Below are 41,183 nucleotides of genomic sequence, written 5' to 3'. Positions count from 1 at the left end.
ATCACATTGTGTTCACCCCCAAGTATAGACGAAAAGTGATCTATAATCAATATCGAAGTAGTTTAGGCGAAATATTTCATCGTTTGTGCAGCTATAAAGGTGTTGAAATTATCGAAGGTCACTTGATGCCTGATCATGTACATATGTTAGTAAGTATTCCACCGAGGATAAGTGTTTCAAGTTTCATGGGATATTTAAAAGGTAAAAGTGCACTCATGATGTTTGATAAACACGCTAATCTCAAGTACAAGTTTGGAAATCGGCATTTCTGGGCAGAAGGTTATTATGTGAGCACAGTAGGGCTTAATGAAGCCACAATTAAGAAATATATTCAAGATTAAAGAAATTATCCAGTGGATGATTTCTTCACGAGTATGAAAATTCGAGAACGAGTAAAGCATGATATAGCACTAGATAAATTAAGTGTAAAAGAATATGAGGATCCCTTTAGGGATAGTGGCAAGTAGTACCAAGGTCTCTTTAAGAGGCAAGTGACGAGTCAAGAGCAATGAGGCTTGAACAAAGTGAAAGCCAGCGTCTTTAGGTGCTGGCTGGTAATTTGGGCTTATAGCCCTAGTGCAAACCACCCGTTAGACGGGTGGTTATGATTTATTCTTCTTCATCTGGTGTGAGGATCATCGGGATAATGATCGGTTCACGTTCGGTATTTTCATAGAGGAAAGGACGAATGGCGTTGACAATAGCACCATTGACAGATTGTACGCTAGCGTCCTTGTTTTTCAATGCGATACGAATGGCATTGAAGAGGATGCGCTGGCTTTGGCGAATCAAGTCGCCAGACTCTCGCATGTAGACAAAGCCTCGGCTAAGGATGTCAGGACCAGACAAGATCATTTTAGACTTGAAGTCAACAGTTGCGACTGCTAGAACGACACCATCTTCAGATAGATCTCTACGGTCTTTGAGGACAGCCGCACCGATTTCACCAATACGATTTCCATCGACATAAATGTCTTGGGCATTGAAGTGGCCTGCGATACGAGCAGAATCTGCAGTAAGGGCAAGCACATCACCATTGCTCATGATAAAGATATTGTCCTTCTCGACACCAGTATCCACCGCTAGTCCAGCATGGACTTTCTGCATACGGTATTCACCATGAACAGGCATGAAGTATTTGGGCTTGATCAAGCGGAGCATGAGTTTTTGCTCTTGCTGACCACCGTGCCCAGAGGTGTGGATATTGTTGATTTTACCGTGGATGACTTCGACACCAGCTTCTGAGATAATATTAATCAGCTTGTTGACGCTAGTGGTGTTTCCAGGGATTGGGCTAGAAGAGAAGATAACGGTATCACCTGGTTGGAGTTGTACCTGACGGTGAGTTCCGTTGGCGATACGAGAGAGGGCTGCCATAGGCTCCCCTTGACTACCTGTACAAAGGATAAGAACCTCGCCTGCAGGGTAGTCTTTGATTTCATTTGGCTCGATAAAGGTTCCCTTAGGAGCTTTGATGTAGCCAAGCTCGATCCCGTTGACAATGGCCTTTTCCATAGAACGACCAAAGACCGCAATTTTGCGTCCAGTCTTAACAGCAGCATCTGTTGCTTGCTGGAGACGGAAGATGTTTGAGGCAAAGGATGCAAAGATAATACGTCCTTCAATACCTTGAATGATCTTCATGATAGACTGACCAACGACTTTTTCAGAGTTGGTAAAGGTTGGTACTTCTGCATTTGTCGAGTCAGAGAGGAGGCAGAGCACGCCTTCTTCACCAAGGGCTGCCATACGGTGCAGGTCTGCAGGTTCCCCAACTGGAGTAAAGTCAAACTTAAAGTCACCCGTACAGACGATTTTCCCTTGAGGAGTATGAATGACAATCCCTAAAGGCTCTGGAATGGAGTGGGTTGTTCTAAAGAAAGTTGCCTTGAGATTTTTAAAGGTCAACTCAGTGTTGTGGTTGATTTCGTAAAGTTTGGCGTTGCGCAAGAGGCCATGTTCTTCGAGTTTTCCACGGATCAAAGCCAAGGCAAGTGGTCCAGCGTAGATAGGGACATTTGCTTGCTTAAGCAGGAAAGGAATCCCACCGATGTGGTCCTCGTGTCCGTGTGTAATCAAAACAGCCTTGACGCGGTCGATATTGTCCACGATGTAAGAGTAGTCAGGGATAACGTAGTCGATACCCAGCAAGTCATCTTCCGGGAATTTGATCCCAGCATCGACGATGATAATTTCGTCTTGGTATTCAATTCCGTAAGTGTTTTTCCCGATTTCTCCCAGACCACCGATGGCAAAAACGCCGACTTCTTCAGGTTTAAGAGTGTAGGCCATATTAGAACTCCGTGATTTCGAAAGCGCCAGTTTCTTTTTCGTAATCTAGCAATTTGTCAGACAAGAGTTCGATATACTCGATATTGTACTCTGGGCGGTTTTCTTCGACAAGTTGGCGAGCAGCGATACGGCCCTCAAGTTCTGAGTTGGCATCGATGTCTAGGTAAAGTGAGCGTGTTGTTTCACGACGTGGGCTACGTTCTTTTGTTTCTTGATAAAAAACTTTGTAAATCATATAGTTCCTTTCTATTTTACAGGTCAGCTTATTCCAAACTTTTAGTAGAGATTTGCTTGATTTCATTCCATTTTGTGTCTAGATTGACCTTGATTCGTTACAATTATTTCAATTATACCACAAAATGAAAAATTAGTAAAAGACGGAAAATGAGAAAGTCGGGAGGGGAAGAAGGAACAAAAAGACAGGTAGGATTTGGTCGGAGAGCGCTTAGGTGTTATAATGGAAAGGGAAGTTTATGGATGGGAATATTTCCTATAGTTTTTAAAATAAGGAGGATTAAGAATGTTTAGTTTGTTTGAATTTGCGATTGGAGTTCGCCTCTTGATGTTTGTAGTCTTTGTAGCTTGTGTTTATGGAGGAAATCTTATTTTTACATATCTAGAGCACCGAAAAACAAAATTCCTTTGGAAACTGACCTTTGTAACACTCTACTCTATATTTCTGCTCCTTGTCACCTATGTTGTCTGGCTCGTTTTTCACTTCGGTTTAAATGCTTAAACTTAATTATTCATCTAATATAAGAAAATCCACCTCGTCTTGATAGATGGGGCGGATTTTTCTATTTTTAGATGAGCTCTTTATTGTTACGATGATGATTTCTCGTATCGAAAATCGAGTTGAAGCATAAAAAGAAAACAATGTAAACAGATGAATCAACTGGTAAGGGTGTAACGATTATGTTTAAATCATTGAAAATGATGAGCAAACTGTAAGAGATGAAGAGAATAAAATTTACCCTTCTAAAAATGTGCCTTTTATCTAGCATGACTTATCCAAATTTCTTACGAAGATCCTTTCAATTGCCTTGGTTACTTTTCTATTCGGAAAAGATAGGAAAAATGTAAAATTTTTTTGAATTTTTGTGCCTTCCTCTTTGTCTAAGTGGTAGGGCTTTTTGTTTGGGAAGAAAGAAAATTCCCATGCGTTGGCTTTTGTAGTATAATAGTAAACAGACAAAAAGATAGGAATGTGTTATGAAAGTATTAGCTTTTGATACGTCTAGCAAGGCTCTTTCTCTTGCCATTTTAGAGGATAAGCAGGTTCTTGCCGAGACCATAATCAATATCAAGAAAAATCACAGTATTACCCTCATGCCAGCCATCGATTTTTTGATGGCCAGTCTGGACCTGACGCCCAAAGATTTGGATCGAATCGTGGTAGCTGAAGGGCCAGGTAGCTACACAGGCTTGCGAATTGCGGTAGCAACTGCTAAGACCTTGGCTCATACCCTGAACATTGAGTTAGTTGGGATGTCCAGTCTCTTGGCTCTGGTACCACGCCAACAAGAAGGCTTGTTTGTCCCTTTGATGGATGCGCGTCGCAACAATGTTTACGCAGGATTTTATGAAAATGCCAAACCTGTCATGCCAGAAGCACACCTGTCCTTTGCGGAAGTGCTAGAGCAGGTCAAGGATGCTGAACAGGTGACCTTTGTCGGAGAAGTCGGTCCCTTTGTGGAGCAGATCCAAGAACAGCTACCACAAGCTAGCTATCAAGAAACCTTGCCAAATGCAGCTAATCTTGCTCTTTTGGCTTGGGATAGGGAAGCAGCCTCCTTGCACGACTTTGTGCCAAATTATCTCAAACGAGTTGAGGCTGAGGAAAATTGGCTTAAGAATCACACCGAGTCTGGCGAGTCTTACATTAAACGCCTATGATTGAAATCAAACGAATTCAACAGCAACCTGACCTGGCTCAAGCCATCTACGCTGTCATGGCAGATGTTTACCCAGTCAGTCCTTGGACGCTGGAACAAATCCAAGCAGACCTGTCCCAAGACCAGACTTGGTATGCTCTGGCTTATGAGGGAGCAGAAATGATAGGTATTTTAGCTGTGCAGGAGAATCTCTTTGAAGCAGAAGTCCTACAAATCGCTGTCAAAAAAGTCTATCAGGGTCAGGAAATTGCGTCAGCCTTGTTTGCTCAATTGCCGACAGATAAGGAAATTTTCCTTGAAGTCAGAAAGTCAAATCATCGAGCGCAAGCATTTTACAAGAAAGAAAAGATGGCGGTCATCGCTGAGCGAAAGGCCTACTACCATGATCCAGTCGAGGACGCCATCATCATGAAGAGAGAAGTAGATGAAGGATAGATATATTTTAGCATTTGAAACATCCTGTGACGAGACCAGTGTCGCTGTCTTGAAAAACGACGATGAGCTCTTGTCCAATGTCATTGCAAGTCAAATTGAGAGTCACAAACGCTTTGGGGGCGTGGTGCCAGAAGTTGCCAGTCGTCACCATGTCGAGGTCATTACAGCCTGTATCGAGGAGGCTCTAGTAGAAGCAGGAATTACCGAAGAGGACGTTACAGCTGTTGCGGTTACCTATGGACCTGGATTGGTTGGAGCTCTGCTAGTTGGTTTGTCAGCTGCCAAGGCCTTTGCTTGGGCGCATGGCTTGCCTCTAATTCCCGTTAACCACATGGCTGGCCACCTCATGGCGGCTCAGAGTGTGGAGCCTTTGGAGTTTCCTTTGTTGGCCCTCTTGGTCAGCGGTGGCCACACAGAGTTGGTCTATGTTTCTGAGGCTGGCGATTACAAGATTGTTGGGGAGACACGAGATGATGCGGTTGGGGAGGCTTATGACAAGGTCGGTCGTGTCATGGGCTTGACCTATCCTGCAGGTCGCGAGATTGATGAGTTGGCTCATCAGGGGCAGGATATTTATGATTTCCCTCGTGCCATGATTAAGGAGGACAATCTAGAGTTTTCATTCTCAGGTTTGAAGTCTGCCTTTATCAATCTCCATCATAATGCTGAGCAAAAGGGAGAAAGCCTGTCTACAGAGGATTTGTGTGCATCCTTCCAAGCAGCAGTCATGGATATTCTTATGGCCAAAACCAAGAAAGCTTTGGAGAAATATCCTGTTAAAACTCTGGTCGTGGCAGGTGGTGTAGCAGCTAATAAAGGCCTCAGAGAACGCCTAGCAGTCGAAATCACAGATGTCAAGGTTATCATCCCACCTCTACGACTTTGCGGAGACAATGCAGGAATGATTGCCTATGCCAGCGTTAGCGAGTGGAACAAAGAAAACTTTGCAGGCTTGGATCTCAACGCCAAACCGAGCCTCGCCTTTGATACCATAGAATAAAGAGTCAGCTTTGAGCTGGCTTTTTTGCTAAAATATTTTATAATATGTTAAAAAGTAAAAATTTTTACGAATAGAATAGTAAAGGGAATCTTTAAAGGGGAGTTTGGTCATGATTGAAAAACAGGAATTGGGAGAATTATACAAGGAATTGCGCCTGGCGAGGAAACTCAAGCAGTCAGATGTGGCTTGTGAGGGTCTGACAGCATCCCAGTTATCCAAGTTTGAACTGGGACGGTCTATGCTGTCTGCGGATAAACTGATACTAGCTATCCAAGGGATAAATGTGACCTTCGATGAGTTTGGACACAAGCTCAACAACTATCAAGAATCCCCACATATGCGATTTGGTCGAAAGGTTGTGGATCGCTTTGCCCATCAAGATATAGCGGGTTTAGAGCAACTGTTGGAGGAAATCGAGCAGGAACAGATAGCGCAGACCTATCGTCGTTTGAATGCCATCGTGATCAAAGATGCCATCCATTCCTTGGATAAAAGCTATCTGCTCGAAGAGGAGGATCGTGAGTTTTTGACCACCTACCTTTATGCTATCGAGTCTTGGACCTGGTTTGAACTCTATATATTTTGTAACACTATGCCCTTCTTGAGTAATCAAGATCTGATCTTTTTATCAACCTCCTTACTCGAAAAATCCAAGGAATTTAAAGAATTGGCACACAATAGACTGTATATGAAAAGTGGCTATCTGAATATCATATCAGAGTTCATGGAGCGTAAGCTTTTCTCTTACATCCCAATCTTTGAGTCTGAGTTGGAGAGCATGCTCCGTCCATACGATGTTTTTGAGAAATTATTGTGGCAATTTTTAAAGAAAATGAGTGTTTTCCTTCAAACTAAGGGAAGTAATCAAAAAGAGATTGAACACTTTATCCAATCTCTACAAATATTAGAAAATCCTCAATTAACAGCCCTTTTTAAATTGCGTTTGCAGCAATACAAAGAGCTTATCGATTAGTCAACAATCGCAAATGAGAGATTTCTATAAGAAAAAATGTCAAATATGCGATTTTCTAAAATGTGGTGATTTCCGTGTTATACTATCCTTATTTCATAGTATAGGAGAAAATAGAATGAAAAAGATAATCTCACGCTACTACTTTTTTATAGCTGTTCTACTTGTCATTGCTGACCAGTTCTTCATTCGTTTGGTTTTACACAGTGACCTTGCTGCTGGTCTATCTGACTTTGCCTATTATTTGTCGGATATGATGTTGAATTTTCTTGTGGTTCTGCTTGCTATTATTGTTATGATTCAAGCAGGGAAATGGCAGAAAATCAACAGTAGGAAATTTAAGGGAGCTTATCTTTTTTATTCCTTCCTAGCTCTCCTAGCTTTTGTTATTTGGAATTTCGTCACATTTTTTATTTTTCCGCCTACCAAAAATGAAATTGCTTATCAACTGGATGTTCCTACTTTTACAGGAGCTACGGTATTTTTGATGTATTTTTTCTATCCTGTGATTGCAGGTCCCATTTTTGAAGAGATAATCTATCGTGGGTTGGTGATGATCGCTCTGGAAAAAGGAAAGAAATGGGGACTGGATGTACTCGGATCAGCTATATTATTTGGAATCTTGCACATTAGTAGTCATGGATGGATCTTGACAGACTTTTTCTTCTATATGGGTGGTGGTCTCATATCTGCAGTCTTATTTAGAGTGACAAAGTCGATTTATTGGCCTATTGGATTGCATATAGTCTACAATGGCATTGGCCAGATTCTCCCTTTATTGTTTTAAAATTTTTCAAGAATCCTAATTAGACAAAGAAAATACTAGTTATAACATAAAAAATTCCTGAGTCAGTTTGTGGTATTGGACCAAGCCCTTACGGAGCTTTTGATTGGATGAAAGGACTCTGGGCAGGCTTGGCTGAAAGAAGACGTAAATAAAACTTAAAAGGATCAACTATGAAAAGGAAAGAAACGAAATTTTATTTAGGGACAATTTTGGTGCTTGTGTCCTATTACTTGATTTTTAATCTTGTAGCAAAATTAGATTCAGTGAACCAATTATCCGACTTTGGATTTTATGGGATTCAAATTTTATTGATAGTGATTGAGGGAATTGCTGCTACTGTGATTCTTGTTAAGAGTCAACGTTGGAAAGAGTACGGTCGATTCCAGTTTCGTTGGTCCTATCTGGGTATTTTCTTTCTTTCCTTTATATTGATGTTTTTGTGGGTAAATATAATGACTCGGATCTTTCCTAGCACGCAAAATGGGAGTGCAATAGTGAAAGAAGCAGCTAATTTGACAGGAATTAGTTACTTTATAACGCGCATTTTATACGGTAGTCTCATTGCTCCTATAGTTGAAGAGTTGGTTTTTCGGGGGCTTCTGATGACATCCCTAACTAAATTTAAAAAATACTATGTTGACATAATTGTCTCCTCGACTCTATTCAGTCTTATCCATGTTTTGCAATATGGATGGGTGATAACAGACTTCATCATTTATGCAGGAGCAGGTCTGCTACTCTGTATGCTCTTTCGCTATACACGTTCAATTTATTGGTCAATGGCACTCCACATCTTGTGGAATAGCTTTTTAATTATCGTGAGCTTATTGGTGTTTGGATATTAGATTTAGCAGAAATTTTTACATCACATAGATAAGGCTGGCTTCCCAGTCTTTTTCTTATTATGACGGTTTGTTACTGACTCTTGCTCAATTTAAAACAAAAAGAAGCATTTTTAAAATCTAATCACGGAATCCGACTCTATCAAAGTTTGTCAATTCTAGAGTTTTTTTGTATAGTAGAAATATGAAATTTACAAAAATAATCAGTAGTTTGCTTGCTCTTGGAGCTTTACTCATGCTTTTATCAGCTTGCCAGAATGTTAAACAGACACAACTGGTCTTGTTTGAAACACTTTCATTCGACATGTCTCTTAAATCCTTTGAAGAAGTATTTGGAGAGGCTAGTGAAGTGGTGGAGGAAACAGAGATGGCCTATCGAGATACTTGGCATGCAGAAGACCCCTATTTCTATAAAACGGGACGCCTTTTCTATGATTACGAAAATATTGCTTTGAATGGTTATACAGGTCGAGCAAGATTCACATTTTCAAAATCACATCGCTTGGAAAAAGCGACAGTTCATATTCCTGTAGCCTCAAAAGGGGAGCAATATGTAGTGCTCAACAATCTATCCCAGACTATAAAAAAAGAAATTGAAGCTCTTCCGAATTTTCAATCTGTAACTACCGAGACGGTAGGACTATACGATGACGGCTATCGCTATAAAGTCAAGTTGAAAGGACAAAGGAGAGAATTTTGGGTTGATATCTATCCGACAGAAGATGAAGATGCTAAAGAAATTGAAGATAAAAAGTATACTATTCGGGTGGATCAGTTTAGGATGCATTAATAACACTCATGGGATTTCAGCATTTTTTACTAGCTCTAAGTTTCAAACTCTAAACTTTTTTCTCTTCTTTGAATGTGTTATAATATTCCTTGCTGTGGCTATGACCATGAACAGCCTCAAAGGAAGAGAATAAGAGGAGAGAGATGAAAGAAAAAGGATTTTGGGAAGGTGTACAGGCAGCCATGCCGACTGCCCTTGGCTATGTCAGCATTGGCCTGGCTTGTGGGATTATTGGCGCGCCCTATGTGACACCTGTTGAGATGGGCTTGATGAGCCTCTTTGTTTATGCTGGGAGCGCCCAGTTTGCCATGTTGGCACTGATTGCGGTACAAGCGCCTGTGGCAGCTATTGCTATGACGGTCTTTTTGATCAACTTGCGACTCTTTTTGCTGAGCTTGCATGCATCGACCTATTTCCGTCATACTAGTATCTGGCAAAATATCGGGATGTCGAGCCTCTTGACAGATGAGACTTACGGGGTTTTGATGGGAGAATTAGCCCATACAGACAAGGTCAATCCTATGTGGATGCATGGGAACAATCTCAACAGTTATGTAGCTTGGTTTGTGGGGACAGTAGTCGGAACTGCTTTAGGTGGCCTTCTTCCAAATCCTGAGGTCTTTGGATTAGACTTTGCACTTGTTGGGATGTTTATCGGGATTTTTACTTCGCAATTTCAGATTATGCAAAGACGGGTTCCTGGCCGCAATCTGCTGCTGATCCTAGCAGTTGTTGCGGTGTCTTTCTTTTTCCTCTTGACAGTGGTGTCCCAGTCGCTGGCTGTTCTATTTGCAACACTACTTGGTTGTACGATGGGGGTGGTTTTAGATGGTCAGTAAGTATCTTTTATTAGCTGTAGTTTTCTCAGGATTGGTGACTTGGATTCCTCGTATGATTCCTTTCATCTTGGTTAAGTACAAGGGTTTGCCAGCTATCGTTGAGCGTTTTTTGAAGTTTTTACCTGTTTCCATTATCTTTGCCTTGATCCTTTCAAGCGTGGTGACAGGTAAGGTTGGAAGCTTTCCTCAAATCAAATGGCTAGACTTTTTAGCAGTCTTTCCAACGGCTTGGGTAGCCTTTCGCTATCGCAATTTAGTCGGCACAGTTCTCTTTGGAGTTGTCTTGATTGCAGTCTTGCGTCTGGTCTTTTAATCAGCTATAAGAAAAACCTATCACCGAGATAGGTATCATATAATGGCGAAAAAAAATATTTTCTGTTAAGATAGTACAGTATTCTATTTTGGAGGAAATGACATGAACAAAATCGTCAAATATTCATCTCTTGCTGCCTTAGGACTCGTTGCGGCAGGTGTGCTAGCAGCTTGCTCAGGTGGAGATAAGAAAGATAGCGCATCTAGCGAAGCAGCAACACCTGGTAAGAAAGAAATTGTCGTAGCGACCAACGCTTCACCAAAACCATTTAACTATGAAGACAACGGTGAGTTGACTGGTTATGAGATTGAAGTAGTTCGTGCTATCTTTAAAGACTCTGACAAATACGATGTCAAGTTTGAAAAGACAGAGTGGTCAGGTGTCTTTGCGGGCCTTGATGCTGATCGCTACCAAATGGCTGTGAACAACATCAGCTACACCAAAGAACGTGCTGAAAAATACCTTTATGCAGCTCCAACTGCTAAAAACCCTAATGTTCTTGTTGTGAAAAAAGATGATAACAGTATTAAGTCACTTGATGATATTGGTGGAAAGTCTACTGAAGTCGTTCAAGGAACAACAACAGCTAAACAACTGGAAGACTATAACAAACAACACGCAGACAATCCAACGGTTCTTAACTACACCAAGGCTGATTTCCAACAAATCATGTCTCGTTTGAGCGATGGTCAATTTGACTACAAGATTTTTGATAAAATCGGTGTTGAAACAGTTATCAAAAACCAAGGTTTGGATAACTTGAAAGTGATTGAGCTTCCAAGTGACCAACAACCTTACGTTTACCCGCTTCTTGCTAAAGGTCAAGATGAGTTGAAATCATTTGTAGACAAACGCATCCAAGAACTCTACAAAGATGGAACTCTTGAAAAATTGTCTAAACAGTTCTTCGGGGACACTTACCTCCCAGCAGAAGCTGATATTAAATAGTCGTATGAAATCATCCAATCTGAGAAAGGCGGATGATTTCTCAATTTTTGGATATATAGTTTCAAACTATATGTCTGCCTATCTAATAACAATTTGCTAAATCAAATAAAGTATGAGATACTATTACGGTATTATTTTTAAAGGAGAAAGAATCATGAAAATTAAAAAATGGCTCGGTGTAGCAGCTCTTGCTACAGTCGCAGGTTTGACTCTTGCAGCTTGCGGAAATTCAGAAAAGAAAGCAGACAACGAAACAGTTGTCAAAATTGCAACAGTTAACCGTAGCGGTTCTGAAGAAAAACGTTGGGATAAAATCCAAGAATTGGTTAAAAAAGATGGTATTAAATTGGAATTCACAGAGTTCACTGACTACTCTCAACCAAACAAGGCAACTGCTGATGGCGAAGTAGACTTGAACGCTTTCCAACACTACAACTTCTTGAACAACTGGAACAAAGAAAACGGGAAAGACCTTGTAGCGATTGCAGATACGTACATCTCACCAATCCGCCTTTACTCAGGTAAAAATGGGGAAGAAAACAAGTACACGAAAGTGGAAGAAATCCCAGATAAGGGCGAAATCGCTGTGCCAAACGATGCTACAAACGAAAGCCGTGCGCTTTACTTGCTTCAATCAGCTGGTTTGATCAAATTGGATGTTTCTGGAACTGAACTTGCTACTATCGCAAACATCAAAGAAAATCCAAAGAACTTGAAGATTACTGAATTGGACGCTAGCCAAACGGCTCGTTCATTGTCATCAGTTGATGCTGCCGTTGTAAACAATACCTTCGTTACAGAAGCAAAATTGGACTACAAAAAAGCACTCTTCAAAGAACAAGCTGATGAAAACTCAAAACAATGGTACAACATCATCGTTGCGAAAAAAGATTGGGAATCATCACCTAAGGCTGATGCCATCAAGAAAATTATCGCGGCTTACCACACTGATGAAGTGAAAAAAGTTATCGAAGAAACATCAGACGGTTTGGACCAACCAGTTTGGTAATAAGACACAGGGAGGTGGGAGAGAGTTTCCACCTCTTACTTTTGTATAGAGAGTTGATTTTAAAGAGGCACTTGGGGTTGTTCCAAGGACACAAGTATGTAGTAGAAAGAGAGAGAAAATGGTTTTTTCCAGCGAACAAGAGCAGATTGAAAAATTTGAGAAGGATCATGTAGCTCAACATTATTTTGAAGTCTTGCGCACCTTAATTTCCAAGAAATCAGTCTTTGCCCAGCAGGTTGGACTTAAGGAAGTCGCAAACTATCTGGGTGAGATTTTTAAGCGTGTAGGGGCTGAAGTGGAGATTGATGAGACTTATACGGCTCCCTTTGTCATGACGCATTTCAAGAGTTCGCGTCCAGATGCTAAGACCTTGATCTTCTATAACCACTATGACACCGTGCCAGCGGATGGTGACCAGGTGTGGACAGAGGATCCTTTTACCCTTTCTGTGCGAAATGGCTTTATGTATGGACGTGGGGTTGACGACGACAAGGGGCATATCACGGCTCGTTTGAGCGCTTTGAGAAAATACATGCAACACCATGATGACCTACCTGTCAATATTAGTTTTATCATGGAAGGGGCAGAGGAGTCTGCTTCCATGGATCTAGATAAGTATTTAGAGAAACACGCAGACAAACTTCGTGGGGCGGATTTGCTGGTATGGGAACAAGGTACAAAGAACGCCTTGGAGCAGTTAGAGATTTCTGGTGGAAACAAGGGAATCGTGACCTTTGATGCCAAGGTGAAAAGTGCGGATGTAGATATCCACTCGAGTTATGGTGGTGTCGTGGAGTCAGCACCATGGTATCTTATCCAGGCCTTAAGTAGTCTGCGAGCTGCTGATGGCCGTATCTTAGTAGAAGGCTTGTACGAGGATGTTCAAGAGCCGAATGAACGAGAACTAGCCTTGGTAGATACCTACGCCCAACGCAATCCTGAGGAAATCAGTCGCATTTACGGCTTGGAATTGCCTCTCTTACAAGAGGACCGCGCTGCCTTTCTCAAACGATTCTTTTTTGAACCTGCACTCAATATAGAAGGAATCCAGTCTGGCTATCAAGGTCAGGGTGTTAAGACTATTTTGCCAGCAGAAGCTAGTGCCAAGTTAGAGATTCGTTTGGTTCCTGGCCTAGAACCGCATGATGTCCTGGAAAAAATTCGGAAACAGCTAGACAAAAATGGCTTTGATAAGGTAGAATTATACTATACCTTGGGAGAGATGAGCTATCGAAGCGATATGAGCGCGCCAGCCATTCTCAATGTGATCGAGTTGGCCAAGAAATTCTATCCACAGGGGGTATCAGTCTTGCCAACAACGGCGGGGACAGGACCTATGCATACGGTCTTTGATGCCCTAGAGGTACCCATGGTGGCCTTTGGTCTAGGGAATGCCAATAGCCGAGACCACGGTGGAGATGAAAACGTGCGAATCGCAGATTACTACACCCATATTGAATTAGTAGAGGAGCTGATTAGAAGCTATGAGTAGAGATATTATTAGGTTAGATCAGATCGATGTGACTTTTCATCAGAAGAAGAGAACCATCACAGCGGTCAAGGATGTGACCATTCACATCCAAGAAGGGGATATCTACGGAATCGTTGGATATTCTGGAGCAGGGAAATCAACCCTTGTACGGGTGATTAACCTCTTGCAAAAGCCATCTGCTGGGAAAATTACCATTGATAACGATGTGATTTTTGATGGCAAGGTGACCTTGACTGCAGAGCAGTTGCGTCGTAAGCGTCAAGACATTGGGATGATTTTCCAGCATTTCAATCTGATGAGTCAAAAGACAGCAGAGGAAAATGTAGCCTTTGCCCTTAAGCACTCTGGACTCAGCAAGGAAGAAAAGAAAGCAAAAGTTGCTAAGTTGTTGGATTTAGTTGGCTTGGCGGATCGTGCTGAAAACTACCCTTCACAACTATCTGGAGGGCAAAAACAGCGTGTAGCTATTGCGCGTGCCTTGGCAAATGATCCGAAAATCTTGATTTCAGATGAGTCAACGTCTGCCCTCGACCCTAAGACAACCAAGCAAATTCTAGCCTTGTTGCAAGATTTGAACCAAAAATTAGGATTGACAGTTGTCTTGATTACGCATGAAATGCAGATTGTCAAAGACATTGCCAACCGTGTGGCAGTTATGCAGGATGGGCATTTGATTGAAGAGGGCAGTGTCCTTGAAATCTTCTCAGACCCTAAACAACCTTTGACCCAGGACTTTATCTCAACAGCTACAGGTATTGATGAAGCCATGGTCAAGATTGAGAAGCAAGAAATCGTAGAGCACTTATCTGAGAACAGTATCTTAGTACAGCTCAAGTATGCAGGGGCTTCGACAGACGAGCCACTTTTGAATGAATTGTACAAGCATTACCAAGTAACAGCTAATATCCTTTATGGAAATATCGAAATTCTCGATGGCACTCCCGTTGGAGAATTGGTTGTGGTCTTGTCAGGAGAAAAAGCAGCGCTAGCAGGTGCTCAAGAAGCTATCCGCCAAGCTGGCGTACAGTTAAAAGTATTGAAGGGAGGACAGTAAAATGACAGAGTTTATTCAAACTTACTTACCAAATGTCTATAAAATGGGCTGGGCTGGTCAAGCAGGCTGGGGAACAGCCATCTACCTAACTCTTTATATGACAGTTCTTTCCTTCATCATCGGAGGGTTCCTGGGGCTGGTGGCAGGTCTCTTCCTCGTCTTGACAGCGCCAGGCGGTGTCTTGGAGAACAAGGTCGTTTTCTGGATTTTAGACAAGATTACCTCTATTTTCCGTGCGGTTCCCTTTATCATCCTTTTGGCTATCTTGTCACCACTTTCTCACTTGATTGTGAAGACTAGTATTGGTCCAAATGCAGCTCTTGTGCCACTTTCTTTTGCAGTCTTTGCCTTCTTTGCCCGTCAGGTGCAGGTCGTCTTGGCTGAGCTAGATGGCGGTGTCATTGAAGCGGCGCAGGCTAGTGGAGCGACTTTCTGGGATATCGTGGGGGTTTATCTATCGGAAGGTCTTCCAGATTTGATTCGTGTGACGACTGTGACCTTGATTTCACTAGTCGGTGAAACAGCTATGGCTGGTGCGGTCGGAGCTGGTGGTATTGGTAACGTAGCCATCGCTTATGGCTTTAACCGTTTCAATCACGATGTGACAGTTCTAGCAACCATCATTATCATCTTGATTATCTTTACGATCCAGTTCTTGGGAGATTTCTTGACTAAGAAATTAAGTCATAAATAAAAAGAGCCGAAGGGCTCTTTTTTAGTGATTAGATTTTGTTTGCAAACTTTTTACTAATAGCTTGCCCAACCAAAGCCCCAATCAAGGCACCAAGGAGAATGCTTGCGACAAAGAGAAGGATTTTGTCCAACTCTGGAGCGACCATGATACGGTCAATGTATTCTTGGGATTTTCCACGAGCGAGTAAGGTAGCCACGTAAGCTTTGGGACGGATCCACATGAGGAAGATAGGGCCACTTGTACTAAAAGCAAAGACGAGGAAGGAGAGGGTGTTTTTAATTCGATCTTTATAGTTGCCGAGGCGAGCGATAGCATCTGCTGCAAGACCACAGGCGATAGCTGGTAGAAAAGCGCCAGCGCCGTGTTTACTAGCTAGAAAAAAGAGAGCCATAAAGAGTCCGAGAGTGGTAATCGCTCCAAAACGAGGAACCTTTGCCAAAAGAAACATGTAGACGCTACCCCCGACAAGGGCAGAAAAGGCAGGCGCATAGAACATATTGCCCGTTGAATCCACCAAGTGTCCAAGTACTACTCCGATTCCTAGACAGAGGAAGTAGAGAACGACGGCTAAGAGGGTAGTTAAGATATTTTTCTTCATGAGAATCTCCTTATATAAAACTGTCAAAATCAATTGTATCACGCTTTTAGAGGATTGTAAATGGGTGCTCTATGTTTTTGAAAACGTTTGAAATATGATATAATAGTTACATAGTTGTTTTAAGGAGGATATTATGGGAAAGTTTCTAGAATTCGTCTTTAATCGTTTCTTTTTAGGAATGATTGCGACGGCTTTTTTCTGGTTATTGACACTAGCAGGAGGTGTAGTTTTTGGTTTGGCACCAGCTAGCGCAACCCTTATGAGTTTATATGCGGAGCACGGTTATACTTATCAAGCTTATAGTTTGAAAGAAGCTTGGGAATTGTATAAGAGTAACTTTGTCAAGAGTAACCTAGCTTTCTATAGTTTTGTACTTGTAGATCTAGTCTTAGTCTATGGTTTGTACCTTTTGGTTCAATTGCCTCATCAGACTATCTTCCACCTCTTGGCAACCTTTCTCAATGTCCTTGTAGTTGCTCTTGTCTTTCTAGCCTACACTGTTTCCTTGAAACTTCAGGTGTACTTTGATTTATCCTACCAAAACACTTTGAAACTGTCCCTTATCGGGATTTTCATGAGCTTACCTGCGATTGCCAAGGTTTTACTCGGGTCAGCTCTCCTTGTAGGAATTGGTTACTATATGCCCGCCTTGCTTTCCTTCGTAGGAATTGGGATGTGGCATTTCTTTATCAGTGATATGTTGGAACCTGTATATGAAAGTATCCATGAAAAATTGGCGACAAAATAAAATGAAGCCGTTCTGGCTCCACTCGCTCTTGCGCATCTATACCTTGGTGATGATTGTCATCATTGCAAGTTTTGCGGTCATGCTCTCCTATGCTGACTGGAGTTCCCGTGAAAAAGAAGCCCAGCGAGTAGCTCAACGTGTAACGACTCGGACAGTGAGTGAGATTGAATATTACCACAGGGAGTCGACTCAGCTAGCGCAGGAACTGGTTGAAAATCGAGCACGGATAGAGGGGATTTACAAGTATTTTAGTCTGAGTACATCGGATTATTTTTACTGGCTGTTGCAACGTAAAGCGTCTCCCTATGTCTCAGTATCCTTGTATGAAAACATTGATGATTTGTATGTAAGAAATGACTTTGTGACAGGTGTTGCAATTGTTTTGCAAGACTACAAGGAAGTCTACGTTTCTACTAGAGAGAAACGTAGCGGGGAGAAAATTCTTGCTGAGGATTTCAAACCAGCAGCCAATAGTTTTGCCATACCAGTACTCGATCCTAACTCCGATCAGTCTCTAGGTGTTATTTACATTTCTTTATCGCAAGATGTACTTTACCAAGCAATTGATAATACTCGCGGTCTGATTCCTGTGGCCGTGACGATCACCTCCCCTTTTGATACTGAATTGTTTCATATAGGGGAAAATGTAGTAGCTGAACGGGAAAATTGGATTGTTGGTTTGACATCACATGGCTATCAAGTCCAATCAGCAGTTCCAAAGAATTTTGTTCTTACTGGGACTTTAACTAGTTCCGCTGTCATTGTTGGTTTGAGTGGTCTCTTTATTATTATTTTATATGTGACCTTGAGGCAGACCTTCTCCAATTACCAAAGGCAGGTTGTGGATTTGGTGGAGTCTATTGAGGTTATTGCCCAAGGAGAAGAGGGCCTTCGGATCGATACTTCTGAAAAAGATCAGGAATTGCTCCTCATTGCAGAAACAACCAATGATATGTTGGATCGACTGGAAAAAAATATCCATGATATCTATCAGCTGGAGCTCAGTCAGAAAGATGCCAATATGCGGGCCTTACAAGCTCAAATCAATCCTCACTTTATGTACAATACTTTAGAGTTTCTGCGCATGTATGCCGTCATGGAAAGCCAAGATGAACTGGCGGATATTATCTATGAATTTAGCAGTTTACTACGCAATAATATCTCCGACGAGCGGGAAACGACGCTGAAGCAAGAATTAGAATTTTGTCGCAAATACAGCTATCTCTGTATGGTGCGTTATCCAAAGTCAGTTGCCTATGGTTTTAAGATCGCACCCGAATTAGAAAATATGAAGATTCCCAAGTTTACGCTCCAACCATTGGTCGAAAACTACTTTGCCCACGGTATTGACCACCGTCGAACAGATAATGTCATCAGCATCAAGGTCTTGAAGGGCCAAGGTTTTGTTGAAATCCTAGTAGTAGACAATGGTCGCGGGATGACTGCTGAGAAACTAGCTAGCTTGCAAGAAAAACTAACTCAGAGAAGTTTTGAGCACGAAGCAAGCTATAGCGGAGAGCGACAGTCAATCGGAATAGTCAATGTACACGAACGCTTTGTCCTCTATTTTGGGGATCGCTACCAAATTAGTGTAGAGTCAGCTGAGCAAGAAGGTGTTCGTTACCGTATTACTATTCAAAATGAATAGAAAGGAAGGGAAATGTATAAAGTTTTATTAGTAGACGACGAGTATATGGTGACAGAGGGGCTCAAGCGATTAATCCCCTTTGAAAAATGGGATATGCAAGTCGTCGCAACAGCTAATCACGCTGATGATGCTTTAGACTATGTCAAGGAAAATCCAGTAGATGTGATCATTTCCGATGTCAATATGCCAGATAAGACAGGGCTTGAGATGATTAAGGAAATGAAGGAGCTGCTTCCAGATACCTATTATATCTTGCTGTCTGGTTATCAGGAGTTTGATTACGTCAAAAAAGCCATGAACCTTAGTGTCGTGGATTATCTGGTGAAGCCAGTGGATAAGGTGGAGTTGAGTCATCTATTAGAAAAAATTGCGAGACAGCTTCAGGAAAAGGTGGAGCAAAGCCAAACTCTCAGCCAAGAATTGGATGAAGAGGGCTTTATCAACTTCTTAGCGGGTAAAGACAACTGGTGGATAGGTCTTTCCAAGGAAAAGCAAGGCTCCTTCACTATTCCTTACTATGTTTTAGGTCAAGACTGGCAGATTTTTATCTCTGATCAACCACTAGATGGAATCGTAGTAACGCCTTTTGAAGCGCCCTACCAACAAGCCTTTGAAAAATGGAAGATCAACGCAGAAAAAGCCCTTTTCTACGGTTCAGTTAATCTAGAAAAATCCGAGAGTTTGTTTGCTTATTACGAGCCGATTTATCGGGTGATTATCCAAGGGAATATCAATCAAATCATCGAGGAATTAACCCTGCTGGAGAAGGTTGTCTTAGAGAACACACCGCGCGTGGCTATCACCAAACAGCTCTTCACCCAGTTTGTCATGGATGTCTTCCACTTGTTTGAGCACTTAAAAGCGGATGATATGACCGAGATTGTCAAAGCCATCCATGCTATTAACTCTTTTGAAGAATTGGTTGCCTACATCAAAGAAACCTTGACTAAGTTCTTTGGCCAGTACCGCATGAATGAAAACGTGGTGAGTGTTCTAGAGGTTATCGGCCGTGATTATCAAAAAGAGTTATCACTTAAGGATATCAGCAAAGATCTCTTTATCAACCCTGTCTACCTCGGTCAGTTAATCAAGCGAGAAACCAACTCAACCTTCGCAGAATTGCTCAACAAACAGCGCATCAAGGCGGCGCAACAGCTCTTGCTTTCAACCAATGATAGTATTGAAGATGTTTGCTATGCTGTTGGTTACAGCAATGTTGGATATTTCTACAAGGTCTTCCGTAAATTGTGCGGAAAATCACCAAAAGCTTATCGCAAACAAGTCGAAAGTTCCCTGTAAAACTTGTATTTACATACAAAAAATGCTATAATATTCAAAATACCTTAAGGAGGAGAAATTATGAAAAAGAAACCAATTTATCTTTGGGTTTTATTAGTTCTATCAGCATTGATTTCAGCTATGTCTTTGTTTGGAATACTAAGTCCAGTTCCTAGTAAAGAAACACTAGGTGCCAGTCAAGCTCAAGTTCAAGGTGCTAGCGCCCAACAACTAGAGGATACGATTAATTATCTACATAAGACAGCTGAATTATCGCATTCGACTGTTAACATCGTTTTGATTGTTTTATCTGCGATTTTAGTAGTCGCAGGTATTGTGCTCTTGGTTCGTAATCATTTGCAATATGCAAATTATGCTTACATTGCTTATGTTTTGCTTGCCATTGTTGGTTCGATTTATACTTACATGGGTATGCAAGATGCTGTACAAGCTATCCGTGATGAAACTTTGCGACTAGGGACAGAAGTCCTTGGAAAGGGAACAACGATTTTATTTGTTGTTATCAATGTCCTCTTCCTTGCCATTGTCTTTTACAAGATGTGGCGTCAACAAAAAGATTTGTCTGAGGAAGTCGAAACAGAAGAGGCTGCCTAAGTATTGACAAAAGGGAACTATCAAGTTACAATCTTGTTAGTTCTTTTTATATCGTAAACATAAAAGATAGAGGTCAACATGAAAAAAATATCCTTAGTTTATATCAGTTTGAGCGGGAATACAGAGAGTTTTGTAACCCGACTTAAGGACTATCTCTTGTCCCAGTACGAAGGGATTGAGGTCCAAAAGATTCATATCAAGGATTTGGTCAAGGAAGGCCAAGAATTCTTTGAAATGGAGCATCCCTATGTCGCTTTCTTGCCGACCTATCTGGAAGGTGGAAATGGTGTGGATAACGGAGATGTTGAGATCCTGACAACTCCAGTGGGTGATTTTATCGCCTATGGGGATAATGCCAGTAAGTGTTTTGGTGTAGTGGGCTCTGGTAATCGCAATTTTAATAACCAATACTGTCTGACTGCCAAGCAGTATAGTCAGCGCTTTGGTTTCCCTGTATTGGCTGACTTTGAAATGAGAGGAATGCTGGGAGATATTAAAAAGGTCGCAGCGATTATCGCGGACTTATATGGATTGGGTTCAGAAAGTTAGAATCGTTCAAGTAGGCAGTTGGATTTTCTCAACTGCCTTTTGAATGCAGAAAAAAGCACCCAGACGAGGGTGCTACTTTGTGAACTAGCCTGCTTTTCCGATGGCAAGTGCATAGATAAAGAAGATGGCAAATCCAAAGAGGAAGATCAATCCTGCAATGGCGAGGAGTTTCAACCAAGAAGGAAGATTTTTATTTTCACCTGCGACCAAGACATAGTTCAAAAGGGCAAAGAATGGTGTTGTAAGAAAAGATCCAATCATGGCAAAGCGGAGCATGGTTGAAACTTGACCGGCAAAGAACTTGATGATGACGATACCAATGATAGCTGTGATGGTCATCCAGATGTTCAAAGATTTACGATTATCCTCTTTTTGATTTGCCAAGAGTTGAAGGGAGGCCTGATTGACACGTGAATAGCCATCGATGACAGTAATCACTGTCCCAAAGATACAGAGGAAAGCGATGAAGGTAATCAAATATCGAGACCATTCGCCAAGGACAGAGGCATACATGCCCACAAATTGCGAGATGTATTTGGCAGAAGCAGCTTCAACTGCTTGACCTGTAGGATACTGAATGAGTGCTCCTAGTGCCACAAAGAATACAGCTAGGATAGCAGTTCCAATGTAACCAACGTTAAAGTCGAAAAGAGCATCCTCTGTATTAAAGTTGACGGTCTTTTTCTTTTCGGCTGACCAAAGTGAGTTGATAGCTGAAATTTCAATAGGGGCAGGCATCCAGCCTAGAAGGGAAACGATAAAGGGGAGGGCTGCCATTTGCCAAGGTGTTTTCTCGATAAAATCAGAGCTGTATTCTGGGTGCTTAACGGCAGCAATGATGACGGCAAGAACAGTTGCAATAGTCAAGGCAGACATGATCCATTTTGCCATACCATCCAATAGTTTGTAGCCACCAAAGAGCAGCATGGCCCAAATGACAGCAACAAGGATAAGAGACCATTGAGTGATGCTAAGACCAATCATTGGAAAGGCGCTAGCGATGATAGCTGAACAAAGGATGGCAACACCGGCAGTATTGACCAAGGCAGAAAAGACATTGAGGATAAAGAAAATCCAGAGATAGAGTTTTCCTTTTTCTGCATAGCCTTCGACCAAGGTCTTTCCAGTATCTGCTGTGTATTCAGCACCAAAACGGAAAAATGGATATTTAAAAACATTGGCTAAGATGACCAAGAGAAGCAGAGACCATCCATAAGAACCACCGGCTTGAGTGGAGGATACGATGTGAGAACCTCCGACTGCAGCGGAAGCCATTAGGATCCCGGGTCCCATTGCTTTCAGCTTGCTTGTCCAGGTAGATTGGTGTGATGAAGTAACTTGTGACATAAAAACCTCCCGTTTTTGAATTTTCAGAATAATCTGAATAGATAAGTTCTATTCTACAAGAAACTTATGAAAAATGCAAGAGAATTTTTGAAAAATTTAGAAAATTTCAGAAAAAATCATATGAAAGATATGATTATCACAAGGAAATGGGATTGATAAGAGTAAAAAATCCGAGAAGAAAGCTTCTCGGATTCCCTTATTTCAGTTGCTCAGTGATTTCCTTAGAAAGCAGGAGTCCCAAACGATACCCTTTATTGATGTAGGCTATGACATCATTGATATTTTCCGTTGTTTGGATCCTTTCGCGTATGTCTGTTTTGAAAGCTTCGTCTTTCAAAAGCTGTTCCTGAAGGAGTTGTTGAAGTTTTTCTTTTTCGTATTTATTGATGAGAAAAAGAACGACAAGACTGATAAGAACTAAGATATAAGCGTACTGGCTCATAAAATCTCTCCTGATTTGATAAAAAAGTTGATGACATAAGAAAAGCGAAAGAAATTTTCGCTTTTCAACTAAGTCACTAGACGAACAGAACAGGTATCTGATAGATTAAGTCAGACGGTCTGGACCTTTAACTGAAACGTCCGTCCAATTTTTAATGAAGACTAGTAAAGCACCAACTCAAAGTCCGTATAGGATTTGGCGTTAGTTACTTAGATTGTTTTGCAATCAAGTGATTTAAAAGATTACGACCTATCTCGAAACAAATCGATATTATTTGTTTCGAGATAATAGTGAAGCGTTTAGGCAGTTCGTACTGGTTACGACGTTCTGGGACATAAATCGATAATATTTATGTCCCAGAACTAGTGAAGCGCCTAGCCAAATCCCTTATAGGATTTGGTGTTAGTTACTTAGATTGCTTTGCAATCAAGTAACTTTGGCGATTTACATCTTCTCTGGTGCTTCTACTCCAAGCAAACGAAGGGCTTCTTTGAGAACAACAGCTGTTGCGTAGCTGAGGGCTAGACGGCTGTCACGCTCTGGACTTTCATCCAGGATACGAGTGTGGGCATAGTATTTATTGAAGGCTTGAGCCAAGCTGATTGCATACTTGGCAATGAGCGATGGATCATAGTTGACAGATGCGCGTTTGATGACACGGGCAAAGTCTTGGAGAAGTTTGATGATTTCCCAGCTTTCAGCATCATTTAGACTGTAATTTGCTTGAGCATTTGGTTGGAAGTCTGCTTTTCTAAGTAGAGACTGAATACGAGCGTAAGCGTATTGGATGTATGGACCAGTTTCTCCTTCAAAGGAAACCATAGCTTCGAGGTCAAAGTCGTAACCATTTCGGCGGTCAGTCTTGAGGTCGTAGAATTTAACAGCTCCCACTCCGACAGCTTGGGCAACCTGTTCCTTGTTTTCGAGGTCAGGATTTTTCGCTTCGATTTGTGCTTTGGCACGGCTGATAGCTTCCTGAAGGGTAGGTTCGAGCAGGATGATATTTCCTTTACGAGTAGAGAGCTTTTGACGATTTTTGGTTACCAAACCGAAGTCTACGTGAATCATATCATCGCTCCAGTCAAATCCCATTTTTTTCAAGACGGCTTTTAACTGTTTAAAGTGGTTAGACTGCTCTTGACCAACTGCGTAGACATTTTTAACAAAATTGTAAGTACGTGCACGGTAGATAGCTGTTGCAATGTCACGTGTGATGTAGAGAGTTGCACCGTCAGATTTCTTAATCATAGCGGGTGGAAGTTCAACATCATCGAGGTTGACAATGCTAGCTCCGCGTGATTCTTCTAGCAAACCTTTTTCTTCAAGGATTTGCACGGCTTCGTCCATCTTGTCATTGTAGAAGGCTTCACCGTTCAAGCTGTCAAATTCAACGTTCAACAGTTTGTAGATGCGGTTGAACTCAACCAAACTTTCGTCACGGAACCATTGCCAAAGTTGAGTTGCTTCTGGATCGCCATCTTCCAATTTTTTAAACCAGAGACGTCCTTCATCATCAAGAGCTGGGTCATTTTCGATTTCAGCATTGATGCGAACGTACAATTTTAACAATTCGTCAATTGGATTAGCTTCTACGGCTTCCTTACTTCCCCATTTTTTATAAGCAACCATGAGAAGACCAAACTGTTTACCCCAGTCTCCAAGGTGGTTGATTTTAATAGTGTTGTAGCCCATTTTCTTAAAGATATTAGAAAGAGCATCTCCGATAACAGTTGAACGTAAGTGACCTACTGAGAAAGGTTTTGCGATGTTTGGACTTGATAGGTCAATCGTGATATTTTGCTCTTTGCCTTCAGTTTGTTGAGCGTAGTCAGATCCTTTTTCGATGATCTCTTTGATAACTGCTCCAGAAATGGCAGATTTATCAAGGAAGAAGTTGACGTAAGGGCCAGTTGCAACAACTTTTTCAAAGGCTTGGCTGTTGATTTTTTCAGCGATTTCAGCAGCAATCATTTGGGGGGCTTTGCGTTCGACTTTTGCAAGTGAGAAAGCAGGAAAAGCGATATCTCCCATGTCAGAGTTTTTTGGTTGTTCTAGTAAATTTAAAATAGCCTCTTGATCTAGGCTATCGATGACGCTAGCCAATTCACTAGCAATCAGTTTTTTTGTGCTCATAAGTAGGCTCCTTTTGGACTTTTATTCTATTTTATCATAAATTTAGTGAAAGAAGAAAGATTTTTTTGAATTATTCAGTTTTTTTGGTATAATTATATCTAAAAATAAACCCGAAATCGGTTATAAATATTCATGTAAGAGGTTGATATGAGAAAAAAAGAACGGCACCAATTGATTAAAAAGATGATCACTGAGGAAAAACTAGCTACACAAAAGGATATCCAAGATCGCCTAGAAGTTCGGAATGTCTTTGTGACGCAAACGACCTTGTCTCGCGACCTGCGCGAGATCGGCTTGATCAAGGTTAAGAAAAATGGTATGGTATATTATGTGCTAGCGAATGAAACAGAAAAGATTGATTTGGTAGAATTTTTGTCGCATCATCTAGAAGGGGTTGCGAGAGCAGAGTTTACTTTGGTACTTCATACCAAGCTGGGAGAAGCGGCTGTCTTAGCAAATATTGTTGATGAAAATAAGGACGAGGCGATTTTAGGAACAGTTGCGGGAGCCAATACCTTACTGGTTATTTGTCGAGACCAGCAAGTTGCTAAGGTTATGGAAGAGCGTTTGCTAGATTTGATGAGAGATAGATAGGGTTTTGGGACTTGTTCTCAAGCCTTATTTTTGACAAGGAGAGAGTCAATATGACGACAGAAAAACTATCACCTGGTATGCAGCAGTATGTGGATATTAAAAAGCAATATCCAGATGCTTTTTTGCTGTTTCGAATGGGTGATTTTTATGAATTGTTTTATGAGGATGCGGTCAATGCGGCGCAGATTTTAGAGATTTCACTGACCAGTCGTAATAAAAATGCAGAAAATCCGATACCCATGGCTGGTGTTCCCTATCATTCTGCCCAGCAGTATATCGATGTTTTGATTGAGCAGGGCTATAAGGTGGCTATTGCCGAGCAGATGGAGGATCCCAAACAAGCGGTTGGGGTTGTCAAGCGAGAGGTGGTTCAGGTCATCACCCCCGGTACAGTAGTTGATAGTAGTAAGCCCGATAGTCAGAACAATTTCTTGGTTGCCATAGATCGTGATGGCAATCAATTTGGCCTGGCTTATATGGATCTGGTGACGGGTGATTTCTATGTGACGGGGCTATTGGATTTCACGTTGGTTTGTGGGGAAATTCGCAATCTCAAGGCTCGTGAAGTGGTGCTGGGTTATGACTTGTCTGAGGAAGAAGAACAAATCCTCAGCCGTCAGATGAATCTGGTACTTTCCTATGAAAAGGAAGTCTTTGAGGATGTCCATTTATTGGATTCACGTTTGGCAGCTGTGGAGCAAACGGCAGCTAGTAAGCTGCTCCAGTATGTTCATCGGACCCAGATGCGGGAATTGAATCACCTCAAACCAGTTATTCGCTATGAAATCAAAGATTTCTTGCAAATGGACTATGCGACCAAGGCTAGTCTGGATTTGGTTGAGAATGCTCGTTCAGGCAAAAAGCAAGGCAGTCTTTTCTGGCTTTTGGATGAAACCAAAACAGCTATGGGTATGCGGCTTTTGCGTTCTTGGATCCATCGTCCTTTGATTGATAAGGAGCGAATTGTCCAACGTCAAGAGGTGGTGCAGGTCTTTCTTGACCACTTCTTTGAGCGCAGTGATTTAACAGATAGCCTCAAGGGTGTTTATGATATCGAACGCTTGGCTAGTCGGGTTTCTTTTGGCAAGACCAATCCCAAGGATCTCTTGCAATTAGCGACCACCCTATCCAGTGTACCACGGATTCGAGCAATTTTAGAGGCAATGGAGCAACCTGCTCTAGCCTATCTCATCGAACAGTTGGATGCTATTCCTGAGTTGGAGAATTTGATTAGCGCAGCGATTGCCCCCGAAGCTCCTCACGTGATTACGGAAGGTGGCATTATCCGTACGGGATTTGATGAGACCTTGGATAAATACCGTCGTGTGCTCAGAGAAGGGACTAGCTGGATTGCTGAGATTGAGGCTAAGGAGCGAGAAAACTCAGGCATCAGCACGCTTAAGATTGACTACAATAAAAAGGACGGTTACTATTTCCATGTGACCAATTCGCAGCTGGGGAATGTACCTGCCCACTTTTTCCGAAAGGCGACGCTGAAAAACTCGGAACGCTTCGGTACCGAGGAGTTGGCGCGTATAGAGGGAGATATGTTGGAGGCGCGTGAGAAGTCAGCCAACCTAGAATATGAAATCTTTATGCGCATCCGTGAAGAAGTCAGCAAGTACATCCAGCGTTTGCAGGCTCTAGCCCAAGGAATTGCAACGGTTGATGTCTTGCAAAGTCTGGCAGTTGTGGCTGAAACCCAGCATTTGATCAGACCTGAGTTTGGAGAGGATTCACAAATAGATATCCAAAAAGGGCGCCATGCTGTCGTCGAAAAGGTCATGGGAGCTCAGACCTACATTCCAAATAGTATCCAGATGGCAGAAGATACCAGCATTCAACTGATTACAGGACCCAACATGAGCGGGAAGTCTACCTATATGCGTCAGTTAGCCATGACAGCGGTTATGGCCCAGCTGGGTTCTTATGTACCAGCTGAGAGCGCTCATTTGCCTATTTTTGATGCTATCTTTACCCGTATCGGAGCAGCAGATGACTTGGTTTCAGGTCAATCAACCTTTATGGTGGAGATGATGGAGGCCAACAATGCCATTTCGCATGCGACCAAGAATTCCTTGATTCTCTTCGATGAATTGGGACGGGGAACTGCAACTTATGACGGGATGGCTCTGGCTCAGTCCATCATCGAATACATCCATGAGCATATCGGAGCCAAGACCCTCTTTGCGACCCACTATCATGAGTTGACCAGTCTGGAGTCCAGTTTGGAACACTTGGTCAATGTCCACGTGGCAACCTTGGAGCAGGATGGGCAGGTCACCTTCCTTCACAAGATCGAACCAGGACCAGCTGACAAATCCTACGGTATCCATGTTGCTAAGATTGCTGGTTTGCCAGCAGAACTTTTAGCAAGAGCGGATAAAATTTTAACGCAACTGGAGAGTCAGGGGCAAGAAAGTCCAGCTCCGATGAGACAAACAAGTGCTGTCACAGAACAGATTTCTCTCTTTGATACACCTGAAGAACATCCTATCCTAGCCGAATTAGCTAAACTGGATGTCTACAATATGACACCTATGCAGGCTATGAATGTATTAGTTGAGTTCAAACAAAAGTTATAAAAAGAGCCCACTCACATTTTTGTGAGTGGGTTTTTCTCTATTACTTTTTATGGGCCAAAAGTTGATTGATGTGGTCCACTTTTTTAGCTTCTCTTTTATAGAGGATAGTCCAGATGATAAGGTAGACAATTGCAAACTCTGGAATGAGCTGGAGATAGAAGGTCCAGTGGAAAGGGAACCAACCAGCCAGAGTTGCTAGTGGGACAAAGCCAGCCAGCATGAGGAAGAAATGGGAAAGCGTCTCACGGAGAAGGCTCCAGTCACGGCTGAATAAGCGACTGCCAAAGCTAAAGAGAACGCCGATAGCTGACCAGATAATCGTGCAGTAGAGTAAGACCAGGGCACCGTGAACCTGATGTTGAACCATCGCTTGGCCAATCAGAGACTCGGGGCTCAGTGGGGCATAGGTATTTGGTGCATAAATGAGTGAAAAGAGGATAGAGAGGATGAGGCCGATGAGAACACCAGCGGCTGCATCGTGAAAGATTTGTTTTTTCATAGTTCTAATTTCTCCTTGATGGTTTTTAGGTAACGGCGTGAAGAGTAGGTGAATCTTTCGTTTTTAAGACAGATTTCGATCAGGCCGTTGGGGGTTAGTTTGAGATGAGAGATGGAGTTGATATTGACGATTTCAGATTGGGAAATTTGGATAAAAGTGGTCGGTAGAATTTCAAGCACTTGATAGAGTCGCAAATCAATGCTGTAGGTCTGAGATGCAGTTTCTGCTAGAACCTTCCGATTCTCGATATAGAAGCGCTGAATCTTGCCAATTTCAACTAGATAGACCTGATCTTCAATCTTTCCTTTGATTGTTTCTTTTTGGTCAAGATTTTCTGCGAACTCGATGACTTTCTGGACTTTTTCGGTCGGCTGAGGTGCTTGGACAATCAGCTTTTCCTCCTTGTAAGTCTCATTAATCTGTAGTTCTACTTTCATAAACTTCTCTCCTTGTTTTTCATACAAAGTTGTGATCACTTCTTGTACACCCTTATTAAACACTATTTTAGGGCCCATGGCAAGAGCTTTTGCCTATGTGGCGGGATTTGGAGTCTATGTGGTATTTGCTTTTTCTGATAGTATCTGAAATATGGTATAATAGCACTAATCAATTTCTAGGAAAATAGATACAGAAAGGGGCTGAAAGATGTCTCATATTATTGAATTGCCAGAGGTGCTGGCAAACCAGATCGCGGCTGGAGAGGTCATTGAGCGTCCTGCCAGTGTAGTCAAAGAGTTGGTAGAAAATGCCATTGACGCGGGTTCTAGCCAGATTATCATTGAGATTGAGGAAGCTGGTCTCAAGAAAATTCAAATCACCGATAATGGTCATGGAATTGCCCACGATGAGGTGGAATTGGCCCTGCGTCGTCATGCAACCAGTAAGATAAAAAATCAAGCAGACCTCTTTCGGATTCGGACGCTCGGTTTTCGAGGTGAAGCCCTGCCTTCTATTGCTTCTGTCAGTACCTTGACTCTGTTGACAGCGGTGGATGGTGCGAGTCATGGGACCAAGCTCGTTGCGCGTGGGGGAGAAGTCGAAGAAATTATCCCAGCGACAAGTCCTGTGGGGACCAAGGTTTGTGTGGCGGACCTCTTTTTCAATACACCTGCCCGTCTCAAGTATATGAAGAGCCAGCAAGCGGAGTTGTCTCATATCATCGATATTGTCAACCGTCTGGGCCTTGCTCATCCTGAGATTTCTTTTAGTTTGATTAGTGATGGCAAGGAAATGACACGGACAGCAGGAACTGGTCAGCTGCGCCAAGCCATTGCAGGGATTTACGGTTTGGCGAGTGCTAAGAAGATGATTGCTATTGGAAACTCTGACTTAGATTTCGAAATTTCAGGTTTTGTGTCCTTGCCTGAGTTGACCAGAGCCAACCGCAACTATATCAGCCTCTTCATCAACGGGCGTTATATCAAGAATTTCTTGCTCAATCGTGCTATTCTTGATGGTTATGGTAGCAAGCTCATGGTGGGACGTTTTCCACTGGCTGTCATTCATATCCATATCGACCCTTATCTAGCGGATGTCAATGTGCATCCGACCAAGCAAGAAGTACGAATTTCTAAGGAAAAAGAACTGATGGCGCTAGTTTCAGAAGCTATTTCAAATAGTCTCAAGGAACAAGCCCTGATCCCTGATGCCTTGGAAAATCTTGCCAAGTCTACCGTGCGCAATCGTCAAAAGGTAGAGCAGACCATTCTCCCACTCAAAGAAAATACGCTCTACTATGAAAAAACAGAACTCTCAAAACCCAGTCAAGCTGAGGTGGCTGATCATCAGGTTGAATTAACTGAGGAAGGTAGGGACCTAACCCTGTTTGCCAAGGAAACCTTGGACCAGCTAACCAAGCCCGCAAAACTGCATTTTGCAGAGAGAAAACCAGCTAGCTATGACCAACTAGACCATCCAGAGTTGGATCTTGCTAGTCTTGATAAGGCCTATGATAAGCTGGAACGAGAAGAATCATCAAGTTTCCCAGAACTAGAATTTTTCGGACAAATGCATGGGACCTATCTCTTTGCACAAGGGCGAGATGGACTCTATATCATTGACCAGCATGCTGCTCAAGAGCGGGTTAAGTACGAGGAGTATCGTGAAAGTATTGGCAATGTTGACCAGAGTCAGCAACAACTCCTAGTACCTTACATCTTTGAATTTCCTGCAGATGATGCCCTTCGTCTCAGGGAAAGAATGCCTCTCTTAGAGGAAGTGGGCGTCTTTCTAGCAGAGTACGGAGAAAATCAATTTATCCTACGGGAACATCCTATTTGGATGGCAGAGGAAGAAATCGAATCAGGTATCTATGAGATGTGCGACATGCTCCTCTTGACCAAGGAAGTTTCTATCAAGAAATACCGAGCAGAGCTGGCCATTATGATGTCCTGCAAGCGGTCGATCAAGGCCAACCATCGTATCGATGACCATTCAGCCAGACAGCTCCTTTATCAGCTTTCTCAATGTGATAACCCCTATAACTGCCCCCACGGACGTCCTGTTTTGGTGCATTTCACCAAGTCGGATATGGAAAAGATGTTCCGACGTATTCAGGAAAATCATACCAGTCTTCGTGAGTTGGGGAAATATTAAGAACACAAAAAGCCTTTGTTCCTTTTGAACAAGGCTTTTTAGCTTTTCTAAGGTGGTACTTTGATTGGACATGGGCAACTTGACACAAGGTTTACACTTGCTTGACAAGAATAGTCCTATAAAAATATTGCGAAAACTAAATTAGGTGATTCAATATTTTGTAGAGTTGTCTTTGTCTGAAGGATTCTCAAGACCAATCACTTTATCAAGATAACGTTGTTTGGTTTTGAGAGCCTTGTTGATAGCAATCACTGAAGCAATCAAGAGAACGAAGGTCAGCCAAATCCAGGCAGTGAATTCAGCTGGGAAACTAGAACCAGCTAAAAAGAGATAGATAGCCAGAGCCGAGACGAAAATATAAATCACTTGCCAGAGGCCAAAAGATTTAACCTCTTTATAGTATTTGTCCTTGTCTTCCTCCAAGATCACTGCTGTGGAACCTTTTTCAGAGTTTTCATCTAGTAGTAGATAGTCAGTTGTCACTTGAAAAATCTTGCTTAATTCAATGATTTTTTCGATTTCAGGAAGAACTTGTCCAGACTCCCATTTTGAGATGCTTTGCCGAGAAACATTGATTTGTTCTGCTAGCTTTTCCTGGGACCAACCTTTTTCCTTTCTGAGCTCAAATAGTTTTTCTGCGAGTTTCATCATTCTATCCTCCTTTTTCTATCTCTATCCTAACAATTTTTACTTATAATGAGAATACAATCTCCTGTACTATTTGTCAACTAGAGGTTGCACCTTTTGTTGCAGTCTGTCTTGGGGAAATATGGTATACTAGATAGGCAAAATAATGGAGAAAAACTATGTACGAATATCTAAAAGGAATCATTACCAAAATCACTGCTAAATATATCGTTCTTGAGGCAAATGGTATCGGTTATATCTTGCATGTAGCCAATCCCTATGCTTACTCAGATCAGGTCAATCAAGAAACTCAAATTTATGTGCATCAAGTTGTTCGTGAGGACGCCCATCTGCTTTACGGTTTCCACTCAGAAGACGAGAAGAAGCTCTTTCTTAGTCTGATCTCGGTCTCTGGGATTGGTCCTGTATCAGCTCTTGCTATTATCGCTGCCGATGACAATGCTGGCTTGGTTCAGGCGATTGAGACCAAGAACATCACCTACTTGACCAAATTCCCTAAAATTGGCAAGAAAACAGCCCAGCAGATGGTGCTGGACTTGGAAGGCAAGGTAGTCGTGGCTAGTGATGACCTTCCTGCCAAAGTCGCAGTACAAGCGAGTGCTGAAAACCAAGAATTGGAAGAAGCTATGGAAGCCATGTTGGCACTGGGATACAAGGCGACCGAGCTTAAGAAAATCAAGAAATTCTTTGAAGGAACGACAGATACAGCCGAGAACTATATCAAGTCAGCTCTTAAGATGTTGGTAAAATAGGAGAATAATATGACAAAACGTTGTTCGTGGGTCAAGATGACCAATCCTCTCTACATCGCCTACCATGACCAGGAGTGGGGCCAACCCCTTCATGACGACCGCGCTCTTTTTGAACTGCTCTGTATGGAGACTTATCAGGCTGGTCTGTCTTGGGAAACGGTACTAAACAAACGCCAAGCTTTCCGAGAAGTATTTCATGGCTATCAAATTCAAGTGGTCGCAGAAATGACAGATGGGGAGTTGGAAGCCCTGTTAGATAATCCAGCCATCATCCGAAATAGAGCCAAGATTTTTGCGACGCGCGCCAACGCCCAAGCATTTTTACAAATCCAGAAAACCTACGGTTCCTTTGATACCTATCTCTGGTCTTTTGTTGAGGGAAAAACGATCGTGAATGATGTTCCTGACTATCACCTAGCACCTGCTAAAACAGTCTTGTCTGAAAAGTTATCTCAAGATCTCAAAAAACGAGGATTCAAGTTCACAGGTCCAGTCGCCGTTTTAGCTTTTCTACAAGCAGCAGGTCTGATTGACGACCACGAGAATGATTGCGAGTGGAAAAGCGGAAGTTAGTGAGTCCAAGCGTCTAACTATCTGAGAATATAGAAAAAAGCTGAGAAATTTATCTCAGCTTTTTGATTATATGCTAGTAATTTTTATAGTGCAGTGAGAAATGTCAGTCCACCTAAGACAACGCCAGCTGAATTTGGAATAATTAGTATCCAATCCTTCTTAGGTTCTTTTGTCCATCCGTAAATAACCCAAATTAAACAAGATACTGCTGCGGATAAAGGCTGGAATGGTTGAGCTTTGTTGCCTTGTAAATTGGCAAAAATTTGTGGGATATAGGCGATAAATACAATAATCCCGATAAAGGCCCCGATTGAACCGACAATTTGATTTATTTTTTGTTTAGTCATATTTACCTCCTTCAAAAAGATATCATAGAAATTAGCAAAAATCAATACAAAAGCACAAAAATGGAGAAATTGTTTATTTTTGTTGTAGTCAAAGCGAATGACTTGCTCTTTTGCATCCACATAAGCATAGACGCCAAAGGGCACAATGGCTCTTGGAGTTGCGTGGCCGACATTCAGATTATAGACAATCGGGATATTGTTATCAATGATATCCAATAGTGCTTCCTTATAGTCGTCATAGAAGGTTTCATCCATTGGCTTTCCGACCAAGAGTCCGCTTATGACTTCGAATATGCCAGTGTCCTTTAAAGTCCGCAACATTTTTTTGAAGTCTTCTGGCTTAGGCTTTTCTTGGCTTGTTTCTAGCAAGAGGATTTTTCCTTCCCAGTCGGATAAATCAGGAAAGAGTTTGTACTTTTTGCAGAGCTCCGTGCTATCTGCGTATAGAGAATTGTCAAAGATATCATAGAGGGACTCGAGACACCCACCGAGAATTTCTCCCTCAAACTGAGCATTTCCTTGTAACAAGTCAAAACCTGTATTTACATGACTGATACGAGCTGTTCCCAGAGCCTTGGGACTAAAATCAGTCCGTTCCTCATACCAAACGTCGCTAGGGCGGATTTCTGAGATTTTTCCAGTCTCAATCAATTCTTTAAAGTAGTGGAGGCTATAGGGCAACATCTCCTCGTCCAATTCACAAATATCTGCTAAAAAGGATTGCCCATAAAAAGTCTTGATCCCTAGTTTGTGTAACATAAGGTGGTTCATAGTTGTATCCGAGAAACCAAGAAAAATCTTTGGTTTGATAACCTTTTGTAGTTGGTCATTTTCAAAAAGATAAGGTAGCAAGCGATAGGTATCGTCTCCACCAATGGCGCAGAGGATCATGTCGATGCTATCATCCGAAAAGGCCTGCATCAAATCCTCTGCACGCGCCTCAGGATGATCCTTGATAAAGTCTAATCCTTTTTGCGAATGAGGCAAAAAGATAGGATTGAGTCCCAAATCCTTGAGACGTTGGATACCCAAGTCCACTTCGTGTTTGACAAAATCCTCTCCGATAACACCACTAGACAAACTAACGATACCAATAGTAGAAACCATAACTCATCCTCCTAGAAATAGATTGAGCCTATTTTATCACAAAAGATGAGAGAAAACTATAAGAATGAAAATCAGAAGTGCTATTGAATCTCAAGAAAGCAAGTGAAAAAGCAACCGCCTATGCAGTTGCTTTTCGTTTTTCTAATCTCGCTAGATATGAGTTACTTGGTCAACTCTTGATTATAGGAGAGGGCTAAATCAATCCAGTAAGGAAGTTCTTTTTGACCTTCTATATCTAGGTCTACATAGCCATGATAAGGTCGCCCTCTCATCAATGTAGTATGAGCTCCTGTTCGGGGTAGAACTTGCTTTTCCATTTCTTTGCCAATTCTCACCATAACCAGCTCGTCCTTTCTGGAACTGACTGTAAGGACCATTTTCCCACGAATCATAAAGGCCAGGCCACCAAACAATTTCTTTTCTTCTAACTCTTCTTCGAAAATTTGGGGAGGAAGTTTGAGTGCTAGGATTTTTCGAATCTGCTGAGCTAAAGATTGACTATATGCCATAGCTTTTCACTTTTCTTAATAACGTGATGGGCCCGCGCTTGCACTTCGGATGTTGAAACGTTTCTTGAGATAGAAGCGAAGGGCGAGAAGGGCTGCTCCTAGGATAGCCAAAGGCAGTGGAGCAAGGATTGGATTGAGAGCTGCTGGTAGGAAACTAGTTCCAAAGAAAACGGCTAACCAAAGGACCATAGAAGCCAGGATAACGAGCACAGATTTCCAGAAAGGAGGACGCTGGCTACGCTCCATATCGGGTCCATAATACTGGTAGACAAAGTAGTACATCAAGTAGAAGGCCACTCCTCCTACAAGTCCAACCAACAAGAGGGTAATTAAACCATAGCCAATGGCCTGATCTGTAGAGAAGAAGTTGGTCAGAGCGCTAACCAGTGCAAAGAGACTGGTGATAAAAAGGGCTGAGTCCATAATCATGAGTTTTGGATCATCATTTTCTTTTGGATGTTCTTTTTCATATTGCTCTTTGACAGTGAAGCTATGAGCCCAGTGAGTTGGAGCGCCGTAGAGGGAACGAGCTGTCGTTCCTTTGGCTTGCTCTTCAAGGATTTTAGGAATGACTTCCTCAAAGACAGCCTTGATTTCAGCATCTGTTTTGCCATCTTTGATAAATTGCTGGGTAGCAATATGGATAAACTCTTGGTTTTTCTTAGTTAATTTTTGTAGATCAATCTGAGACATAGGGATTCCTCTTAGAACCATTTTTTATGGATGAGATAGAGAGTGAGTGAAACACTCATAGCAAAGGCGATAAAGACGATTAACCAGAAGGCGTGTGGCTCACCGTTCAAGGGGATTTCATTATCCTTGAAGTTCATCCCATAGGCTGAGAAGATCATGGTTGGGACAGACATGACAATGGTCACGAGTGCCAAGGTTTTCATGATGTTGTTCTGGTTGTTGGAAATGATAGAGGCAAAGGTCTCTGTCATAGAGTGAAGGACATTTCCATAGATATCTGCCATCTCGATGGCCTGTTGAGTTTCAATCAGGGTGTCTTCGAGCAGGTCTTGGTCCTCTAGGTATTTCTTGATATTGCTAGTTGCGCTGGTCAATTTCTTAATCACGCGCTCATTTGTCTTAAGTGAGGCCTTGAAATAGACGATGGTCTTTTCCAATTCCATGAGCTCGATCAGTTCTTCGTTTCGAGTAGATTTGTGAAGTTGACTTTCGATTTGTTCGCTCTTACGGTCAATCGAACGAAGGGCTGTTAGGTAAAGCTCAGCGTTGCGGTAGAGGATCTGGAAGATAAAGCGCGAACGCATGAAGGTGTAAAAGTTACGCAGTCTACGGTTGATAAAGACATCAAGAACAGGGAGGGATTCCAAGCAGGTAGTGATAATGGTTTCCTCGGTGATGATAATCCCCAGCGGAATCGTTACGTAGTAGGTGCGATTGTTTCTTTCCTCTGTGATAGGAACGTCTACAATGATCAAAGTGTACTCATCTTCGATGGTAATACGGGACATTTCTTCCGCATCAAGTGGTGCTCGAAGGTCGGCAATGTCAATGTCGAAGGCGTTGGCGATTTCCAATGATTCATTTTGTGTAGGATTGACGAGGTTGATCCAAGTACCCGGTTCAAGCGTGTCGATCTCTTTAAATTCAGTTGTTGTTGAGAGAAAAACTTGTTTCATATCCCCTGTCCTTTCCTACTATTCAGTGATTCATTTTTTGCACCGTACTATTATACTATAAAATCGGCTTTTTGGGTAATAGAATTTCACATTTTTTGGTATAATGGAAAGCAATAATGGACTAGAAAGAACAAAGATGCAAGATAAAATTGTGATTCATGGGGCACGTGCCCATAACTTAAAAAATATTGATGTGGAGATTCCAAGAGACAAGCTGGTTGTTGTGACTGGTTTGTCAGGTTCTGGGAAATCCAGTCTGGCCTTTGATACCCTCTATGCTGAGGGCCAACGTCGCTATGTAGAGAGTCTATCAGCCTATGCTCGTCAGTTTTTGGGCAACATGGAAAAACCAGATGTGGATGCCATTGACGGTCTTAGCCCAGCTATTTCCATCGACCAGAAAACCACTAGTAAAAACCCACGCTCGACCGTTGGAACAACGACTGAAATTAATGATTATCTGCGTCTCCTTTACGCACGTGTGGGGACGCCTTACTGTATTAACGGGCATGGGGCAATCAAGGCCTCTTCTGTAGAGCAAATCGTTGATAAGGTCCTGGAGTTGCCCGAACGCCAGCGTCTGCAAATTTTAGCTCCTGTCATACGTAAGAAAAAAGGGCAACATAAGAGTGTCATTGAAAAGGTTCAGAAAGACGGCTATGTCCGCGTCCGAGTGGATGGGGAAGTCTATGATGTGACCGAAGTGCCTGAGCTGTCTAAGAGTAAGCAACACAATATCGATGTCGTGGTTGACCGTATTGTCATAAAGGAGGGCATTCGTAGCCGTCTATTTGACTCCATTGAGGCTGCCCTTCGTATCGCAGAAGGCTATGTGATTATCGATACTATGGACGACTCTGAGTTACTTTTCTCTGAGCATTATGCCTGCCCAGTTTGTGGTTTTACCGTACCAGAGTTGGAGCCTCGACTCTTCTCTTTCAATGCGCCTTTTGGCTCTTGTGGCGAATGTGATGGTTTGGGGATCAAACTGGAAGTTGATACGGACTTAGTAGTACCAGATGCTAGCAAGACTCTTCGTGAGGGAGCATTAGCGCCTTGGAATCCTATCTCTTCTAACTATTATCCAAATATGCTGGAACAAGCCATGACAGCCTTTGGTGTGGATATGGATAAGCCTTTTGAAGACTTGTCAGAAGAAGAGAAGAACTTGATTCTTTACGGGTCTGACGGCAAGGAATTCCATTTCCACTATGAAAATGAATTTGGTGGTGTGCGGGATATCGACATTCCTTTTGAGGGAGTTGTCACTAATATCAAACGTCGCTACCATGAGACTAACAGTGATTACACTCGCACTCAAATGCGTCTCTATATGAATGAACTGACCTGCGGCACTTGCCATGGCTACCGTCTCAATGATCAGGCTTTGTCTGTCCGTGTGGGTGGCGAGCAAGGTCCCCATATCGGAGAGATTTCAGACCTGTCTATCGCAGACCACTTGGAATTAGTCAGTCAGTTGACCCTTTCTGAAAACGAAGCTATTATAGCCCGCCCTATTCTCAAGGAAATCAAGGATCGCTTGACTTTCCTCAATAACGTTGGACTCAATTATCTGACCCTATCTCGTTCGGCAGGAACCCTTTCAGGAGGGGAGAGCCAGCGTATTCGCTTGGCTACCCAGATTGGTTCCAACCTCTCAGGAGTCCTTTATATTCTAGATGAGCCGTCGATTGGGCTCCACCAGAGGGACAATGATCGACTGATTGCCAGTCTGAAAAAAATGCGTGACTTGGGTAATACCCTTATCGTGGTGGAACACGATGAGGACACCATGCGTGAGGCAGATTATCTGATTGACGTTGGTCCCGGTGCCGGTGTTTTTGGTGGAGAGATCGTCGCTGCAGGTACGCCCAAACAGGTGGCTCGCAACAGTAAGTCTATCACAGGCCAGTACTTGTCAGGTAAACGTGCCATTCCAGTACCAGAAGAACGTCGTGTCGGAAATGGTCGTTTTATCGAGGTGACAGGAGCGCGTGAAAATAACCTACAAAATGTTACTGCCCGCTTCCCGTTAGGAAAATTTATCGCTGTGACTGGTGTATCAGGTTCTGGGAAATCTACTTTGATTAACAGCATTCTCAAAAAAGCCATTGCCCAAAAGCTCAACCGCAATTCAGACAAACCTGGTAAGTTTAAAACGATTACGGGGATTGAGCATGTTGATCGTCTGATTGATATTGACCAGAGTCCGATCGGACGGACGCCGAGGTCCAATCCAGCTACCTATACGGGAGTTTTTGATGACATTCGGGACCTCTTCGCCCAGACAAACGAGGCCAAGATTCGAGGCTACAAGAAGGGCCGTTTCAGTTTCAACGTCAAGGGTGGTCGTTGTGAAGCCTGCTCAGGTGACGGGATTATCAAGATTGAGATGCACTTCTTGCCAGATGTTTATGTGGCTTGTGAAGTTTGCCATGGCACCCGCTACAACAGTGAAACCCTAGAAGTTCACTACAAGGAAAAGAATATCTCGCAAGTCTTGGATATGACGGTTAACGATGCGGTGGAATTTTTCCAGCATATTCCAAAAATCCAACGCAAACTTCAGACCATCAAGGATGTGGGGCTAGGATATGTAACGCTAGGACAACCAGCTACGACCCTTTCTGGGGGAGAAGCTCAGCGTATGAAGCTGGCTAGTGAACTCCACAAACGCTCGACAGGTAAGTCCTTCTATATTCTGGATGAGCCGACGACAGGACTTCATACTGAGGACATCGCTCGCTTGCTTAAAGTCTTGGCTCGCTTTGTAGACGATGGCAATACAGTCCTCGTCATCGAGCACAATCTGGATGTTATTAAGACGGCAGACCATATCATCGACTTGGGACCTGAGGGCGGTGTCGGTGGTGGAACCATCATCGCAACAGGAACTCCAGAAGAAGTAGCGGCCAATGAAGCCAGCTACACAGGACACTATTTGAAAGGAAAGTTACATCATGAATAAACGCGTACAAGCATTTCTAGCTAAAATGCAAGAAAAAGAACTGGATGGCATCATCATCAACAACCTTAAAAATGTCTATTATTTGACTGGTTTTTGGGGTTCAAACGGAACAGTTTTCATCAGTCGTGACCGCCAGGTCTTGGTAACGGATTCTCGCTATATCATTGCGGCCAAGCAAGAAGTGACAGGTTTTGAGATTGTGGCTGACCGTGATGAATTGGCTGTCATTGCAGGCATTGTCAAGGATATGGGCTTGTCTCGCATCGGTTTTGAAGACGAGATTTCGGTCTCTTATTACCACCGTATGCAGGCAGCTTTTGCAGGAATTGATTTACTTCCGCAGACTCAGTTTGTTGAAGCGCTTCGTATGATTAAAGATGAGAAAGAGATTGCGACTATTCGCAAGGCTTGTTCTATCTCAGACCAAGCTTTTCGCGATGCGCTTGACTTTATCAAACCTGGAAAAACTGAGATCGAAATTGCCAACTTCCTTGACTTCCGTATGCGTGAATTGGGATCATCCGGCTTGTCCTTTGATACCATTCTAGCGAGTGGCATCAACTCTTCTAAACCTCATGCTCATCCAATGCACAAACCAGTTGAAGTTGGAGAAGCCATTACCATGGACTTCGGCTGCCTCTACGACCACTATGTCAGTGATATGACACGGACCATCTACCTCGGTCATGTCAGTGACGAGCAGGCAGAGATTTACAATACGGTTCTGAAAGCCAACCAAGCTCTGATTGATCAAGCCAAGGCTGGCTTAGGTTTCCGTGACTTTGACAAAATCCCTCGTGATATTATTATCGATGCAGGCTATGGCGACTACTTTACACATGGTATCGGACACGGTATCGGACTGGACATCCACGAAGAACCTTACTTTAGCCAAACTTCGAAAGAAGTCATTAAATCTGGTATGGTCTTGACAGACGAGCCTGGTATCTATATCGAAGGCAAATACGGTGTTCGTATTGAGGATGATATCTTGATTACGGAGACAGGTTGCGAATTGTTGACTCTAGCTCCAAAAGAATTAATTGTTATTTAAGAAAATTAAGATAAATCGTTGACTTTTATATTTTAAAGGTTTATACTGATAGACGAAAACGGTAGGTGAGGCTACCATAGGGATACGGATGACTACCGCAAAGCAGTGGAGACACTACTCGTTGGTCAACAGTCCTGGTCGCGAAGGCCAAGACTAAGCTCATTTCATTGCCCTATGGAGTTAAAGCTTGAACGAAAAAACAGATAATTAGTTTTTTAATCCTGCCATTTTATGGTGGGATTTTCTACTGTTTTAGAACAAGGAAAGGAGACAGACGATGCAAATTGACGATCATCCAGAACCGCACATACACAGCCAATCGCTGATTTGTGTCGTTCTGCCCTTATAAAGTGATTGGTCTCTGTGTATGAAACACATCATTCATACAGATAGGAGAAACCAATGAAAACTACAAAAGAAAGATTAGCAGCAGCTATTCACACACCTTTAAACGAAACTCTATCTTTTTATAAGACAAGTCTAACAGGCTTAACTGAGGAGCAGGTGGAGAAAAATCGTGACCTCTATGGCGAAAACACCATCACCAAAGGTCAAGAAGACAGTATTCTCAAAAAAATTTACGAA

41 protein-coding genes, 2 pseudogenes and 1 riboswitch (1 of these 44 running past the window's edge) are annotated in these 41,183 nt (G+C 42.4%); of the genes and pseudogenes, 29 read left to right on the top strand and 14 right to left on the bottom strand.

Going from position 1 to position 41,183, the window contains the following annotated elements:
• A pseudogene (gene tnpA, locus HMPREF9965_RS10985) lies at positions 1-467 on the top strand (IS200/IS605 family transposase); the annotation flags it as partial.
• A 142-nt stretch (positions 468-609) separates the two neighbouring features.
• Here the strand turns inward: tnpA and rnjA are convergent.
• Positions 610-2,292, bottom strand: a complete 1,683-nt coding sequence (gene rnjA, locus HMPREF9965_RS10980; protein ID WP_000331966.1) for a ribonuclease J1 — start codon at positions 2,290-2,292, stop codon at positions 610-612.
• Position 2,293: 1 nt separating this feature from the next.
• Positions 2,294-2,527: a DNA-dependent RNA polymerase subunit epsilon gene (locus HMPREF9965_RS10975; protein WP_000639582.1), complete on the bottom strand. Its 234-nt coding sequence runs from the start codon at positions 2,525-2,527 to the stop codon at positions 2,294-2,296.
• A 285-nt stretch (positions 2,528-2,812) separates the two neighbouring features.
• Between HMPREF9965_RS10975 and HMPREF9965_RS10970 the strand changes: the two genes are divergently transcribed.
• The 15 genes from HMPREF9965_RS10970 (at position 2,813) to HMPREF9965_RS10900 (ending at position 15,360) form a co-directional block, all read left to right on the top strand.
• Positions 2,813-3,028, top strand: a complete 216-nt coding sequence (locus HMPREF9965_RS10970; protein ID WP_000492021.1) for a hypothetical protein — start codon at positions 2,813-2,815, stop codon at positions 3,026-3,028.
• A gap of 476 nt (positions 3,029-3,504) precedes the next feature.
• Positions 3,505-4,188: a tRNA (adenosine(37)-N6)-threonylcarbamoyltransferase complex dimerization subunit type 1 TsaB gene (gene tsaB, locus HMPREF9965_RS10965; RefSeq protein WP_000865678.1), complete on the top strand. Its 684-nt coding sequence runs from the start codon at positions 3,505-3,507 to the stop codon at positions 4,186-4,188.
• Positions 4,185-4,622, top strand: coding sequence for a ribosomal protein S18-alanine N-acetyltransferase (gene rimI, locus HMPREF9965_RS10960; protein ID WP_000569833.1), 438 nt, complete (start codon positions 4,185-4,187; stop codon positions 4,620-4,622). The genes tsaB and rimI overlap by 4 nt, the downstream gene beginning before the upstream one ends.
• The gene (tsaD, locus tag HMPREF9965_RS10955) at positions 4,612-5,622 is read left to right on the top strand and encodes a tRNA (adenosine(37)-N6)-threonylcarbamoyltransferase complex transferase subunit TsaD (protein ID WP_000655073.1); all 1,011 of its coding nucleotides are present in this window, start codon (positions 4,612-4,614) and stop codon (positions 5,620-5,622) included. The genes rimI and tsaD overlap by 11 nt, the downstream gene beginning before the upstream one ends.
• Positions 5,623-5,731: 109 nt before the next feature.
• Complete coding sequence (locus HMPREF9965_RS10950) at positions 5,732-6,595, top strand: Rgg/GadR/MutR family transcriptional regulator (protein ID WP_000570760.1); 864 nt, start codon at positions 5,732-5,734, stop codon at positions 6,593-6,595.
• 115 nt (positions 6,596-6,710) lie between these two features.
• A complete protein-coding gene (locus tag HMPREF9965_RS10945; protein ID WP_000720892.1) occupies positions 6,711-7,379 on the top strand; it encodes a CPBP family intramembrane glutamic endopeptidase in 669 nt (222 codons plus the stop codon).
• Between the two features lie 170 nt (positions 7,380-7,549).
• Positions 7,550-8,224 (top strand): CPBP family intramembrane glutamic endopeptidase, encoded by a 675-nt coding sequence (locus HMPREF9965_RS10940; protein ID WP_000823100.1) that lies wholly within the window; start codon positions 7,550-7,552, stop codon positions 8,222-8,224.
• Between the two features lie 181 nt (positions 8,225-8,405).
• Complete coding sequence (locus HMPREF9965_RS10935) at positions 8,406-9,011, top strand: hypothetical protein (RefSeq protein ID WP_000673209.1); 606 nt, start codon at positions 8,406-8,408, stop codon at positions 9,009-9,011.
• A gap of 143 nt (positions 9,012-9,154) precedes the next feature.
• A complete protein-coding gene (locus tag HMPREF9965_RS10930; RefSeq protein ID WP_000659749.1) occupies positions 9,155-9,850 on the top strand; it encodes an AzlC family ABC transporter permease in 696 nt (231 codons plus the stop codon).
• Positions 9,840-10,163: an AzlD domain-containing protein gene (locus HMPREF9965_RS10925; protein ID WP_000253949.1), complete on the top strand. Its 324-nt coding sequence runs from the start codon at positions 9,840-9,842 to the stop codon at positions 10,161-10,163. Before HMPREF9965_RS10930 ends, HMPREF9965_RS10925 begins: the two co-directional genes overlap by 11 nt.
• Before the next feature lie 102 nt (positions 10,164-10,265).
• The gene (locus tag HMPREF9965_RS10920; RefSeq protein ID WP_001033979.1) at positions 10,266-11,111 is read left to right on the top strand and encodes an amino acid ABC transporter substrate-binding protein; all 846 of its coding nucleotides are present in this window, start codon (positions 10,266-10,268) and stop codon (positions 11,109-11,111) included.
• Positions 11,112-11,265: 154 nt separating this feature from the next.
• Positions 11,266-12,120: a MetQ/NlpA family ABC transporter substrate-binding protein gene (locus tag HMPREF9965_RS10915; protein ID WP_000694538.1), complete on the top strand. Its 855-nt coding sequence runs from the start codon at positions 11,266-11,268 to the stop codon at positions 12,118-12,120.
• Between the two features lie 118 nt (positions 12,121-12,238).
• The gene (locus tag HMPREF9965_RS10910; protein WP_000232092.1) at positions 12,239-13,612 is read left to right on the top strand and encodes a M20 family metallopeptidase; all 1,374 of its coding nucleotides are present in this window, start codon (positions 12,239-12,241) and stop codon (positions 13,610-13,612) included.
• Entirely contained in the window at positions 13,605-14,666 is a 1,062-nt protein-coding gene (locus tag HMPREF9965_RS10905) for a methionine ABC transporter ATP-binding protein (protein ID WP_000085698.1), read from the top strand. The genes HMPREF9965_RS10910 and HMPREF9965_RS10905 overlap by 8 nt, the downstream gene beginning before the upstream one ends.
• 1 nt (position 14,667) lies before the next feature.
• A complete protein-coding gene (locus HMPREF9965_RS10900) occupies positions 14,668-15,360 on the top strand; it encodes a methionine ABC transporter permease (RefSeq protein ID WP_000134267.1) in 693 nt (230 codons plus the stop codon).
• Positions 15,361-15,388: 28 nt separating this feature from the next.
• On the opposite strand, the gene HMPREF9965_RS10895 is transcribed toward HMPREF9965_RS10900, so the two are convergent.
• On the bottom strand, positions 15,389-15,958 hold the full coding sequence (locus HMPREF9965_RS10895; protein WP_000739518.1) for an MptD family putative ECF transporter S component: 570 nt from the start codon (positions 15,956-15,958) through the stop codon (positions 15,389-15,391).
• A gap of 133 nt (positions 15,959-16,091) precedes the next feature.
• Here HMPREF9965_RS10895 and HMPREF9965_RS10890 point away from each other — a divergent pair, with 133 nt between their 5' ends.
• From HMPREF9965_RS10890 to nrdI, 5 genes are all read left to right on the top strand, one after another.
• On the top strand, positions 16,092-16,706 hold the full coding sequence (locus HMPREF9965_RS10890; RefSeq protein ID WP_000514453.1) for a YesL family protein: 615 nt from the start codon (positions 16,092-16,094) through the stop codon (positions 16,704-16,706).
• On the top strand, positions 16,684-18,354 hold the full coding sequence (locus tag HMPREF9965_RS10885) for a sensor histidine kinase (protein WP_000800550.1): 1,671 nt from the start codon (positions 16,684-16,686) through the stop codon (positions 18,352-18,354). The genes HMPREF9965_RS10890 and HMPREF9965_RS10885 overlap by 23 nt, the downstream gene beginning before the upstream one ends.
• A 12-nt stretch (positions 18,355-18,366) precedes the next feature.
• On the top strand, positions 18,367-19,653 hold the full coding sequence (locus HMPREF9965_RS10880) for a response regulator transcription factor (protein ID WP_000278910.1): 1,287 nt from the start codon (positions 18,367-18,369) through the stop codon (positions 19,651-19,653).
• A 60-nt stretch (positions 19,654-19,713) separates the two neighbouring features.
• Positions 19,714-20,247, top strand: coding sequence for an ABC transporter permease (locus HMPREF9965_RS10875; protein ID WP_000729042.1), 534 nt, complete (start codon positions 19,714-19,716; stop codon positions 20,245-20,247).
• A gap of 78 nt (positions 20,248-20,325) precedes the next feature.
• Positions 20,326-20,796: a class Ib ribonucleoside-diphosphate reductase assembly flavoprotein NrdI gene (gene nrdI / locus HMPREF9965_RS10870; RefSeq protein ID WP_000724245.1), complete on the top strand. Its 471-nt coding sequence runs from the start codon at positions 20,326-20,328 to the stop codon at positions 20,794-20,796.
• An 84-nt stretch (positions 20,797-20,880) separates the two neighbouring features.
• Here the strand turns inward: nrdI and HMPREF9965_RS10865 are convergent, their stop codons facing one another.
• The 3 genes from HMPREF9965_RS10865 to argS all read right to left on the bottom strand — a co-directional run bounded on the left by HMPREF9965_RS10865 (position 20,881) and on the right by argS (position 24,718).
• The gene (locus HMPREF9965_RS10865) at positions 20,881-22,143 is read right to left on the bottom strand and encodes an NRAMP family divalent metal transporter (RefSeq protein ID WP_000084742.1); all 1,263 of its coding nucleotides are present in this window, start codon (positions 22,141-22,143) and stop codon (positions 20,881-20,883) included.
• A gap of 196 nt (positions 22,144-22,339) precedes the next feature.
• Entirely contained in the window at positions 22,340-22,585 is a 246-nt protein-coding gene (locus HMPREF9965_RS10860) for a hypothetical protein (RefSeq protein WP_000084852.1), read from the bottom strand.
• 444 nt (positions 22,586-23,029) lie between these two features.
• The gene (gene argS / locus HMPREF9965_RS10855; RefSeq protein ID WP_000104868.1) at positions 23,030-24,718 is read right to left on the bottom strand and encodes an arginine--tRNA ligase; all 1,689 of its coding nucleotides are present in this window, start codon (positions 24,716-24,718) and stop codon (positions 23,030-23,032) included.
• Positions 24,719-24,865: 147 nt separating this feature from the next.
• Between argS and argR the strand changes: the two genes are divergently transcribed.
• Both argR and mutS read left to right on the top strand, forming a co-directional pair.
• Positions 24,866-25,312: an arginine repressor gene (gene argR, locus HMPREF9965_RS10850; protein WP_001227367.1), complete on the top strand. Its 447-nt coding sequence runs from the start codon at positions 24,866-24,868 to the stop codon at positions 25,310-25,312.
• A 50-nt stretch (positions 25,313-25,362) separates the two neighbouring features.
• Positions 25,363-27,897, top strand: coding sequence for a DNA mismatch repair protein MutS (gene mutS, locus HMPREF9965_RS10845; protein ID WP_000206073.1), 2,535 nt, complete (start codon positions 25,363-25,365; stop codon positions 27,895-27,897).
• Positions 27,898-27,937: 40 nt separating this feature from the next.
• Here mutS and HMPREF9965_RS10840 read toward each other — a convergent pair whose 3' ends face one another.
• Positions 27,938-28,396: a DUF3021 domain-containing protein gene (locus HMPREF9965_RS10840; RefSeq protein WP_000743971.1), complete on the bottom strand. Its 459-nt coding sequence runs from the start codon at positions 28,394-28,396 to the stop codon at positions 27,938-27,940.
• Positions 28,393-28,833 (bottom strand): LytTR family DNA-binding domain-containing protein, encoded by a 441-nt coding sequence (locus tag HMPREF9965_RS10835; RefSeq protein ID WP_000861952.1) that lies wholly within the window; start codon positions 28,831-28,833, stop codon positions 28,393-28,395. Before HMPREF9965_RS10835 ends, HMPREF9965_RS10840 begins: the two co-directional genes overlap by 4 nt.
• Before the next feature lie 208 nt (positions 28,834-29,041).
• On the opposite strand from HMPREF9965_RS10835, the gene mutL reads away from it, so the two are divergent.
• The gene (gene mutL, locus HMPREF9965_RS10830; RefSeq protein WP_000018182.1) at positions 29,042-30,991 is read left to right on the top strand and encodes a DNA mismatch repair endonuclease MutL; all 1,950 of its coding nucleotides are present in this window, start codon (positions 29,042-29,044) and stop codon (positions 30,989-30,991) included.
• A gap of 150 nt (positions 30,992-31,141) precedes the next feature.
• On the opposite strand, the gene HMPREF9965_RS10825 is transcribed toward mutL, so the two are convergent.
• Entirely contained in the window at positions 31,142-31,639 is a 498-nt protein-coding gene (locus HMPREF9965_RS10825; RefSeq protein WP_025170868.1) for a helix-turn-helix domain-containing protein, read from the bottom strand.
• Between the two features lie 158 nt (positions 31,640-31,797).
• Between HMPREF9965_RS10825 and ruvA the strand changes: the two genes are divergently transcribed.
• Both ruvA and HMPREF9965_RS10815 read left to right on the top strand, forming a co-directional pair.
• The gene (gene ruvA, locus HMPREF9965_RS10820) at positions 31,798-32,391 is read left to right on the top strand and encodes a Holliday junction branch migration protein RuvA (protein ID WP_000273404.1); all 594 of its coding nucleotides are present in this window, start codon (positions 31,798-31,800) and stop codon (positions 32,389-32,391) included.
• A gap of 9 nt (positions 32,392-32,400) precedes the next feature.
• Positions 32,401-32,964: a DNA-3-methyladenine glycosylase I gene (locus HMPREF9965_RS10815; protein ID WP_000166607.1), complete on the top strand. Its 564-nt coding sequence runs from the start codon at positions 32,401-32,403 to the stop codon at positions 32,962-32,964.
• An 83-nt stretch (positions 32,965-33,047) separates the two neighbouring features.
• Here HMPREF9965_RS10815 and HMPREF9965_RS13415 read toward each other — a convergent pair whose 3' ends face one another.
• The 5 genes and pseudogenes from HMPREF9965_RS13415 to HMPREF9965_RS10800 form a co-directional block, all read right to left on the bottom strand.
• Positions 33,048-33,311, bottom strand: coding sequence for a SemiSWEET family transporter (locus tag HMPREF9965_RS13415; protein ID WP_000166112.1), 264 nt, complete (start codon positions 33,309-33,311; stop codon positions 33,048-33,050).
• Between the two features lie 78 nt (positions 33,312-33,389).
• Positions 33,390-34,418: pseudogene (locus HMPREF9965_RS0102645) on the bottom strand (S66 family peptidase); the annotation flags it as partial.
• A 161-nt stretch (positions 34,419-34,579) separates the two neighbouring features.
• A complete protein-coding gene (locus tag HMPREF9965_RS10810) occupies positions 34,580-34,927 on the bottom strand; it encodes a TfoX/Sxy family protein (protein WP_000331826.1) in 348 nt (115 codons plus the stop codon).
• Positions 34,928-34,942: 15 nt separating this feature from the next.
• Positions 34,943-35,620: a DUF1129 domain-containing protein gene (locus HMPREF9965_RS10805; RefSeq protein ID WP_000077992.1), complete on the bottom strand. Its 678-nt coding sequence runs from the start codon at positions 35,618-35,620 to the stop codon at positions 34,943-34,945.
• A gap of 11 nt (positions 35,621-35,631) precedes the next feature.
• On the bottom strand, positions 35,632-36,576 hold the full coding sequence (locus HMPREF9965_RS10800) for a magnesium transporter CorA family protein (RefSeq protein ID WP_000815621.1): 945 nt from the start codon (positions 36,574-36,576) through the stop codon (positions 35,632-35,634).
• A gap of 136 nt (positions 36,577-36,712) precedes the next feature.
• Between HMPREF9965_RS10800 and uvrA the strand changes: the two genes are divergently transcribed.
• From uvrA to mgtA, 3 genes are all read left to right on the top strand, one after another.
• Positions 36,713-39,544 carry an excinuclease ABC subunit UvrA gene (gene uvrA, locus HMPREF9965_RS10795; protein WP_001152864.1) on the top strand — a complete coding sequence of 944 codons (2,832 nt, stop codon included), beginning with the start codon at positions 36,713-36,715 and terminating at the stop codon, positions 39,542-39,544.
• The gene (locus tag HMPREF9965_RS10790) at positions 39,537-40,598 is read left to right on the top strand and encodes a M24 family metallopeptidase (protein ID WP_001042869.1); all 1,062 of its coding nucleotides are present in this window, start codon (positions 39,537-39,539) and stop codon (positions 40,596-40,598) included. The genes uvrA and HMPREF9965_RS10790 overlap by 8 nt, the downstream gene beginning before the upstream one ends.
• A 55-nt stretch (positions 40,599-40,653) precedes the next feature.
• A riboswitch (M-box (ykoK) riboswitch) is annotated at positions 40,654-40,805 on the top strand.
• Positions 40,806-41,000: 195 nt separating this feature from the next.
• Positions 41,001-41,183 carry the 5' portion of a magnesium-translocating P-type ATPase gene (gene mgtA / locus HMPREF9965_RS10785; protein ID WP_000858844.1) on the top strand. Its footprint extends 2,478 nt past the window's final position, so 183 of the gene's 2,661 nt are visible here — the first part of the coding sequence; it begins with the start codon at positions 41,001-41,003; the stop codon falls past the right edge of the window.

Origin of the sequence: Streptococcus mitis bv. 2 str. SK95 (assembly GCF_000222705.1) — a bacterium.
GTDB classification, from domain to species: Bacteria; Bacillota; Bacilli; order Lactobacillales; family Streptococcaceae; genus Streptococcus; species Streptococcus mitis_AY.
This window is presented reverse-complemented; position numbering and strand designations above follow the sequence as displayed.

What these genes read in the sequence shown, in the direction of transcription:
- HMPREF9965_RS10810 (WP_000331826.1), bottom strand. Translation starts at nt 34,927, where the DNA reads ATGGCATATAGTCAATCTTTAGCTCAGCAGATTCGAAAAATCCTAGCA.
- HMPREF9965_RS10905 (WP_000085698.1), top strand. Translation starts at nt 13,605, where the DNA reads ATGAGTAGAGATATTATTAGGTTAGATCAGATCGATGTGACTTTTCAT.
- mutL (WP_000018182.1), top strand. Translation starts at nt 29,042, where the DNA reads ATGTCTCATATTATTGAATTGCCAGAGGTGCTGGCAAACCAGATCGCG.
- HMPREF9965_RS10825 (WP_025170868.1), bottom strand. Translation starts at nt 31,639, where the DNA reads ATGAAACTCGCAGAAAAACTATTTGAGCTCAGAAAGGAAAAAGGTTGG.
- HMPREF9965_RS10900 (WP_000134267.1), top strand. Translation starts at nt 14,668, where the DNA reads ATGACAGAGTTTATTCAAACTTACTTACCAAATGTCTATAAAATGGGC.
- argS (WP_000104868.1), bottom strand. Translation starts at nt 24,718, where the DNA reads ATGAGCACAAAAAAACTGATTGCTAGTGAATTGGCTAGCGTCATCGAT.
- HMPREF9965_RS10800 (WP_000815621.1), bottom strand. Translation starts at nt 36,576, where the DNA reads ATGAAACAAGTTTTTCTCTCAACAACAACTGAATTTAAAGAGATCGAC.
- tsaB (WP_000865678.1), top strand. Translation starts at nt 3,505, where the DNA reads ATGAAAGTATTAGCTTTTGATACGTCTAGCAAGGCTCTTTCTCTTGCC.
- HMPREF9965_RS10865 (WP_000084742.1), bottom strand. Translation starts at nt 22,143, where the DNA reads ATGTCACAAGTTACTTCATCACACCAATCTACCTGGACAAGCAAGCTG.
- ruvA (WP_000273404.1), top strand. Translation starts at nt 31,798, where the DNA reads ATGTACGAATATCTAAAAGGAATCATTACCAAAATCACTGCTAAATAT.
- HMPREF9965_RS10790 (WP_001042869.1), top strand. Translation starts at nt 39,537, where the DNA reads ATGAATAAACGCGTACAAGCATTTCTAGCTAAAATGCAAGAAAAAGAA.
- HMPREF9965_RS10815 (WP_000166607.1), top strand. Translation starts at nt 32,401, where the DNA reads ATGACAAAACGTTGTTCGTGGGTCAAGATGACCAATCCTCTCTACATC.
- mutS (WP_000206073.1), top strand. Translation starts at nt 25,363, where the DNA reads ATGACGACAGAAAAACTATCACCTGGTATGCAGCAGTATGTGGATATT.
- HMPREF9965_RS10895 (WP_000739518.1), bottom strand. Translation starts at nt 15,958, where the DNA reads ATGAAGAAAAATATCTTAACTACCCTCTTAGCCGTCGTTCTCTACTTC.
- tsaD (WP_000655073.1), top strand. Translation starts at nt 4,612, where the DNA reads ATGAAGGATAGATATATTTTAGCATTTGAAACATCCTGTGACGAGACC.
- HMPREF9965_RS10970 (WP_000492021.1), top strand. Translation starts at nt 2,813, where the DNA reads ATGTTTAGTTTGTTTGAATTTGCGATTGGAGTTCGCCTCTTGATGTTT.
- HMPREF9965_RS10935 (WP_000673209.1), top strand. Translation starts at nt 8,406, where the DNA reads ATGAAATTTACAAAAATAATCAGTAGTTTGCTTGCTCTTGGAGCTTTA.
- HMPREF9965_RS10890 (WP_000514453.1), top strand. Translation starts at nt 16,092, where the DNA reads ATGGGAAAGTTTCTAGAATTCGTCTTTAATCGTTTCTTTTTAGGAATG.
- HMPREF9965_RS10940 (WP_000823100.1), top strand. Translation starts at nt 7,550, where the DNA reads ATGAAAAGGAAAGAAACGAAATTTTATTTAGGGACAATTTTGGTGCTT.
- HMPREF9965_RS10915 (WP_000694538.1), top strand. Translation starts at nt 11,266, where the DNA reads ATGAAAATTAAAAAATGGCTCGGTGTAGCAGCTCTTGCTACAGTCGCA.
- HMPREF9965_RS10945 (WP_000720892.1), top strand. Translation starts at nt 6,711, where the DNA reads ATGAAAAAGATAATCTCACGCTACTACTTTTTTATAGCTGTTCTACTT.
- argR (WP_001227367.1), top strand. Translation starts at nt 24,866, where the DNA reads ATGAGAAAAAAAGAACGGCACCAATTGATTAAAAAGATGATCACTGAG.
- HMPREF9965_RS10860 (WP_000084852.1), bottom strand. Translation starts at nt 22,585, where the DNA reads ATGAGCCAGTACGCTTATATCTTAGTTCTTATCAGTCTTGTCGTTCTT.
- HMPREF9965_RS10910 (WP_000232092.1), top strand. Translation starts at nt 12,239, where the DNA reads ATGGTTTTTTCCAGCGAACAAGAGCAGATTGAAAAATTTGAGAAGGAT.
- HMPREF9965_RS10840 (WP_000743971.1), bottom strand. Translation starts at nt 28,396, where the DNA reads ATGAAAAAACAAATCTTTCACGATGCAGCCGCTGGTGTTCTCATCGGC.
- HMPREF9965_RS10950 (WP_000570760.1), top strand. Translation starts at nt 5,732, where the DNA reads ATGATTGAAAAACAGGAATTGGGAGAATTATACAAGGAATTGCGCCTG.
- uvrA (WP_001152864.1), top strand. Translation starts at nt 36,713, where the DNA reads ATGCAAGATAAAATTGTGATTCATGGGGCACGTGCCCATAACTTAAAA.
- HMPREF9965_RS10920 (WP_001033979.1), top strand. Translation starts at nt 10,266, where the DNA reads ATGAACAAAATCGTCAAATATTCATCTCTTGCTGCCTTAGGACTCGTT.
- HMPREF9965_RS10885 (WP_000800550.1), top strand. Translation starts at nt 16,684, where the DNA reads ATGAAAAATTGGCGACAAAATAAAATGAAGCCGTTCTGGCTCCACTCG.
- HMPREF9965_RS10880 (WP_000278910.1), top strand. Translation starts at nt 18,367, where the DNA reads ATGTATAAAGTTTTATTAGTAGACGACGAGTATATGGTGACAGAGGGG.
- HMPREF9965_RS10925 (WP_000253949.1), top strand. Translation starts at nt 9,840, where the DNA reads ATGGTCAGTAAGTATCTTTTATTAGCTGTAGTTTTCTCAGGATTGGTG.
- HMPREF9965_RS13415 (WP_000166112.1), bottom strand. Translation starts at nt 33,311, where the DNA reads ATGACTAAACAAAAAATAAATCAAATTGTCGGTTCAATCGGGGCCTTT.
- HMPREF9965_RS10805 (WP_000077992.1), bottom strand. Translation starts at nt 35,620, where the DNA reads ATGTCTCAGATTGATCTACAAAAATTAACTAAGAAAAACCAAGAGTTT.
- HMPREF9965_RS10835 (WP_000861952.1), bottom strand. Translation starts at nt 28,833, where the DNA reads ATGAAAGTAGAACTACAGATTAATGAGACTTACAAGGAGGAAAAGCTG.
- HMPREF9965_RS10975 (WP_000639582.1), bottom strand. Translation starts at nt 2,527, where the DNA reads ATGATTTACAAAGTTTTTTATCAAGAAACAAAAGAACGTAGCCCACGT.
- HMPREF9965_RS10930 (WP_000659749.1), top strand. Translation starts at nt 9,155, where the DNA reads ATGAAAGAAAAAGGATTTTGGGAAGGTGTACAGGCAGCCATGCCGACT.
- nrdI (WP_000724245.1), top strand. Translation starts at nt 20,326, where the DNA reads ATGAAAAAAATATCCTTAGTTTATATCAGTTTGAGCGGGAATACAGAG.
- rimI (WP_000569833.1), top strand. Translation starts at nt 4,185, where the DNA reads ATGATTGAAATCAAACGAATTCAACAGCAACCTGACCTGGCTCAAGCC.
- HMPREF9965_RS10875 (WP_000729042.1), top strand. Translation starts at nt 19,714, where the DNA reads ATGAAAAAGAAACCAATTTATCTTTGGGTTTTATTAGTTCTATCAGCA.
- rnjA (WP_000331966.1), bottom strand. Translation starts at nt 2,292, where the DNA reads ATGGCCTACACTCTTAAACCTGAAGAAGTCGGCGTTTTTGCCATCGGT.